Source organism: Aliivibrio friggae (assembly GCF_057368515.1).
Window position 1 is genome coordinate 1 of the sequence record NZ_CM170649.1, and the last position, 57,671, is coordinate 57,671.

A 57,671-nucleotide genomic window follows, 5' to 3' on the forward strand; every position below is an offset into this window, starting at 1 on the left:
ATGGCGACCATTAAAGATGTTGCAAAAGAAGCAGGGGTATCTGTTGCCACTGTGTCTAGAGTGGTAAATAAATCGCCCAAAGCGAGTAAGGCGGCTATCGAATCGGTCAATACTGCCATGAAAAAACTGGGGTATCGCCCAAATGCAAATGCTCGTGCATTAGTTAGCAAAAGTACCAATACGATTGGGGTTATGGTGGGCGATGTTTCTGACCCATTTTTTGGTTCACTGCTTAAAGCGGTTGATAATGTTGCTCAAGCTCATCAAAAACACCTACTTATCGGCAATGGTTATCATGATGCTACCACAGAGAAAGAGGCCATTGAGTTACTCATTAATAACCGCTGTGAGTCTCTGATTATTCATTCAAAAGGATTAAGCGACCAAGAATTGCTGCAATTTGCTGAGGAAGTACCAGGGTTGGTTATTATCAATCGCCATATTCCTGAGATTGCAGATCGCTGTATTTCATTAGATAACCAACACGGGGCAAATCTAGCAACAGAGTATCTTATTACTCAAGGGCATAAATACATTGCGTATATTAACTCTGAACACGATATTGATGATAGCCACCACCGTAAAGCGGGTTACCTACAAGCCTTAGAAACTCATAACATAGTCGTTGATGAAAACTACAGCGCAGAAGCACAGCCTACTGATGAGGGTGGCGAAGCGGCAATGACAAAATTGTTATCACGAAACTTACCAATTACAGCTGTCGTTTGTTATAACGATTATATGGCGGCAGGTGCCTTGTCGGCATTAGAGAAACATCAAATATCTGTTCCAAAAGATATTTCTTTAATGGGGTTTGATAACGGACTCATCGCTAAGTATTTATACCCAAAACTCAGTACGATTGATTACCCTATTCAGACAATGGCTGAGCAAGCTGCTGAACTCTCATTAGCTTTAGCAAAGGGAAATACAGGCACTACTCAAAGGGCTATTTTTCAAGCTACCTTGGTAGAGCGCTCATCAGTAATCAAACAAGAGAATTGAAGACTAGCTTACTGTTTAATAAAAACGGATAGGCAGTAAGTTGCCTATGTATAGGCTTCTAGTTTTTCTAGCACCAACTCTTTTTTAAATGGTTTTGCTACGTAATCATCCATTCCTGATTCGTAGCACTTATCAATATCTTCCACAAATACACTGGCTGTTAATGCAATGATTGGGAGTCGTTTTACCATTTGCTCTTGCTCCCACGCTCGAATAGCCTCTGTCGCCGCAAAACCATCCATAATTGGCATCATGCAATCCATTAATATCAATGAATACACCGAAGATTGAGCTTTCACCATATCAACGGCTTCTTTCCCATCATTGGCTAAGGCAACAATATAGCCTTCTTTTACTAATAATAATGACGCTACTTTTTGATTAATAAGATTGTCTTCCACCACCAATATTGTTTTCTCTTTCACTGTCATATCAGCGACGGTATTAATGCTATCAACTGTATCTGCATTTGGCTTCGTCTCTTGATTATCCTGCTCTTTCTGGCTGGCTTTCTGTACAGCATTAGCCATTAACTTAGTAAAACGCTGACCAAGAAGAGGGTAAATAATCAATCCGTCTATTTCATTACTGAAATCTGCTTTTTCATCTTGTTGTTTCTTACATAACAATATGGCAGCACGTTCATTGGATTCATTCAGTATTTTCACCTCCTCTACTGTCGCTGTTAAGGTGTTTTGGCAATACACAATCACATCATACTGTTTTGAAAGATCTTCTTTTTTATTAAGCTTAGGAAGGATACTGGTTTGTAAACCTAACTTATTACATTCTGATTCTAATTTAGAAGAATAGTGATTTTTATTACTTATAATTAAGCACTTAGTATCACTGTAATCGTCTTCCGTCGCTGTATTTTTCTCTACAACATCCACTTCAAGTCTGAAATAAAATTTACTACCAAATCCTTTTTCTGATTCTAATTTAATATTCCCGCCAAGCAGTTCAACCAATTGACGACAAATCGCAAGTCCTAAACCTGTTCCACCAAATTCTCGCGTAATAGAGCCGTCTTCTTGTGTGAATGGTTCAAATACCTGCTCTAATTTATCTTTTCTAATCCCTATCCCTGTATCTTTTACTGAAAACAGTAAAGATCCACAATTATTGGGTTTGTCTTCGTAATTTATAGATAAAATCACGGCACCTGTTTCGGTAAATTTTACGGCATTAGATAATAAATTCATTAATACCTGACGAAGGCGATGTTCATCAAGCATAACGTATTTAGGCAATTCAGGATCTAGCTCAATTTGCAACGCTAATCCCTTATCTGAAGCCTTACTAAGCATCACAGTTACTGTGTCATAGGCGACCTCTGCAACATTTGATTTTTGTGGTACAAGCACTAAATTACCAGATTCTATTTTCGATAAATCCAAAATATCATTAATCAATAACAGTAAAGCTTGAGAGGAGATATCAATGGTTTGTAAATATTCAGATTGTACTGGGTTTAGTTCTGTTCCACCTAAAATATCAGACATACCGATAATGCCATTTAATGGCGTTCGAATTTCATGAGACATATTGGCAAGAAACGAGCTTTTGGCTTTAGTTGACGCTTCTGCTTTTACTTTCTCTATCTCTAGATTTTCTGTTTTCTTATTAAAAGACCCAATCAGGTTGCCAATTTCATCATTATAGGTGTAATTGATATCAATAACATCGCTCAAATTAGTGTTATTAATTTGCTCTGATATCAATACAATAGGCTTAATTAAACTACGATTAATAAAGTAGTAAGCCATAATTACACACAATAGCAAAATAGGAACAATACCTAATTCAACATTAATTATTTGTTCATAAATATCATCAGCAACTGTTCGGTATGAGTTTACAACTTGTATCTTCCAGTTAAAGTCATTCATAATATGTTTAACAATGTACATATCATCTTGCACGTTAAATTTATAGTCTGCGATGGTTGTATCACCATTATTAATAATAATACCTAATTTGTGCTTTTCTGCTTGAGCTTCAATAACACCGAGCAGCCCTTTTAGTGAAATATCAATCGTCGCAACACCAACAAATTGGCCTTTATCAAAATAGGGTTGAGAGGCGGTTATCATATTTTGTTTAGTGAAAGGATCAATATAAACGTCTGACCATGATATTTGATTAACACTCTTTTCATGTGCAACCGAAACATACCAAGATTCTTTTTGATAGGGAGATACGCTAGGGATATTGTAATCATTAATCAGCTCAACTTTCCCCTCTTCATTTCGAGAGAAAAATAAACTCGCAAGCTGTTTTGAGGGAAGTAACGTATTCGGCTCAGGCCATATACCGCCACTGATAATGATGTCATCACTTTCTTTTAATACCGAAGAAAGCATATTTGTAATGATATCGGGAGAATATCCACTCACCGCAACCCCAACTAAAGCGTGTAGTGTGGAAAGGGAATGACTTAATGGATCATCTATTTCTCGGGCAAGCAGTTGAGTTCTTAGATTCAGGTTGTTTTCTAGATTTTCACGAATAGGCGGCTCAACAACATAATAGGTAATGCTGCCGATAATTGTAATTAAAAAACATACGTAGCACGCTAATGCCAGCATGCTCTTTTTCTTTAGTGACATATTATTCGCCATAAAAACCTAGCACTTATCTTATTGATTTAATAATTAACTATAATCAGCATAGTCACTTTTTTCCTAGAAATCCTACAAATTTCAGATCCGAGCCACATTAATGCCTAAAACAAAAAAATCCCTAATCGATTAACTCGTAGGGATTTTAATTACATTATTGATAATATCCTCTTTAATACCAATCTAAATACGTATTAGACAATAAATTGATATCGAGTCTCGTGTTGGTAAGTATCACTCGACGAAAGAAGGCTACTAGGTTGAGGCCATTCAGGATGATTTGGCGCATCTGGTAAGAATTGGGTTTCTAATGCCACACCTGAATAATCTTGATAGTCACCATCAATACGATTTGGTGTACCTGCTAACCAATTTCCGGTATACAGCTGTATTGCTGGTTTTGTGGTCACCACATGCATTGTGACTAAGCTATCAGGAGACGTTAAGCTTGCTGCACACTCCCCTTTTGCACAAGTTTTATCTAGCACAAATGAGTGGTCATAACCTTTGGCGTTATCTTGATCTTTGTCTAGCATAAAATCTTGTGAGATCACTTTTGGATCGGTGAAATCAAAATTTGTGTCTTTTACTTTTTTCCATGCACCTTTTGGAATACCAACTTCACTTGTTGGTACGTACTCACTGGCGTTGATACTTAGAATATGGTCTAAACCCAGAGAATCACTGTCTGCACCAAGTAGGTTGAAGTAGGCATGATTGGTTAAATTAACTGGGGTTGATTTGGTGCTACGTCCGTTATAACTGATCACGATTTGATTATCATCAGTCAGTTGATAGGAAACAAAAACCGTTAACTCGCCCGGAAAACCTTGGTCACCATCAGGTGAAATTAAGCTAAATTCAATGCTGTTTGTTGTCTCTTTTACGACTGACCAACGACGCTTATCAAACCCTTCTGAACCACCGTGTAAAGTATTGCCTGCTTGGTTGGTATCTACTTGGTATTTAGTGCCATCAATTTTAAACTGACCATTCGCAATTCGATTGGCATAGCGACCTACAGTAACACCCATATAACTTGCTTGTTTTTTAAAACCCGCCATTGTCGATTGACCCAGCAAGACTTCACGTAGTTTACCTTTTACTGGCACTTTGCAACTTAACCACGTCGCACCAATATCCATAAACACAGCGCACATTCCGTTTTCATTTTTGAGTTCGAATAACTGAGCAAGGCGACCATCGCTGGCCGCCTCCTGTGTCATGGTTTCGAACAATGTTGATTGTTCTGTCATGTGTATTCCTTACAGCACTTCCACTAAACCTGCACCATTTTTTGCTTGGCACACATAAATTGATTCTTTTAGGCCTGTTGCGGTTTCGTATAGCTCTTCAACCGCTGCTTTAACTTCATCCACTAATACTGGCGGAACTAAAGCTACGATACAACCACCAAAACCACCACCTGTCATACGAACGCCGCCTTCTGTGCCAATCACGTTTTTAACGATATCAACTAAGGTATCGACTTCGTTTACTGTGATTTCAAAATCATCGCGCATCGAGGCATGAGATTCAGCCATAAGAACAGCCATGCGTTTCATATCCCCTGACGCTAACACTTTTGCCGCTTCTTCGGTACGATCATTTTCTGTAATCACGTGACGCGCACGTTTTGCGACCATTTCATCCAATTCATGTGCTTTTGCGTTGAACTCTTCAATGCTTACATCGCGCAGTGCTTTTACACCAAAGATGCGTGCGGCTTGTTCACATTGCTCACGGCGAGTGTTGTATTCTGAATCAACCAAACCACGTTTTTTATTTGAGTTAATAATAACCACTGACATGTCTTCTGGCATTGATACCGCTGTGGTTTCTAGTGAGCGACAATCGAGTAACATTGCGTGGTTTCCGTTACCTTCCGCTGAAACCATTTGATCCATAATGCCGCAGTTACAACCAACAAATTCGTTCTCTGCTTGCTGACCATTTAGCGCAATTTCTGCTTGGCTAATGTTTAGGTTATAAAGCTCTTTAAAAGTCTGACCAATAACCACTTCTAATGCGGCTGATGAGCTAAGACCTGCACCTTGAGGAACGTTTCCTGATACTGAAATATCTGCCCCTTTGAATTCAAAACCACGACCAATTAAACATTTCACCACACCACGAATGTAGTTCGACCACATTTTGTTTTCTTGGAATGTGATCTCTTGAGTAATATCAAACTCGTCGGTTTCATTACCATAATCTACCGATACGACACGAACAATATTGTCATCACGCTTTGCAGCTGCAACGACCGTTTGGTAGTTAATCGCACAAGGCAATACAAAACCATCGTTGTAATCGGTGTGTTCACCAATTAAGTTCACACGGCCCGGCGCTTGAACAATGTGTGTTGGAGCGTAAGAAAGTACTGAGTTGAATGCGTCTTTTACGTTTTTAATTAAATTTGTCATCGTCTTGTTCTCAAATTTTGTAGGGAATTCTATCTTTAGGTTTCAGGTCGGTCGCAAGCTCCCTGCAGGTTTCAGGGTTACATTCGTTAGACACCATAGTCACAACAAATACCCCTGAATCCTTTAGCGAAGCGTCCTAGTCCCTAATCCTTATAATGCACATCACTCACATCACGCAGTTTTTGCGCGGCTTGCTCTGCAGTTAAATCTCGTTGGCTTTCGGCTAACATTTCGTAACCCACCATGAATTTACGAACCGATGCAGAGCGAAGCAGTGGCGGATAAAACAGTGCATGCAGCTGCCAATGATCAACGTCTGTGCCCTCTTCAAAGAAAGGCGCGTAATGCCAACCCATTGAGTATGGGAATGAACACTGGAACAAGTTGTCGTAACGGCTGGTTAGTTTTTTGATTGCTAACGCCAAATCATCACGTTGCTCGTCCGTTAATTCACTCATGCGGCGAATGTGTGTTTTTGGTAGTAACATGGTTTCAAACGGCCATGCAGCCCAATAAGGGACTACTGCAATCCAATGTTCCGTTTCTACTACCGTACGTTCTCCATCTTTTAGTTCTGATTCAACATAATCAACTAACAAGTTTGAACCGTATTCTTGGTAATACTCTTTAAGATGTTTTTCTTTGCGCTCAATCTCATTGGGTAGGAAGCTGTTTGCCCAGATTTGACCGTGTGGATGCGGTTGAGAACACCCCATTGTCTCGCCTTTATTCTCAAATGCTTGTACCCAAACGTACTCTTTACCTAACTCTTCAATTTGATCGTTCCATGTATCAATCACATTACGAATTTGACCTACTGGCAGTTCTGGCAAGGTTTTGCTGTGATCAGGCGAGAAGCAAATAACACGACTTAACCCACGAACCCCTTGTGTTTTAAATAATGGATTTGTTGACTGTGGCGCTTCTGGTGAATCCGTCATTAGTGCGGCAAAGTCATTACTGAATACGTAAGTGCCTTTATAGTCTGGGTTGGTATCACCAGAGATACGGTCATTGGTTGGGCATAAGAAACAGCCTTTGTCATATTGTGGTAATTCAGCCGTTGATGGTTTTTCATCTTGACCACTCCACGGACGTTTCGCACGATGTGGCGAGACTAAAATCCACTGACCCGTTAATGGGTTATAACGGCGATGTGGATGATCTACTGGGTTAAACTCAACATTTGACATAATTTTTATACTCAATTCTTTAAATAAATATGAACTCAAACTTGGAGATCGCTCTATGCTCTTCTCTGAACTCTCTCAGGGAGCTTGCGACTGATCTGAATTCTGAACTCTACTCTTTTAGATCTTAATAACCTTCAGGATTATTCGACTGCCAGCGCCATGTATCCGCACTCATTTCCATCACATTGCGAGTCGCTTTCCAGCCTAATTCTTTCTCTGCTTTTTCAGTGCTTGCCCAACATTCAGCAATATCACCCGCACGTCGAGGACATAAAGTATAAGGAACTGGCTTACCTGAAGCTTCGGCAAACGCCTCAAGCATTTCTAAAACACTTGAACCTTTACCTGTGCCTAAGTTGTAAATATGAAGGCCTGATTTTTCACCCACGGCTTTTAATGCGGCGATGTGTCCATCCGCTAAATCCATCACATGAATATAATCACGGACGCCTGTGCCATCTGGGGTTGGGTAATCATTACCAAATACAGACAATGATTCACGACGGCCAACCGCAACTTGAGCAATAAATGGCATTAGGTTATTTGGAATTCCTTGAGGGTCTTCCCCCATGGTGCCAGATGGATGTGCGCCTACTGGGTTGAAATAGCGAAGTAAGGTAATGCTCCAATCGTTCTCTGCATCAAACAGATCAGAGAAACACTCTTCAACCATGTATTTACTGCGACCATAAGGATTTGTGGTTGCGCCAGTTGGTGAGTTTTCAGTAATAGGAACAATAGCAGGATCGCCATAAACAGTTGCTGATGAGCTAAATACGATGCTTTTTACATTCGCTTTTCGCATTGATCGAGCCAGCACCAATGAACCATTAACGTTGTTGTCGTAATACTCTAGAGGTTTTGCAACAGACTCACCCACTGCTTTTAAACCAGCAAAGTGGATCACAGATGAAATAGTGTGTTCAGCAAAAATACTATCTAGAAAAGCTTCATCACGAATGTCTCCCTGATAAAAGACAGGACGAACTTGAGTTAACGCTTCGATGCGATCAAGCACTGCGACTTTGCTGTTTTCCAAGTTATCCAAAATGATAGGTTCAATGCCTGCTTCAATCATTTGAATACATGTGTGGCTACCGATATAGCCCATTCCGCCAGTTACTAATACTTTCATGATTAACTCTTCCTGCTAGATTTTAGTAAAGTTTACCAGTGCCTTTAAAATAATATCGTGATCACTTTCAAATAAATGTAAACGTTTACATTACCAGGAAAATAACATAATCATACTAAAAATTCGGTACAACCCCTTTTCAATTCAATATAAAACAACACTTTAGAATGTTTATTTAAAATTAATTCTATTTGTAACATTCTGTGACACCTATCACCACCCTTAAAATTGTAAACGTTTACAATCCAACTTCAAATCAAAACAACAAGTGGTAGGTTTAATGCTATGTCTGATATAGAAAATGGATTAGGAGTTGTCGACATCATTGTTTTTGCTCTCTATGTAGCAATTATTATCGGCGTTGGTCTCTGGGTATCGAGAGATAAAAAAGGCTCTCAAAAAAGTACAGAAGAATACTTTCTCGCAGGAAAATCGCTTCCTTGGTGGGCAGTAGGTTCATCATTAATTGCTGCTAACATTTCAGCTGAACAGTTTATTGGAATGTCAGGTTCTGGCTTTTCGATTGGTTTAGCTATTGCTTCATATGAATGGATGGCTGCAATTACATTGATTATTGTTGGTAAGTACTTCCTGCCAATATTTATTGATAAAGGCATTTACACTATTCCAGAGTTTGTAGAAAAACGCTTTAACAAAAACTTAAAAACTATCTTAGCCATATTCTGGATTGCATTGTATGTATTCGTAAACTTAACCTCTGTATTGTATTTAGGTGGGCTTGCATTACAAACTATCCTTGGTATTCCACTCATGTACTCTATTCTTGGTTTAGCTCTATTTGCATTAGCTTACTCTATTTATGGTGGCCTATCTGCGGTTGTGTGGACAGACGTTATACAAGTTTTCTTCCTAATTCTTGGTGGTCTATTAACCACTTATATGGCAGTGGACTTTATTGGCGGATCTGATGGTTGGTTCAGCGGTTTATCTAAAATGGCTGAAGCAGCACCAGAACATTTTGAGATGATCTTAGATCAAAGTAATCCTCAATATATGAATTTACCTGGTATTGCGGTTCTTATTGGTGGTTTATGGGTTGCAAATCTATATTACTGGGGCTTTAACCAATACATCATTCAACGAACCTTAGCGGCAAAATCGATTGCTGAAGCACAAAAAGGAATTATTTTTGCAGCATTCTTAAAATTAATAGTACCATTCCTTGTCGTTGTTCCGGGTATTGCTGCTTATGTAATCACAACGTCACCAGAATTGATGTCACAGCTTGGTAGCGTAGCAACAACAAACATGCCCTCTCTTGCTCATGCCGATAAAGCCTACCCTTGGCTAACTCAATTCTTACCTGTTGGCTTTAAAGGCATCGTTTTTGCTGCTCTAGCTGCAGCAATTGTTTCATCATTGGCTTCAATGCTGAACTCAACCGCCACGATTTTCACTATGGATATTTACAAAGAGTATATAGGGAAAAATACGGGTGACCATAAGCTTGTAAATGTAGGTCGAATGTCAGCTATTGTAGCATTAATCATTGCTTGTCTAATCGCACCAATGCTAAGTAATCTTGGTCAAGCATTCCAATATATTCAAGAATATACAGGTTTAGTTAGCCCGGGTATCTTAGCTGTTTTCTTACTAGGCTTATTTTGGAAAAAAACCAACAGTAAAGGCGCAGTTACTGGCGTGATAGTGTCGATTCCATTCGCACTATTCTTAAAATTTATGCCGCTAAATATGCCTTTCATGGATCAAATGCTATACACACTTCTATTTACAATGGCAGTAATTGCATTTACTAGCCTAAGTCATTCAGAGCATGATGATGACCCTAAAGCTATCGCATTAGATTCTTCCATGTTTACTACTGAGCGTAGTTTCAATATTGCCGCTTACGTAGTTGTGATTATTCTTGCAGTGCTGTACTCAGTATTCTGGTAATCTTCTCTAGCCTCATCTTGTGATGAGGCTATTCATATTAATTATCGCTTTATTATGATTACTATGAATAGCCTTCAATACTAGATTAAAGTAAAAGGCATTAATAATAACAAACACATAAGAAGGCGCTATCGATATGAATAATGAACTCCTCCCTAACATTGTTTCCTTCTTACAAACAATTTATCCTTTTAACTTATTGCCTTCCACTGCGCTCAATGACATCGCTCAAACTGTCGATATCTTATTACTTGGTCCTGAAGAAACCATCGAAAATGACGATGATTCGACCTATCTTTATATTATTCGAACTGGTGTTGTGCAGCAGAATAACCTCGATGGAACACTACGTGCCAAATTAGGGGAAGAAGACATTTTTGGTTTTAACCTACAACAAAATAACTCAGAGTTTGGTTACTCTATTTTAGCTATAGAAAATACGCTTCTTTATCGTTTTGATTACGCATCGTTAATGGCATCAGTTGGCGCTTACCCTCAGGTTGCCTCATCTCTTGCTTTAAGTTTAAAGACTCGTTTACGAGCACAAGATGCTAAGCAAGACAGTGAACAACGTACCCATCAGAACTATCTTCGTCCTAATAGTGATATTGCCGATCCTAAAATAGCCATCGTATCTCCAACGGATACGATTCAAGAAGTCGCCCATCAAATGCGCAATGTTATTGGGGTTTCTTGCGCGTTTATCGTTGATAAAAATAGCATTTTAATAGGAATGATTACTGATAAAGACATGACTAAGCGCGTTGTTGCTCAAGCCAAAAACGTGCATGAACCCATCAGTTCTATCATGACTCAAGATATCCATACTGTGTATGAAGATGAGCTAGTAATGAGCGCGGTTCAGTTAATGATGAAGCACAATATTCAAAACATTCCTGTACTCAATAGTCAAAAACAAGTCACAGGATTTATCACTCCGCAGCATTTAATTCAGAACGACAGTGTTCAATCTATTTTCTTACTTGATAAAATTCGTCACGCTGACTCGATTGCGGCTTTAATCGATTTATCTAAACAGCGCAGTGCCGTATTTCAAAGCATGATGGAGAGTAACGCATCACCAACCACCATCGGACAAGTTCTGAGTATGATTTACGATGCCTTCACTTATCGATTAATCGAACTCGCTATCGATCAATTTGGACAACCACCTTGTAAATTTACTTGGATAGTCGCAGGCTCTCATGCTCGAAATGAAGTGCACTTAGCTTCTGATCAAGACAATGCCATTATCCTTGCTGACGATGCTACGGGCTCTGATAGGATTTATTTCAACCATTTTGCAATGTACGTATGTAAAGCACTTTCTGAGTTAGATTACAGCTTATGTACAGGCCGCTTCATGGCAGCCACACCTAAATGGTGCCAAAAAGCGCACATCTGGCAGGAATATTATCGTAAATGGAGTACTAATCCTGAATACGATTTATTGCTTAATCTAAATGTATTTTTAGAAATTCGTCCGGTTTATGGTGATGAAGGCCTATTTGAGAATGTTGATGCTTGCCGTCATGAATTGGTAAGTAAAAATATGTCACTCACTATCGCAATGCTTCGTAATACCTTAAGAACGCGTCCACCACTGGGGATATTCAAGCATCTGGTATTAGAAAAGGACGGTAATGATAATAAAGTATTAAATATCAAAAAAGCCGCTATCTCTTGCATGGTTGACTTTATTCGTATTCATTCATTAATGGAGGGAGGAACAGCCCTAAACACCAGCGAACGAATGGAGTTTTTACATGAGAATAACGTGTTAAATGATGTCACTTATCAAGATCTCAGTGAAACCTATCATTATGCTAATCGCCTGAGATTTCAGCACCAATTACAAGCAATACAAAATGAAAAACCCATTGATAATCAACTTCAACCAGATTTATTTGGTAGTTTTGAACGTCAGCATATAAAAGATGCGTTCCGTATTGTGTCAAGCTTTCAAGAGTTAATGAAAATGAAGTTTGGTGTCTAACAAATGCCAAATAAATCATTAACGAACAAAAATATAATCAACCACATGATGGACTTATTTTCTAATCGCCATCCATTGATTCATTTAGAAGAACAAAGACAAACGTTAATAGCACAAGATGTAGCGCTACCGAATTACTTAACAAGTTTGCTTGAATCTCCTTATCCAAGCCCAAAAGAAGACAGTAATAACATCACCTTTACTGTCGTAGATTTTGAAACTTCAGGACTTAACCCAGAAAGCGATCATATTGTCAGCATCGGTTGGGTTCATATTATTAAAAATACAATTAAACTTAGCAGAGCTCAACATTACATTATCAATGAACCAACAGTAGAAAGATCGCCGTCTGAACATACCGAGGTAGACCATACCGCTCGTTCGTTGCATCACATTTTGCCTGAACAGCAAAAGACGGGTATATCAATTGAAAAGGCAATGGAACGGTTCTTTACCAGCCTTCCAAACAGTATTTTAATTGTTCATGGTGCCACAATAGAACAGCGTTTTTTAGAACAATTTTTTCTGTCACACCAACTTCCAAACCTACCCATAATTTGGTTAGACACATTGAGAATTGAACAAAATACAATTGAATATAATCGCCATCAAAGAGATTTCCGTTTATTCTCTCTCAGACGCCAATATAACCTACCAGATTACCCTGCTCATCACGCTTTAGTCGATGCAATTTCAACCGCCGAACTGTTTTTAGCACAAAGAAAACGTCTATTTAATCAATCTGTTGCCCCTATTGGATTCTTATATCAAAAGTCACGATAGCGAAACCAAGTAAAACTTTAGTAAAAATGATATTTAAGTATCAAAGTCATCATTTATTCAGTAATATACTGGAATATTAATAAATAAAGGCTGGAGGATGAATGGCAACGTTAAAGGAAATAGCCAACGAAGCTGGCGTTTCATTGGCAACGGTATCTCGTGTATTAAATGAAGATCCTACGCTAAGTGTAAAAGAAGAAACTAAGCGACGTATTTTCGAGATCGCAGAAAAGCTTGAGTACAAAACCAGCTCGACTCGTAAACTGGCCAGTGCCTTACCTCAAGTAGCAAAAGAACAATTACACTTTCTGGCTTTATATAATTATAAACAAGAAACTGAAGTCAATGATCCTTACTACCTTGCTATTCGACACGGTATCGAGACTCAGTGTGATAAATTTGATATCACGTTGACCAATAGCTATGAAAGCAGTCTTGAGATTAAAAACCCGAATGTCGATGGTATTTTACTCGTCGGTCGTCAAAGTAAAGCTCAATTAAAAGCGATTCAAAAGATCAGTAAAAACATTGTTTATATTGATTATACCGATCACGAACAAAACTTTGATTCTGTTGATATTGATCTTGCGCGTATCAGTAAGGAAGTCATCAACTACTTTATCAATCAAGGTTACGATCGTATTGGTTTTATTGGTGGTCAAGATGATATTGATTGTTCTGATATCCGTGAAGAAGTGTTTGCGGAATACGGTCAGTTAAAAGGCGTAGTCTCTGAATCTGACCTTTACCGTGGTGATTTCTCAAGTTCATCAGGTTATAAACTGGCTAAAGCAATGCTAGAAACCGATCATGCAAATGCTCTGTTTATTGCTTCTGACTCTATTGCTATTGGTGTATTGCGTGCTATCCATGAAAAAGGCTTACGCATTCCAGAAGACATTGCTTTAATCAGTGTTAATGACATACCAACCGCCAAGTTTACCTTCCCTTCTCTGTCTACCGTTCGTATTCATTCAGAACTGATGGGAAGCCAAGGCGTTAACTTGTTACTTGAGCGCCGTCGTGATGAACGAGTAATCCCTGTTCGTGTGTATATTCCAAGTAAATTACGCTTGCGTGATACCACTAAAAAATAACTAAAAACTCTTTTTTATTTTAATAAAAGCAGCGTTTATCTCGCTGCTTTTTTTACACCTAAATTTTAACGATTTACTCTAATCTTTTCTATTTCTGCACAATACACCATCACTTCACGATTATTTTATCTATTTATTAATCAATTAAGGTTAATGAATTGTTTCTACAACTCTTATTAACGTTACCAAGCTCACAAAGCTCAGTTCAATATGTGACCAAGTTAAAAGTAAGACAATTTACCAATTTATTTTACTAAAACTTTAGTTAATATCTTTTACCAGAGAGTTATTAATTACCTATTTATAAGAACTATCGGCATCGTCCGGGAGGCTACACGTGAACAATTGGGAAAACTTCTTCCGCCTTAATGAAAACAGAATGGCACCGCGTGCTTACTTTTTCTCATACGATTCAGTTCAGTCTGCAAAGACATTCCAACGTGAATTAAGCAGCCACTACCAGCTATTAAGTGGCCAATGGAATTTCAACTTCTTTACTAATCCATTACTTGTACCTGACGAGTTCTACTCTGAGCACATGAGCGATTGGGGCAGCATTACCGTTCCTAACATGTGGCAAATGGAAGGTCATGGTGATCTTCAATACACAGATGAAGGCTTTCCTTTCCCTATCGATGTTCCTTTTGTACCAAGTGACAACCCTACGGGCGCTTATCAACGAACCTTCACGTTAGGCGAAACTTGGAACAACAAACAAACCATTATTAAATTTGATGGCGTAGAAACTTACTTTGAAGTGTACGTAAACGGTAACTACGTTGGTTTTAGTAAAGGCAGCCGTTTAACCGCTGAATTTGATATCTCTGAATTTGCACAACAAGGTGAAAACCTGCTTTCTGTTCGTGTAATGCAATGGGCTGACTCAACTTACATTGAAGACCAAGACATGTGGTGGACTGGCGGTATCTTCCGTGATGTTTACCTCGTTGGTAAAGAGCAAGTTCATGTTCAAGACATTACCATTCGCACTGATTTTGATGCAAATTACCAAAGCGCGACACTGTCTTGTAAGGCAGATTTAGAAAACCTAACAAACAACTCAGTATCTAACTATTCACTTGATTATACACTGTTTGATGGTAAGGCTGTTGTTTCTGAAGGCTCTGTAAATTCACTTTCTTTTGATGCGAAATACACTGTCGATATCAAGATTGATATGGAAAACCCTACGCATTGGACAGCTGAAAACCCTTACCTATACCAATTGGTACTTACACTTAAAGATGAAAGCGGAAAAACACTAGAAATCATTCCAAACCGTGTTGGTTTCCGTGACATTAAAGTGCGCGATGGTCTGTTCTACATCAATAACAAATACGTCATGCTTCATGGTGTAAACCGTCACGATAACGATCACCTAAAAGGTCGAGCTGTGGGTATGGATCGTGTTGAGAAAGACATCGTATTAATGAAACAACACAACATCAACTCAGTACGTACTGCTCACTACCCTAATGATCCACGCTTTTATGAACTGTGTGATGTATACGGTCTGTTTGTTATGGGTGAAACCGATGTAGAAACGCACGGCTTTGCTAACGTTGGAGATTTAAGCCGAATTACCAATGATCCTGCCTGGGAACACGTCTTTGTCGAGCGTATTGAACGCCATATTCACGCTCAGAAAAACCACGCATCAATCATCATGTGGTCACTAGGTAACGAATCTGGCTACGGCTGTAATATCAAATCTATGTATGATGCAGCAAAAGCAATTGATGACACTCGTCTGGTTCATTATGAAGAAGACCGTGATGCTGAAGTGGTTGATATCATCAGTACCATGTACTCACGTGCTCAACTAATGAATGCCTTTGGTGAGCATCCTCATAATAAACCACGCATCATTTGTGAATACGCACACGCAATGGGTAATGGCCCAGGAGGGTTAACTGAATACCAAAACGTGTTCTATAAGCATGATTCTATTCAAGGACATTATGTTTGGGAATGGTGTGATCACGGCATTCTTGCTAAAGATGAAAACGGCACTGAGTTCTTAAAATATGGTGGCGATTACGGCGATTATCCAAACAACTACAACTTCTGCATGGATGGTTTGGTTTACTCAGATCAAACTCCAGGGCCTGGCTTAAAAGAATACAAGCAAGTTATCGCACCGGTTAAGATCCACGCTAAAGACGCAGCAAACGGCATTTTCACTGTTGATAACAAACTGTGGTTCTCTAATCTTGATGACTACACCATTACCGCTGAGATCCGTGCTGAAGGCGAAACTTTGCAAAGCACAACGCTAAAAGTAGAAGGTTTAACTGAAAACTCAAGCCGTGACATTGAAATCACATTACCAGAGCTAGATGGTCGTGAAGCCTTCATTAACTTCACGGTTCGTAAAGATTCTCGCACTCTGTATAGCGAAGCGAATCACGACATTGCTATTTACCAAGTTCAATTAAAAGAAAACACAGAGCAGCTTCCAGTGTTCTCTAACAGTAATGCAATCGCACTTGATATCACGGCATCTCGTTTAGATTATGTAGTTAAAGGTCTGAACTTTGCGCTTACTTTCTCGAAGGTGAACGGTAAATTAACCTCATGGTTAGTAAATGGTGAAGAGCTAATTGCAAGCTCACCTAAGCTGAATTTCTTCAAACCGATGGTGGATAACCATAAGCAAGAGCATGAAGGCCTGTGGGAACCTGCACACCTTCAAATCATGCAAGAGCACTTCCGCTCTATCGACCTTGATGCATCAAATGGTAAAGCCACTTTCACGGTAACCAGCATTATTGCACCACCTGTGTTTGATTTTGGTATGCGTTGTACTTACGTTTATGAAATCAATAAAGAAGGTCAGCTGAACATTCAGCTATCTGGAGAGCGTTACGGTGATTACCCTCATGTTATCCCTGTGATTGGTTTAGATCTTGGCATCAATAATGAGTTTGACCAAGTTCAATACTACGGCCGAGGTCCTGAAGAGAACTACCAAGACAGCCAACAAGCAAACATGATTGATGTATACCAAACAACGGTAGCGAATATGTTTGAGAACTACCCGTTCCCACAAAACAATGGTAACCGTCAGCACGTTCGTTGGGCATCGTTAGCTAATCGTCACGGTTCTGGTCTATTTGTTAAGCCTGAGCAAGAGATTAACTTTAGCGCTTGGTTCTACACGAGCCAAAACATTCATGAAGCACAGCACACGATTGAACTTGAGAAGAGTGGTTACATCACACTTAACCTTGACCATAAACTAATGGGCTTAGGTTCAAACTCTTGGGGATCTGAGGTGTTGGATTCATACCGTGTTTACATGGATAAATTCCAATACGCACTAACTTTGGTTCCATTTCAACAAGGTGGCTGTTCACCAAAAACATTGGCGAATCACACATTTACCTCAAACACAGCATTCACTTCAAAAACAACAATTGAAGGCGGAGAAAAGTAATGATCATTTTAGACAACCTAGAACAATTTAAAGTGGTATATCGCGACGGCCGTAAATGGAACCGTTGTGTTGAAGCGATTGAAAACATTGGCAATCTACGTGATGGGATCATGTATTCAATTGGTGATTCTCTGGTGTACATGATTGAAGATGGCGTGGCTAAAAACACAGAAAGCTTTGTTGGTAACCGCCGATACTTTGATATTCATTACTACCTAGAAGGTCGTGAAACCGTTGAGGTTGCGAATAAGTCTGAACTAGAAAGCGTGCAAGCGTATTCCGATGAAACGGATCGTGAACACCTAAATGGTAACGGTCAAACACATCAACTTTGTGAAGGCCAAGTCGCAGTGTTTGATAACAGTAAAGCCTACAAATTCCATGGCGATAGTCGTGTTCGAAAAGTGGTTCTAAAAGTCACTATCGAAGATGGCTATTTCCTGAATAAATAAGTAATACCTGAAATAAAAAACTATGAGAGGGGTTGGATCTTAACCGACCAAACCCCTCCTACCCTACAATATGTGATTCATCGGAGTACCTTATGTCTACATCAACTCGTGGCACGATAGGCAAGTTCGCCTTACTGTCTATGACTTTTGCTGCAGTTTATAGCTTCAATAATATCATCAATAATAATATTGAGATCGGGCTATCCTCTGCACCTATGTTCTTCCTTGCAACCTTGTTCTATTTTGTTCCATTTTGTTTAATCGTTGCCGAATTTGTATCTCTTAATAAAAACTCCGAAGCCGGTGTTTATGCATGGGTAAAAAGTTCGCTCGGTGGTCGCTGGGCATTTATTACCGCGTATACTTATTGGTTTGTTAACCTATTCTTCTTCACCTCTTTACTACCAAGAATCATTGCTTATGCGTCTTATGCTTTCTTAGGGTTCGAGTACATATTTACACCATTAACTACGGCGGTATTAAGTACCCTACTGTTTGCGGTAGCGACTCATGTATCAAACAATGGTGCGAAATTACTAGGTCCAATTACCTCTTTAACCTCATCATTAATGCTTCTGCTTACTCTGTCTTACATTTTATTATCAGGCGGCGCGTTAATTGGTGGTATTGAGCCAGCAGACCCAATCACTATTGAAGCAATGACTCCATCATTTAACTGGGCGTTCCTTGGTGTAATTACGTGGATCTTCATGGCGGCAGGTGGTGCAGAATCAGTTGCTGTTTATGTAAACGACATCAAAGGCGGTCATAAATCTTTCGTAAAAGTGATCATCATTGCAGGTATATTTATTGGTGCACTTTACTCAGTTGGCTCAGTGCTTGCGAACGTATTTGTCTCTCGTGAAGAGTTGAAATTTACGGGTGGCTCAGTACAAGTGTTTGAAGGTTTAGCAAGACATTTCGGTCTATCTGAAATCTTAATGAACCGTTTTGTTGGTATCGTATCATTCACCGCGATGCTTGGTTCGCTACTAATGTGGACTGCAACTCCGGTTAAGATCTTCTTCTCTGAAATTCCAAAAGGTATTTTTGGTGAAAAAACAGTAGCACTAAACAAACAAGGTGTGCCTGAGCGTGCAGCATGGATTCAGTTCTTAATCGTTATTCCACTAATGTTTATCCCAACACTAGCGTCTGATACGGTACAAGATTTAATGAGCACCATCATTAACATGACAGCGGCTGCCTCTATGCTTCCACCACTGTTCATCATGATAGCGTACTTAAACTTACGCATAAAATTGGATCACCTAGAGCGTGACTTTAGAATGGGCTCTCGCCTTACTGGTATCACTGTGGTTTCAATTCTGATTGGTATCTTCACGGTTGGTTTCTTTGCGTCAACCTTCCCAACAGGTGCAGATATCATGACGATTATCTTCTACAACGTCGGTGGTATTGTTATCTTCCTTGGTTATGCATGGTGGAAATACAGCAAATACGAAAAATCATTATCTAAAGAAGAACGAATTGAAGAAGCAAAACCTGCTGTTCAATAATTCATGGTTTTTTAATTAAATAAAACTAAACCGAAAAAAACCGAGAGTAGCCATACTCTCGGTTTTTTTATTTTAATTAATACTTTATCCGTTATTCGCCATCGATTTTTTCCTATTTGTAAACTACGTTTATTCTAGATAATAAAAACAATTGGTGCGTTATGATATCTCGAATAAAAAAAATAAAAGATAAACTACTATTGCCACTGCACATTCATATATCGACGTTGTTTATGGTAATGATCGTCGCCATCTGTTCGGTACAAATATACATAACCAACAAAGGCATCAATCAACTTTTACTTGAAGCTACCTCAACCATTTTTGACCGAATATCGACAGATACAAGATCTTCAATAAGAAGTGAATATAGACCCGCATTTAACGCAATAGCTAAGCTCTCCAAGAGAGATATAGTCCATACCGAAACATTAGAGCAACGCAACGCTTACTTTACCGAATTAGCGATGCTCTTAGATTTACATAAACACGTCTCGACGTATCGTATTTCCTTTCCAAATGGCGATTGGTTTGGCGTTGGTATATTAGGTAATTCCTTATTTAGAAAAAAACTAAACACTCCAGAGAATACTTACTATTTCTTCATCAATCATAACTCTACTATCGAAAATAAAACCACCGTTTTTTTCTACGATGATCAAGCACGTTTTATCCGTTCAGATGAACTTAATGAACATCAATATGACCCAAGAAATGAAAATTGGTTTAAGAATTCGATCAAAGAAAAAATTGTTTTATCTAAACCTCGTTACTTTCCAGGATTACAACAATTTGGTTTAACCCTTCATAAGAAAGCAGAGAATAACGTTGTTGTAAGTGCTGATATTTTAATGGAAAAACTCAGTCACGTATTAAAAAGCACGGCTATCCACCCCTCCTCTCTTAGAGTGCTTTATGATGAGAAGAACATCGTTTACGCAAGTAATTCCACCAACCTCGCTTTAATGAACAAAGAAGAAAGTAAAGTCATCAATTTGAGTGATTTACTTAACTCTGAGGTATTAAGCACAATTCAACACGTCAATTCAGACCAAAAAATTCAACAATATCAGAATAATGATGAAAATTGGTATGGGAAAATATTTTCGGTTCCAATTAACACAGAACGATCATTAAACTTATTGGTTGCGGTAAAAGAATCAGAATTATTATCTAGTGCCTATATTATTCGCCAACAGACCATTTGGTGGTCTTTCGTTATTCTTATTCTGTCGATTCCTTGTATTTATTTCATATCACAAAGAATATCAAAGCCAATCCAACAAGCCACAGAGCAAGCACGGTTAATATCCACATTTGATTTTTCATCTATCGATCACACACCAACCAAGATACTTGAAATAGCAAATCTTACCCAATCTATTTCTGGTATGAAATCAGCGATAGAAAATTACTTTAACCTAACCAATTCAATATCAAAAGAGAATAACTTTGATGAATTAATAAAGCTCATTGGCCGCAGTACTGCCAAAGCAACAAAAGCAAACGCTGCTTATCTTTATCTTATCAATGATGCAGAAACTCACATAGAACCTCAATTTGCATGGAGAGCAACCACACAAAATGAAGACATTAGTCAATTAGAAAGCTTTGCTCTAAATGATGAAAAAATAGCAAAAACCATTGAACAGATAATGATCAAAAAGAAACCCTTTGAAAACCTGAATATTAATACATTCGACACACAAGAACAGAATAAATTGGGTTTAGACAGTGAGCAAATATGGTCTATCACCTTCCCTTTGTTTTCTAAAGAAAAACAAACCATAGGGGCAATGATATTAGTGTTTGATGTGAAAGAGAGTGAGTACATTCGTAATACTAAGTTTCACTACTTTGAATCATTAATTAACTATACTGCCATTGCTTTAGATGGACGAAAAATGCAACAAAATCAAAAGGATTTACTCGATTCTTTTATTCAAATAATGGCAAGTGCGATTGATACAAAGTCACCTTATACTGGAAACCATTGTCAGAAAGTGCCTTTATTAACCCAATGGCTTTCTCAGGTGGCGAGTGATTCTTCTACTCCACCATTTAACGATTTCAAACTGAACGCCACTCAACAAGAGGAGTTAAGAATTGCTTCGTGGTTACATGATTGCGGTAAAATAACCACACCAGAATACGTCGTTGATAAAGCAACAAAATTAGAAACTATTTACAATCGAATTCATGAAATAAGAACAAGATTTGAAGTATTAAAACGTGATGTTGAAATAAAACAATGGAAGGAAGCGTTTAATAACACGCTACCTGATGAGTATAGAGAAGAATTGGAACAAGAATGGCAACGATTAGATGAAGAATTTGCTCTTATTGCGAGAGTAAATGTGGGTGATGAGTTCTTATCAGAACAAGATGTAGAAAAAGTACAGAAAATTGGTCAACAAACCTGGATACAAACCTTAGATAGTAGCCTTGGTCTTGCATGGGAAGAAAAAGCACGCCTGAATAACTCGATTAACGCCCTATTGCCTATAACGGTTACCCTGCTACAAGACAATCAATCCCATCTAATTCCGAGAGTAACTAATACCGTTCAAGATCCACGCTTTACATTACAGCCACCAGAATACAAAAATAACATTGGCGAAACCTATAATCTATCGATTCAGCGCGGTACGTTAAATAATGAAGAGCGATTTACAATAAATGATCATATTATTCAAACAATTAAAATGCTGGAAGCTCTCCCGTTTCCAAAAACGATGAAAGATATTCCCAAAATAGCAGGTGGCCATCATGAAAAAGTCGATGGCACAGGTTACCCTATGGGACTAAAAGCAGAAGAAATGCCACTTACCGCACGAGCCATGGCTATTGCTGATATTTTTGAAGCCCTAACCAGTCACGACCGACCATATAAGAAAGCAAAAACATTAACGGAATCTTTAAAAATTATGAGTTTCATGGTTAAAGATAAACACATCGACAAAGATTTGTTTAATTTATTTTTAACCTCAGGTCTCTATCACAAATACGCAGAAGCACACTTAAAGCCAGAACAGTGCGATGACGTTGATATTCATAACTACCTAAGCTAGTCGTATTCCACTACGTTCCCTTCTTTGCACCTATAAATATGGGTGCAAAATTATTCCTTTTATTTTCCGACTGTTCACGACTCTCCCTGCTAGCATAGATCACCATCACAGTTTGCTGTTTTCTTAATCTCTATTTAATGACATATCTCACAGTAACTTTTAGTAAAACTTATTACTATAATTTTACTAAAAGTTACCTGAAATTGTTAACTAAAATAATAAACTTATAATCCAAACGCAAACACATAGGGATACATTATTATGTCTGATTCTTTACGAGGGACAATTGGCAAATTTGCCTTACTGTCGATGACAATGGCGGCGGTATTTAACGTTCGTAACATTGTTAATAACAACATCGAGCTGGGGCTAAGTTCTGCACCCATCTTTTTATTCGCTACTTTAGTCTACTTCATCCCATTCGTATTCATTATTGCTGAATTTGTATCAGCAAACAAAAACTCAGAATCAGGTATGTACGATTGGTTAAAACAACCTCTTGGCACTAAGATGGCTTATTTAGGTTCTTTCCTTTACTGGTTTGTAAATCTATTCTGGTTCGTATCTCTACTTCCTAACGTTATTGCTTATGCTTCTTATGCAATGTTAGGTTATGAATACGCCTTCTCTCCTATTGTCACCTCTGTTATCTCTATTGTTTTATTTGCAGCTGCGACGCATATTTCAACCAAAGGTGCATCATGGCTAGGCAAAATTGCAGAGATGGTTGCTTATGGTGTTTTTGCTCTGTTTGCGGTGTATGTTATCGGCGCGCTAATGGCACTTAGTGGCGACCACACACCTGTTGAACCAATCACACTAAAAGCAATGACTCCAACCATTAACTGGGCAACGCTAGGTATTATGTGTTGGATCTTCCAAGCAGCCGGTGGTGCAGAAACTGCCGCAGCTTATTTGAAAGATGTAAAAGGCGGTCAAAAGACGTTTATTAAAGTTATCATTGCCGCAGGTATCCTAATTGGTGCTATGTATGCTGTTGGTTCTTTACTTGTAAACGTGTTTGTTGCTCGTGATTCTCTAACCTACGCTGGTGGTATGGTTGAAATCTTTACGGGTATGGCTCAATACTTCAACGTTTCTGAATCATTAGTTGGTCGCTTTGTTGGTATCGTTCTTTTCATCGCAATGTTCGGTTCTATGATGATGTGGACTGCAGCGCCAGTTAAAATTCACTTCTCTGAAATCCCTCAAGGTGTTTACGGTGAGAAAACAACAGAACTAAACGAGCACGGTGTTCCTGTTCGCGCAGCATGGTGGCAGTTTGCTTTCGTAGTTGTGATGCTAGTTGTAAATGGCTTTGGCTCTGAATCTGTACAAGACATGATGAATACAGCAATTAACTTAACAGCTGGTACTGCAATGCTACCACCGATCTTCATTATGGTTGCTTACTTTGTTTTCCGCTTGAAGCATGATGATACTCCTCGCGATTTCCGTATGGGCTCGCGTAAAGTAGGCATGGGTGTGGTATCGGTACTTATCACTATCTTTGTGGTAAGTATGACAGCATCGGCTTTCCCAACGGGTGTTGATTTAGTCCAAGCCTTCTTCATCAATGTATTTATGACAATGGTATTCTCTGCTCTTGCATACTGGTGGATCTCTCGCTTTGAAAAGAAGCAAGAAAAAGCAGCTGAACTAAAAACAGCATCGGCAAAATAAGTAGAAATCAAATTAGCATTTAGTTTCTCTAAATAAGACAAAGGCACTGATACCCCCAGTGCCTTTTTTGTCTCTAAAATTACGTTGAGAATAAGATTACTTATCTCAATTCCTTTCTAAAAAACACGTGTAAATTAGAACTTTTTATAAGTAAAACTTTAGGTAAATATAGGTAAAAATCGTTTTCTCTCGCTCACACTTATCTCTTACACCCCTACTCTAGCCTCTAATTTCTAGCTATCCTTTTCTTATTGATAAGTTACTCCGTAGATACCTAGTTTCGGTTCTTTCCTATCAAACAATAACAATAATTTTTCTATTACAGTGAGAAACTCTAATTATGAAACCTACTTTTGCAAAGCTGTCATTACTTTCAACTCTACTTTTAGCAGCTAATGTTCACGCTATTGAAACCGACTTTTACGGAGAAATGGGAATTGGTGGTCGCACCTTCTTTGATGGTGATGATAAAGGCCGTTATAGCGATGGTACTTATATTGAAGGAGGCCTTGCTATTGAAGAAGGCAACTGGTTTGGTCTAATTTACGGCGAAGGCTGGACAGTACAAGCCGATGACGAAGGCAATGCTTGGGCTACTGGCCACGGTTGGGGAGGCTTTGAAGGAGGCATTAACCGATTTTATGCTGGTTATAGAACCGATGCAGGAACGGAATTTATTGCTGGTCGTATTGACTCTTCTTTAGATGATATTCAATGGTGGGGAGATGCAACACCAGAAAATGGTTACACCTTACCTAACACACGAGATGTAAATGTAGGCATTAAGATCCGTAATGAAGTTGGGGGACTTCGTTACAGTGTTTCTGCTGCTCCTGAGTCTGATTTCTCTGAAGATGATGCGTTAGTTAACTTTGGTAAATATGATGAATACGCAAATAAATACAGCTATGCCGCCTTTGTAAATGGTTATGTTCAGTATGATATTGCCGAAAATTTAACGTTGCTTGGTGGTGCTGAATTTACCGATGGCGATGGTGAGATGTACTTAATTGGAGCAGAATACAAAACCTTAGCCGCTCGAGTTTGGCATCATACCGATAAAGGTAATGACATTAGTGAAGGTACAGAAACCGGCATCATGACGAGTGCTTATTATGAAGTGACTAAGGGCGTTTACCTTTCTGCTGCATATAACTATGCCAACACTAAGCTTGATACAGCCGAAGATGAAACGACCTCTTACATCAATGGTGGTGTTTGGTATGAATACGCCGATGGTAAATTTGCTACCGCGATTGATACTAAGTTTTTCATGAACAATGACACGACAGATTCAGCCAACGAAATATTTATCATGCAGTACTATTACTGGTAACTACATCACACTCTTCCTGAACTCAGCTTCATTAAATGAGACTGAGTTCACGGACAACTGTTCTCTTTATCAATAATATCCATTAAGTTAAATTTACTAAACCTTTACTAAATCAATTATAAGAATTTAATTATGAATTTAAAAATTTCTGCACTTGCTGTTGCTACTGCCCTTTTTGCTGTGGGCTGCGCACAAACATCACCTACAGACCTTAGCTCTACTGAGCTTAAAGCTGCACAATTTAAAGACGTGATTGATCGCACTGGTTCTCCTGAATATATGCGTGATTACGATTTTGATGATCACCAACGTTTTAACCCATTCTTTGACATGGGATCTTGGCACGGTCATCTACTACCAGACAATGATGATGGTATGGGTGGTTTTCCTGGAACGGCTCTACTTACCGAAGAATACATTAATTTCATGGCAAACAATTTCGATCGCCTAAGTGTATTTAAAGATGGCAAGAAAGTTGAATTTACTATGGAAGCGTACAGCCTTCCTGGTGCATTAGTACAAGTATTAAGCTCTGATGGCGTAAAAGTAGAAATGACACTGCGCTTTGCAACAAACCGCACTTCTTTAGTTGAAACTAAAATCACAACCAACTCACCTGTTGAGCTTGTTTGGGATGGTGAGCTGATCGAAGGAAATCACGCAAAAGAAGAAAAATCTCAATCAGATAAAACCATTGCTGAAGCATACCCTGATTATGATCGTCAAATTGAAGCAACAGATGATGGCCTAAAAGTCACTTTTGGTGAGGTTCGTGCTACTTGGTCTCTATTAACATCAGGCGACTCTGAGTACCAAGTTCATAAATCTATTCCTACGACAACTACCGTTGATGGCTTAAGCTTTACCTCTAAAGCAAGCATTGAGCACTCCACCACAATTTATACTACGTATTCTCATGTATTAACTGCTGAAGAAAACCAAGTAGAACAAGCTAAAATCACCGACATTCTAGCAAATCCGAATCAATATTTAGTTGCGACTGAAAAACGTTGGGAAGAATACCTTGATAAAGGCTTAACCAACCCAAATGCAACTCCTGAACAAGAGCGCGTTGCAGTAAAAGCAATGGAAACGCTTAATGGTAACTGGCGCGGTGCTGCGGGTGCAATGGAGTTTGACTCTGTAACACCATCTGTAACCGCTCGTTGGTTCTCAGGTAACCAAACATGGCCTTGGGATACGTGGAAACAAGCGTATGCAATGGCACACTTCAACCCAGAAGTAGCTAAAGATAATATTCGCGCTATGTTTGCGTATCAAATTCAAGCAGATGATACCGTTCGTCCTTGGGATGCTGGTTTTATTCCTGATTTATTAGCCTACAACACAAGCCCTGAACGTGGCGGTGACGGTGGTAACTGGAATGAGCGAAACACAAAACCAAGTCTTGCTGCATGGGCAGTAATGGAAGTGTACAAAACCACTGAAGATAAATCGTGGTTAGAAGAAATGTACCCTAAATTAGTTGCTTATCATGATTGGTGGTTACGTAATCGTGATAACAATGGTAACGGTGTTCCTGAGTATGGCGCTTCACGCGATAAAGCACACAATACAAACAATGGCGATATGCTGTTTACGGTTGAGCGTGGTGATAAGAAAGAAGAACTTGCTGGCCTAGATAAATACCAAGAGATCATAAAATCTGGTAACTATGACCACATTGAGATCCCTGCACAAACGGCAGCGTCTTGGGAGTCTGGCCGTGATGATGCCGCAGCCTTTGGTTTTATCGATAAAGATCAATTAGACGCTTATGTTGCAAATGGTGGTAAACGCTCGGATTGGGAAGTTAAATTCGCACAAAACCGAGATAAAGATGGCACGCTTTTAGGCTATTCTTTGCTACAAGAGTCTGTTGACCAAGCAAGCTACATGTTCAGCGACAACCAATATCTAGCTCAAATGGCTGATATTCTAGGTAAAGATGCTGATGCAAAAGAGTTCCGCGAAAAAGCCGATAAGCTATCAAGTTACATCAACACTTGTATGTTTGATGAAGGTACTGGCTTCTTCTACGATATCCGTATTGAAGACAAACCATTAGCAAACGGCTGTGCGGGTAAGCCAATTGTTGAACGTGGCAAAGGCCCTGAAGGTTGGTCACCACTCTTCAATAAAGCGGCAACCCAAGCAAATGCTGACGCTGTTGTTAAAGTAATGAAGGATACCTCTGAATTCAATACTTACATTCCATTAGGTACGGCCGCACTATCTAGCCCTGCATTTGGTCCTGATATCTATTGGCGCGGACGTGTTTGGGTTGACCAATTCTACTTTGGCCTAAAAGGCATGGAAAGCTACGGCTACCGTGACGATGCGGTTGAAATGGCAGGTGCATTCTTTGATCACGCTGATGGTCTAGTTGGTGACGGTCCTATCCGTGAAAACTACAACCCACTAACTGGCGATCAGCAAGGTGCACCAAACTTCTCTTGGAGTTCAGCTCACCTTTACATGCTTTATAATGATTTCTTCACTGCTGAAAAGTAAGAACATAAAGGCTAACAAATAAAATAAAGGGATATGATTAACGTCATATCCCTTTTTTACTCTTTCGATTTAAAAATGTTTTGTATCGTTATTACGATTTGGCTTTTTCTTTGCAACACTCAGGCATTGCGTGGCCTGAAAGTACCAATAAACCAGCAAAAATACCCAAGTTCTTAATGAAATTCTGCATCTCATGTGCGCCTTCCAATCCTGAATAATTCCAGAAATCATGCAACGACACATTAATAACCAACACTAACCCTGCCAATAACAGAGCAACTATCCATGTAAATCGATTTGCTATTAGTAAAACGGCAGCACCAATTTGGAAGATACCCGCAAGCCCCAATAGGACAGGGACGAATGGCATGTCATGCTTTTCCATTAATTGAATATGTATATCCCACGACACAAATTTCATAATACCTGGAATTAAGAAATACAATGCAAGAAGTACACGACCTACGGTTAGTAATAGAGTATTCATTTAATCAATCCCTATGAATTAAAGTACAGCACCATTCACTGATAATTTCACATCAATATTGCCTTTCACTGCATTTGAGTATGGGCAAACTTGGTGTGCTGTTTTCACTAATTGTTGAGCTTGTTCTTCATCTAATTCTAACGTCACTGCTAAAGCAACGGTTAATGCAAAACCGCCAGTTGCATTTGGACCAATACCCACTTCAGCCGATACTGGTGCTTGAGTCAGTTTGATTTTCATCTCACGAGCCACGTGTAGAATTGCATTTGAGAAACACGCCGAATAACCTGCTGCAAACAGTTGCTCAGGGTTCGTTGCTTCGCCTGTGCCACCCATCTCTTTTGGATAGCTTAAAGCAAGATCAAGCATGTTATCGTCAGTTGTTACTTGGCCATTACGTCCTGCTGAAGCCGTTGCTGTTGTTGTATATAACGTTGTCATAATGATGTCCTTTTTTTCAGAATACGAATTAGTTGAATTGATGGCAATTAAATTGCGCACAATTGATTTTCGTTAAGTATAAGTCGATTTAAAGGTAAAAAACAAGTATATTGTGCGCAATCTAGTTTTATTTTTGGTGTGAATATGAATAAGAACCTTGAACCACCTACTCAAGAAGAGAGTGATTCCCCTCAACTATTGCTTAAAAATCAAGTTTGTTTTTCTCTTTATAGTGCCTCAAACGCAATGATCAGAGCTTACCGCCCGCTACTAAACGAACTGGACCTTACTTATTCTCAGTACTTAGCAATGATGGTTATTTGGGAAAGCAATGGCATCAATGTAAAAGAGTTAGGTCAAGAACTGCACCTAGACTCAGGAACCTTAACGCCTTTATTAAAACGCCTAGAAGTAAAAGAGATCATTACTCGTCAACGTAGTACTAAAGATGAGCGTATTCGACAAGTTTTTCTCACAACTAAAGGCTTTCAATTAAAGGAGCAAGCACTCTCTGTCCCTAATGCTATATTTTGTAAAAGCCAGCTAGAAATAGAAGAATTACGACAATTGAAACAAACCTGTGAAAAATTATTAGCGAATCTACAGCAATAAATCAGTCTTTGCCTTTATTAGGCATTTCTATCAATAAAGATCTTTTTAAAGCATTGATTTTTGATTTTCGATGAGTACACTGCCGGCACAGATGTATATTATTAGAGAATAAAATGAAAAAAATCACAATTGCGCTTGCTCTTCTTATTGGTTTAACTGGTTGTCAGGCGACTCAACGCCAAAATGCAACCACTGGTGAAACAGAGACTAACTCTGCAACAAAAGGCGCTCTTGCTGGTGCGCTTGCTGGTGTAGCTATCGGTCTAGCAACTGGTGATAACGCAAAAGAGCGTCGTAAGAATGCACTTATCGGTGCAGCAGCAGGTGGTGCTGTTGGTGGTGGTGCTGGTTACTACTTCGATCAACAAGAAGCCGCTTTACGTAACGAACTAAAAAGCTCTGGTGTTCAAGTTGAACGTGTTGGTGATAATGAACTTAAATTAGTTATGGATAACGGTATTGGTTTTCAGTCTAGTTCTTACCAATTAGATTCAAGTATTTACAACACGCTTAATGGGGTTGCTCGTATTTTAGTTGAGTATCCTGATACTGCACTTCAAATTGATGGACACACTGACAGCTCTGGTAACGCGACTAAAAACCAAACCTTGTCTGAGCAACGTGCTGATTCTGTTCGTACTTACCTAATCAAACAAAAAGTAGCGGCTGGACGTGTTCATGCCCGTGGCTACGGTGAGCGCTACCCTGTTTGTGATAACTCAACATCACAAGGTCGTGCGTGTAACCGTCGTGTAGAAATCACTATTTTACCGCTTAAATAATCATCGATAATAAAATTCACCGATAATTAACTGTATATAAACACAGTTAATTATTGGCTTTCAGTATTGACTGTTATAGAATAAAAAATCCCCCTTGATGCTAGCATCAAGGGGGATTTTTTATTTTAGACAAACAGCTTAATTATTGAACTGCGTCTTCTATTTTATCTACCACAAGATCTTTACCATCAACGATGGTTTCTTGTACTTTCTCAAAGGCATCCGAATCCATAACATTTTGAACTTCATCGCCATAGTTCATACCAATGTAGATCCCTAACGCGATGAACAGTAATGCAAATATTTTAAACATAATCACTTATCTCAATAATTCAGCCTTCATTTTACAAAAGAATTCTTAGAAAACCTATGGCAAATTTCAGTACTCATTTAAATGTTGCCGCATTGGCATCCGGTGTGACTTCCGCCGCCCTATTGTCAGCGAATCACATCGAACTTAATACCGCATTATGGTTATGGTTTTTAGGCACTATTGGTGGCCTATTGCCGGATATCGACTCTGATAACTCGACCTCTTTAGACATTATATTTAATCTATTTACTATTTGTATCGTACTATTAAGTATCCGTTATTTTACTAGTGATGCCATTGATGAAAGACAGTTTTTACTTCTCATTGGTTTACCTGTTGTGATTCACCTGTTTATGAAATTCGGCATACGTAATGTATTTGAATGGCAGACTATCCATCGTGGTATCTGCCACTCTTTATTATTTCTTTTATTTTGTGGACTACTTACGACTAATATTACGTGTTTTATTCTTAGTGATGACGTTAAAAACTGGGATCATATTGCTTGGCTTTCTGGTGCATTTGTTTTCGCAGGTGGGATAGTTCATTTACTTTTAGATGAGATCTACAGTGTGGATTTAGCGAACGTTCGTATCAAGCGCTCATTCGGCTCAGCCTTAAAACTAACCGATTTTTCTAATCTACCTTTATCTGCTGTATTTATTATTGCTAGCGGCATACTATTTTGGTTTGCTCCACCAATTGAATCAACAATCAGTGCATTGAGTGATTGGCGCTTCTTTAAGCTGTGGTAGCGACGAATTGATACGTTACGAGAAACAAAAAAGCACAAGAACCTTTCAATTCTTGTGCTTTAATTAGCTAATTAATCTCTATATTACACAGTAAAACGCTCAACTAATTCAGACAGTTCATTAGCTTTCTGATTTAGCAAGACGCCACCAGCGCGGTTTTGGCTTGCTAATTCAGCCGACTCAGAACTTTGATCAGATACAGAAACAATACGCTCTGAGATCTCTTGGCCTACAATACTTTGCTCTTGAGTAGCCGTTGCAATTAGCGAGTTCATTTCCATAATCGTATTTACAGACGCTAAGATTTGACCAAGTGATTCAGAAGCAGCTACCGCTTTATTTACTGTTAATGTACTAAAGTTCTTACTGGCTGCCATAACTTGAACCGCTGAATCAGAGCCTGATTTTAATGCTTCAATACGTTGGTGGATCTGTGCTGTACTCTCTTGAGTCCGACTTGCCAGTTTACGTACTTCGTCGGCAACAACGGCAAAACCACGCCCTTGTTCACCCGCCCTTGCCGCTTCAATCGCCGCATTTAAAGCAAGTAAGTTAGTTTGCTCTGCAATATCTTGAATTACCGACAACGTACTTGCGATATTTTGCACATCACCTTCAAGCTTAGAAATTACATTGCTTGCTTCATCAAGCTCTGCTGCCAATGTTTTTACTGATTCTGAGGCTTCGTTAACGGTACGCATAGCGACTTGAGCATTGTTATCTGCATCTTGAGCTGAACTTGCCGCTTGCTCTGCATTTGAAGAGATCTCATGAGATGAAGTGGTTAACTCCGTCATCGCTGTCGCAATTTGTTCTGTCTCTGAACGTTGATTAGTAACAACCGCATTCACTTGAGCAGAGCGCTCTGACATATTTGAAGTTTCAGCTAATACATCACGACTAACATGCGATACATTCGTGATGATCTCATGCAGCGATTTAACAAATAAATTAAAATTCGTACTCAATTGATCGAATTCAGGAACGGTAAAATGTGGCATACGTGCCGTTAAATCTGCATCACCAGAAGCAAAAGATTTAATCGATTCATCAAACTTTTGAATCGGCGCCATAATGCTTCTATTAATCAAAGAACCAATAAATGCAACAATAACAACAATCACTAATGTAAATATAACAATAACTTGCATACTTTTAGCTAACTGTTGATCACTCAAGGCTTTCATATCATTAATGACAGCATCAACATCATCAGTATAGAAACCAGTACCCACAATTAGATCCCACTTTGAAAAGTAAACACTATAAGCCAATTTTGGTAATGCCACTGTTTCATTTAACTTAGGGTAATAATACGTAGAGTAACCAGAAGAATTTTTGGCTGCCGTAATAATATCTTGAATCAAATAGTTACCTCTTTTGTCTTTCATATTCCACATATTATTACCAACATCATTGGTATTTCCTTGCAAAATACGAACACCGTTAGAAGTAAAGCCAAATAAATAACCTGTATCTGCAAATTGTACTGGCTTTAGTGACTCTAACACTTCTTCTTTAGTCTTATCTTGTTCCGCAAAATGCTTTAATTCTGAAGATACAATATCCAAGTAAGATTTCAGCTCGACTCGCTTCATTTTCATCATCTGCGAACGTGTCATATCCATTTGAGCTTGGTTTAGTGCACTGGCTTCTTTATAGGTCATCGCCATTATCAACAATGATGTTAATACAATCGGCAGAATCGCAAGTAAGTACAATCTCGCTTTTATTGATAGGTTCATTTTATTCTCTCTGAGGCTCAAGTTACGTCTTGAATTAATATGTTTACTAAAAATGTAATTATTATTTCCTACGACACATCAATTTCTATGCCAATTATTCATAAAAACATCACTACTATTTATTTTTCCTTACATTTAAAGAGCCGATTCACAGATAAATCTGCATTGACCTTTTTACTTTTATCAATAGAATATGGGAAATACCTATCACTTGAAAATAAGCTGACTTCTTTGAGATTTTCATTATTACAATACAAGCGCCAAAGTACCGCTTCGTGGTCACTATTGTTAGTGTGTATTGTGCTATTTGTCTGTTTTTCTCAAAATCTTGGTTTATCGACAGCTTGTCCTTTATCTCCTCAAACTGACAATGTAGGACAAATCCATAATTTCAATGTAGAACAAGAACAGAATGGTGATGCTTCACAATGCAGTAGCAGTGAACAATTAGTCAATGCTCACACCATTCATCTAGATTTTGCTATCCCCATGTTTATCTTAGCCCTTCTTATTGTTGCGGCGATCCTTAAACAAGCTGGATCAACTTACTTTTTTACAGAACCGACCACCTCTTATGGTGTTCGGCGACATCTGGCGTTTTGCACCTTCCAAGAATAATCACACCGTAAGTACTTATATCTTTATTTAATATAATTATTTTCGGAGTAAAACCGTGTTTACAATTAAACAAATTAAAGTCATCGCTCGATTTCGTTCTGCGGTGCTATTGGCATCAGCGTTGCTGTTGTCCGCTTTTTCTTTATCTGCTACAGAGCAATCAATATCTACAGGTTGGTTAACTCATCCTGATCATCCACCAGCACAAGTTCGTTTTATGCTGACTGGTGAAGTAGATAAATCAAATAATAAAGCACAAGGTTTATTAGAGGTAAAACTCGATGATGAGTGGAAAACCTATTGGCGATCACCAGGTGAAGGAGGCGTATCTCCTGTTCTTGATTTGAGCCAATCTCAAAACCTATCTAATCTAGAATGGTTTTGGCCAACCCCTGCTTTTTATGAGCAATCAGGGTTAATGACCCTTGGCTATAAACATAATGTTGTTTTTCCAATGGAATTAACGTTTGAAGATATCAATCAACCGTTGCACTTTTCAGGAAAATTAACCCTGCCAACATGTACTAATATCTGTGTTCTTACTGATTACGATTTAGAGCTATCTCCAATCGAGCTTAATAAGCTAGAAATCGAAGCAAGCGCTCAGCACTTATTCCAGCAAGGGTTAGCTTCTGTTCCAAAACAAAGTGATTCAACAACGCTAATTAGTGCTTCATTTGATGCTTTATCACAAAAACTGCAAGTTCAACTGAATCATGATGCAGGCTGGGCAACCCCTCAAATTCTGATTGATGGTCCAGAAATAACTGATGATTACTTCTCTCAACCGGTAGTGGAGGTTGATGGCAGTTTAGTCACCGCAACCTATAACGTTACGAATTGGTTAGGTGATACTGATTTAGTTGGTAAAACAATTTCAATTACTGCCTCTGATGAGTTATTTGCTCACGAATTAACAGCAATTGTCGATGCAAAACCACTAACCCAAAGCGCAGATACAAGCATTATTACCATGATAGCTTTTGCTTTTTTAGGCGGCTTAATTCTTAATATCATGCCATGTGTATTACCCGTTTTAGGCATGAAACTCAACAGCATGGTTGCTTCATCAACGTCAAGTAAACGATCTATTCGCTTGCAGTTTTTTGCTTCTGCCGCGGGGATCTTAACCTCTTTCTGGTTACTTGCGACTGGTTTGCTTATTTTAAAATTTACAGGCAGTGCCATTGGTTGGGGGATCCAGTTCCAAAGCCCTATATTCATTGGCTTTATGGTTATCATTACCGCCTTGTTTACCGCTAATTTATTTGGCATATTCGAGATCCAATTACCAAGCCGCTTCTCAACCTCTATTGCGAGTAAAGGCAATAACACAACACTTGGACACTTCGTTCAAGGTATGTTTGCAACACTACTTGCAACTCCATGTAGTGCACCTTTCTTAGGTACCGCGGTTGCTTTTGCATTGGGTGCTAATGTTTTTGAAATGTGGGTGATATTTACTTCGTTAGGGCTTGGAATGGCTCTTCCTTGGTTACTGTTCGCTTTATTTCCGGGACTCGTTTCATTTATGCCAAAGCCTGGAATGTGGATGAACAAGGCCAAAATTATTTTTGGTTTGATGATGCTAGTAACAACGTTATGGTTACTTAGCTTACTTTCTCCCTTTCTCGGTAGCGCTACTATTTGGATTGTTACTGCATTACTAATTATTTTCTTATTATATAAAGTAGGTAAAAAACACGGCAAGAATACCGTTATTGCTATCTTAGCTATTATCGTTTTCTCTAGTAGCGCATTACTGATTATTGGCAGTATGACAACAAAGCATTGGGTAACCCCTATTGTCGACGATATCCCTTGGCAATCTTTAGAACAAAACTCTATAAATGAATATGTAGCTCAAGGGAAAACAGTCTTTGTCGATGTTACCGCCGATTGGTGCATTACCTGTAAAGCCAACAAGATAGGTGTAATTTTACAAGATCCTGTCTATTCAATACTGCATCAAGAAAACGTTATTGCTATGAAAGGAGACTGGACTCACCCAAGTGAAAAAGTAACCAATTACCTAAAAAGTCATCAACGTTTTGGGGTTCCACTTAATGTTGTTTATGGGCCGAATGCACCGCGAGGGTTACCTTTACCTGTTATTTTAACAAGTAACGATGTTATTCAAGCAATTGAATATGCAGGGAGAACAAACTAATGACGGCAAAGAAGATAGCTACAGGGAAAAAACAAAAGGCCATTCACTGGCTAAAGGAGATCATAAAATTCACGGTCTTTATAACACTGTTTTCTGTTGCCGTAGATTATTGGCGAAGCCAAGATATGCCATCAGAAATCCCACCAAAACTGTCCATTAACACTATAGACGGAGAATGGGTTGATATTACAAAAATGAGCTATAAAGAACCTGTTCTAGTTTATTTTTGGGCGACTTGGTGTCCAGTTTGCACCATGGTGAGCCCTAGTGTGAGCTGGTTAGCTAACGACCATCAAGTCGTTTCTGTTGCGATTACCTCTGGCGATAATAACCGCTTAGCTCAGTATATGAATTACAAAGATTACGATTTCCCTGTTATTAATGATTCTACGGGAAATATTGGCCGAGAATGGGGAGTTACGGCAACCCCATCTATCGTCATCGTTAAAAACGGTGAAATATCTTCTATCACAACTGGCGTAACGACCCCTATTGGTCTGTGGTTACGTTTATTTTTTGCTTAAGGTTATTATTCTCATGAAATCATTATTATTATCGGTATCAATCGCAGCAAGTTTATTTCTATCACCGCTTGTATCTGCAGAAACTATTTCTTCTACTCAAGAAAAACAGTTAGCAGAAATCTCTGGTTTACTTCGTGAAAACCCAGAAATCATTGAAGGGTTACATACTAATTTATTGCAATATATTGATAGCCAACAGTCACTAAGCAGTATCTTGACGCTGAATCATGACTATCTATACAACAACCCTAAACATCCTTATTTTGGTGCTGAGAATCCGAAATTAACCATCATCAATTTCACTGATTTCAACTGCCCTTACTGTAAGCGTTTAGAATCAGGTTTAATTGATGTACTTAAATCGTACCCAGAAATTCGAATCGTTAATGTCTTTTTACCTTTCCAACAACGTATGGTGCCTGGACTAAAAACTAACACTGCTTGGTATGCTTTAGATGTGTGGGAGAAAAAACCAGAGCAATACGCAGAAGTGCATCGCTTGATGATGGCAAAACCATCACGTCATGACAGTAAATCCATAATGAAAATAGCGGAGTTAACAGGAACACAGCAACAACTGACTCCAAATCAAGAAAAGATAAACATGGTAGAAAAGAGCGAAAAGATCTTCACGCTGCTTGGGCTAAGAGGAACACCAAGTTTGATTATTGGTAACGAAATCATTCCAGGATTTATACCAACTGAAGACTTAAAAGCCATCATTGATAAACAACTCTAAACGCTAATTAAGATTTACCTATAAAATACCCCCAATAATGATGACTCACTATTGGGGGTTACTTTAAGTTGCTGATTACAATTTCCCATTACATAAATTTAGGTTCAAATTCCATTTCTACTTTAGACTCTGCGTGGGTCTGGATAAATTTTTCAAACTCTTTAACAGGTAATGGCTTACTGAACAAATACCCTTGACTATATTCACAACCTTTATCCATTAAAAAGGCAAGATGATCATCCGTTTCTATTCCTTCAGCTACGACAGATAAATCCATCCCATGCGCAATAGAAATAATCGCATTAATCAAGACCTCGTCACGGGCAATACCAATACGATTTACAAACGAACGATCTATTTTTAAACGATTTAGGGGCAATTTTGATAGATAGCTTAAACTTGAATATCCCGTACCAAAATCATCTAAGGCAATGGAAACTCCTAATGCTTTAATAGCACTTATCCTTTCAAGTATTTCATTACCGCTATCCAATAATGCACTTTCCGTCACTTCAACAATGAGGTGCTTTGGATCAACATTGTATGTCATTAATGCATTGCAGACTTTGTAAATAATATCTGCATCGTTTAACTGTAAAGCGGACATGTTAACCGACACTTTTGAGATAGCTAGCTCACTCTCTTGCCAAAATGCAATTTGACGGACGGACTCTGTTAATACCCAATGACCTAACTGATGAATAAAACCAGTTTCTTCTGCTAATGGAATAAACTTATCTGGTGAGATAAGGCCTTTTTCAGGATGGTTCCAACGAATAAGCGCTTCTGCAGCATCAAATTCTGATGTTCTATGATTCAAAATAGGCTGATAAAAAAGCTCAAACTCATTATTGATCAAAGCTTCCTTTAGCTCATGTTCTAAATCAAACCTAAAGCGCTCTTGCTCTTCCATCTTGGCACTATAAATAAACGTATCCGAATATTGATGTCTCTTGGCATAATGTAAGGCAATTCCAGCTTGACGCAATACTTCCTCAGAACTTAATAGTTCATTGGAGGATGTCGCTACGCCACAGTGAATATAACTGACATGATTCACCTCTCCAAGAAGGACTGGCTCACAGAAAATAGCTCGCAATGTGTCCATACGAGAATGAAGTTGCAATTCATTCGAAAATGGCAATAGGTAAACAAATTCATTACCACTTAAACGAGCAAAAAATTCCCCCTCTCTGACTTGTTTTTCGAGATGCTTCACAAGTGTTTTTAATAAATAGTCACCTAATTTATGGCCATAATGATCATTAACAAACTTAAACCCTTTAATGTCGATATGAAGTAAAGAGAAAGGAGATTTATGCTGAATTTTTTTATCTAGATTACGAATAAATGCAAATCGGTTAGGTGCTCCGGTTAGTGTATCAAAATGAGCTTGATCTTCTATTTCTTGCTGATATTCAACTTGCTTAGTGATATTTTCAACTAACCCTAGAATGCCTATCAAATTATCACAATCATAAATTGCTGACAGCTTCCATTTTAAAATAACGACTTCGCCTACTTGATTTCTGAACGAGCTTTCACAGTGCGCTTGCTCCGTATGGCCAGTTCTCATTATCTCTAATTCTTTTTTCATATTAGAAAAATAGTCACCAACAATCCCTTTTTTTTCAGTAATATCAGTCCCAATAAGAGACTCTGCATCTATTGAAAAAATCGTATGACACATTTTAGACCAACGGCTAATTTTAAGGTTTGGCTCCCACTCGACTACTCCATAAGTCGAGTTATCTAGTAAATTATTAATCCTGGTATACGCTCGGTTTAATCGCTGCTCTTTACTTACCAACTCTTTCTCTGTCATTTCTTGCTCTTTAAGAACAAATTCAAAGTGCTGAGAAAGTAGCGTTAACTCATTAGTCTTTGTCGTATATCGTCCTTGTTTTCTTTCAACATATTTCCGAGTACTACCTAATAGCTGCTGAATAGGAGTTAAAACACTCTTATTCAAACCGAACAAAAGCGCCATGATAAAAAGAATACTGCTAATCAAAAAAAGAACAATATTACGTAAAAATGTATACATTAAGCCTTCATAAACGTGCTCGACTGGCAATGCTACAATCATGGCTATGTCATGATTAAATTTTTGAGGCAACAGATTAATACTTAATACAATACGTCGAATACCATCAATTGCAGTAAGTTCTATTATTTGATCTTCAACGATAACGCCATCAATAAATACATCATTTAAATCAGTGTACGTGTCCTGTGAAATATTATTCGATTGAGAAAAAGTAACAAACGTATTTTTGTCATGAACAAATACCATTGAACCATCAGGAAGACCAAGTTCAGAAATTTCCTCTCTCCAACGATCAATACCTATCACAGCAACTACCGCTGCAATAGTTTGATTATTTTGATTTAAAACGGGATAGGCAAAATTCATTGAAATTTTTTTCATTACCTTGTCTGTCTGGAAAGCACTAATCGCTAAACGCCGCTCAGTGATCGCTTCTTGAAAATAGGTGCGATCAGCTACATTTACTTTTTGACTGAGCGGTAATGCATTACATAATAAATTTCCATTTGCAGATGGTGCGCCAATATTAATAAGGTTTGCATTTAGTTTTAATGTGTTGAAGAGAAGCTGATTACATTCTTTACTTGAAGGGTCTTGAAGTTCACTAAAATAACTTAGTTCTTTTAACATCAATTCAATTTCACCGATAGTTTCAATATGCTCGCTAGCAAGGGCATTCACCGTGCTTCTTACTTCATCTTGAACTAACTGCTTTTCGGTTCGATACTCATACCAAATATTAAGAGCGATAATGATCGTAGCAGGAAGTAAAGCGAGTGTTAGATTAAATAACACTCGACTTGTTAATGAGGAAATGACATGCATACTTAAACCTTAAAAATATCTGACAACAAATTATACCATATATGGTTCTTATTATTCTATTTATCAATACAGTTATTCTCTTTATATATAGAGAAAATATGAACCAACTAACACTTTATTAAATGCCCTTGGTTCTATGAAATCTACTTTCAGATTTGATTTTAAATAAGACTGCACATCACTATAGGAGAATCATTCTCTTTTTGTATTTATTTTTCAATAAAAATTAAGTATGTTATATCTAACAACACTACATAAGCTATGGTTACTCATTATGCTAGATAAAAAAATGCCTTTCATCGTTGTTGCAATTCTATCTGTATGCCTCATTATCTGCGTACTTTTTTACAATGAGATTGGATTTGAATCTTCTGCAGACCTTGGTTTTGAAGTCTTAACATTCATCCTATTAACTTATATTTATTTAACCACTTACCACTCATTTAAATCATATTCATTTCTTGTTATTGGTTCTTGGCTTCTGTTATTTAATAAAAGTTATGACTTATTAACCGAATTCCCCCAGATTGAATTTCATACAGACCAATATGAAGTCATTGATACACTTTTTGATGATGGGTCCTTATTCGCCGGATTCTTATTCATTGCTGTTGGTATTACTCATATGATGCAAGTACTGTCAAAACAGAATATGAGAGATGAACTCACTAATTTATATAACAGAAGAAAATTCTCTGAAATAAAATTAGATACATTTGATCTTATTTATTTTGACCTAAATGATCTAAAAAAGATCAATGATTTAAAAGGCCACCAAGTAGGTGACCTGATGATTATTCGCTTTGCCCAAGTTCTTAGAACTGCGTGTATTAATCAAGAAATGGCTTTTCGAATAGGGGGAGATGAGTTTGTAGCATTAACTCATGAAAGTCGCTCTAGTTCTTTTATTGAACATATGTATCAACAGCTCGGAAATGAACAAATTACTTTTGCCTATGGCATTGAAACCGCCACTAAAGAGACCCTAGACCAAGCACTTATACGTTCAGATAAAAGTATGTATGATATGAAACAGACACAAAAAAAGAGCACCAAAAGTGCTCCAAATTTACATGGTTAACATCGTTGTTAGATTACTGAATTTCAGTACCCATTAATATTAGCAATTCTTGACTTGCCTGCTTAGGGGATACAGCATGACAAATTGCTGAAACCAACGCGATACCATCAACACCTGTATCTACAACCTCTCGAATATTCGACTCATTAATTCCACCAATCGCAACAAGTGGGAGCCTACTTTTTTTAACGGCATTAGTTAAACCGTCAATGCCCCACTCTTTAATAATATTAGTCTTCGTTGGCGTAGAAAATATCGCACTGATACCAAGGTAATCAACAGGCAGATCTTGCGCCTCACGCAACTGCGTTTCATTTTCGACAGATAAACCTAAAATCATATCAGGGCCAATCAATCGACGAGCAAGTTGTGCTGGCATATCGGATTGACCTAAATGAACCCCATCCGCTTGCACCGCCAATGCCACATCAACACGATCATTAATGATCAATGGCACTCCACTGTTTTTTAATACTTCTTTTAACGCCAATGAGCGTTCAATAAAAGCACGTACATCACCATGTTTTTCACGGATCTGCACCATGGTTACACCGCCTTTTATTGCCTCTGCAACAACATGGCACAATATATCAATGTCTTGTTGATCATCTGTCACTAAATACAGTTTATAAGGATTATTCATACTTATTGCCTATGTATTAACCGTTAATTTCAAGCGATTTATCAGTGTCTCTTCATCCAACTGATAAAGCGTATCTAATAGGTTCATTTGCAAACTACCAGGACCTGCTGAGTTCTCAGCTGCGATCTCACCTGCAACGCCTAAAACAGCCGTCGCAGCAACCCCTGAATACTCACCTATTGCGGCAAAAGCCCCAGTTAATGCTGTATGTGTGCAACCCATTCCCGTAACAAAAGGCATCATCGCATGGCCATTATCCAATTGATATTGCGCATCTTTCGTAACTACGTAATCAGTTTCACCCGAAATAACGACGTTGCATTGATATTGCTGCGCGACATAACAAGCTGCACCTAATGCAGAATCACTGCTGTCTAATGCATCTACGCCTTTGCTCTGTGCATTTTCACCTGCTAATGCGATGATCTCAGAGGCGTTTCCACGAATAATCAATGTATTCGCCGCTTCTGCGATTTGACGCGCGGTTTGGGTACGAAGTTGACTTGCACCACATCCCACCGGATCAAGCACCACCACTTTATTATTAAGGTTTGCTTGCTCTACCGCGAAATGCATTCTTGGTGTCCATACGCTATCCAACGTACCAATATTAATGACTAACGCACCAGAGAAACTCATCATCTCTGCCATTTCTTGCTGGCTGTGCGCCATGATTGGTGACGCACCTAACGCCAATAAAGCATTCGCGGTGTTGTTCATCACAACATAGTTGGTAATGTTCACAACTAATGGTTTTTTCTCGCGTAATACCACCAATGCTTCAATAATTTTTTGCGTATTCATGATTGTCATTGTTCTTCCTTAATTCGTTCGCTTATTCATTAATTGAGTACTAATCATCAACAATTAGGCTTCATCTAATCCTTGTTGCCAAAACGCCACTTCCATTCGAGTCGCCGTTTTAAAAATATGACACAAACGCTGCCCACGCTGACTATCAAGGTCGATATCAGCAAGCAATTCATCTAGCTGTGTAATACTTTTTTGCACGCCAGATTGAAACTCTTCGCCACCATACATCTTGATCCAATTCGCATACGGATTGCCTTCTAGCCTAGTTGACTCTCTTGCTAGTAATTGCGTACCAATCACCCCATAACCAATAGAACACGGCGCTAATGCTGCGTATAAATCAATGACATCACCAGACATACCGGTATCTAATACAAATCGAGTGTAGGCTACCGTGCCAAAGGCTTCTGGCTCTGCTTCCATCTCTACTTCTGACACGCCCCACTCACCACAATAAGTCACATGGTGTGCAATTTCTGAACTCAATAATGCTTGTACACTCGGTAACGCCATTCGCATTTCCGCTAACGTTCTCGCTTTATAAATCGCTAAGGCATACGCTCTGGTGTACTGTTTTAAAAACAGAAAATCTTGCTTTAAATAATGTAGAAATGACGAATGCGCTAGCTCTCCAAGTGCTAATTGTTGAACGAAGCTGTGCTCGGTGTATTCGGTCCACTCATTTTGACACGCTTGAATTAAGTCTTGATGATTCATACTGATTCTCTAAAAATAAACAGGAAAAATGGATTACAACACCGGCACAAAATCTTGGGCTTTAGGTTGTGTTTTTATGATCTTATGCTCGAACATAAACTCAGAGAAGCGATTGTAGCGTTCTAAATCAACCGCTGATGGGCGTAAGGCAAAACGCGTTAACGTGTCATTCCATGCGCGTTTATTTAATTCATTGTTTAAGGTATCTGGCGCGTAAGAAACAAAGGTTTTCCACGATTCATCAGGGTGATTCACAATAAATTGTGTCGCTTTTTCGATAGCGTGATTAAATTTCTTTAGCGCATCGGCATCGTATGTTTTGGCATTCGCAACAAAAACAAGCTCATCATACGAGGGCACACCGTGCTCCTCTGGAAAAAATGATTTCGCTTTGTAACCTTCTAATGCTAATTGATTGGTTTCAAAATTACGTAATCCTCCCCAAATAGCATCCACTTTTCCTGAAGCTAATGAAGACGATAATGCCCAGCCTACATTGATGATTTTAACCTCAGAGAAATCAACCCCTTCTGTATTCAACATAGTGCCAATCGTGGCGTCTTCATTACCCGCAATTGCAATACCAATCTTCTTGCCTTTCAAATCAGCTAAAGAATTTATCTTGCCGTTATCCAGTACCATTAAGGTGTTTAATGGCGTGGCAATAAGAGTAGCTGAACGAATTAACGGTAAGCCTGCCGCTACATCAATCGTTAAACTGGTTTGGTAAGAAATGGCTAAATCAATGTTATTTGCCGCCACTAATTTTGCCGGCATACTTGGATCTGCAGGTTCTTGAACCGTCACATTTAGGCCTTCTTCTTTGAAATAGCCTTTTTGCTGTGCGATAACCACTGGCCCATGGTTCGGATTTACAAACCAATCCAACATTAATGTCATCGCTTTGTCTTCCGCGCTTGCCATCATGGAGTAGCTTGAAATAAGCAGAGCCACCGCCCCTTTAATTACTCTATTTTTCATTATTCAATGAGTCCTTTTATTATGAATTTATTTATCGTGTTGCCACGGTATGAGTTTTTGAATCAATACATCCGCAAGAAAATACAAACTGACGGATAGCGCCGCGAGAATAAATAACGCAGCAAACATTTCATCTATCATCATTCGAGCATTCGCTTGCAGCATCAAATAGCCGAGGCCTTCGCTTGAGCCTACCCATTCACCAACGACAGCACCAATAGGCGCGACAACAACAGCAACACGAATACCAGATGCTAAGGCAGGTAAAGCCGCAGGTAAGCGAACGTATTTTAATAATTGCCATTTTGATGCACCCATCGTGTGGGCTAAATCAAGGTAACCACTTGGGGTATTTCGCAGCCCGTCATAACAACAGGTAGTCACAGGGAAAAAGATAATTAATGCCGCCATCACTACTTTTGATGCGATGCCATAACCCAACCACAACATCAAAATAGGTGCGATAGCAAAAACAGGGATCGCTTGGCTCGCAATTAAAATTGGTAATAACCAACGTCGAAGTGGATCAAACAACAGCATTTGAAGCGCAAATAACAACCCCATAGAAAGACCCAAGCCAAGACCAAGTAAGATCTCTTGAGCCGTTATCCATGAATGAGCAAGTAGCACATCGTATCGCTGTATTAATTTAGTAAAGACAGCCAATGGACTCGGTAAAATGAAGCTTGGTAAAGCAAAAACGATTACGATGAATTGCCATAATCCCAGAATAACCACCGCACTGATTAAGATTCTTATTAAGGATTTCACGTTTTGTAGCATTGGTTTTTGCGTTACCTTTCCTATCGTTGCTGATGTCGAATTTATAAGGAATGATTTAGACATAATCGACCTCTAACGTATCAATTATCTGTTGTTGAAGTACCGCCAACTCTGCATCAATCTTGCGAGGTATCGACGTACTTGGAACGGGTAAGGAGACCGCTGAAGCAGGCTGTCCTTGCATGATATAAACCGCATCACTGAGTCTTAACGCTTCTTGTGGATCATGCGTGATCAATAAAACGGTTTTATCTGCTAGCACTTGAGCAGCAAGATCTTGCAGGCGATAACGAGTTACTGCATCTAACGCAGAAAAAGGTTCATCCATTAATACCATTGGTTTGTCTTGCATTAATGTCCGAGCTAACGCAACACGCTGGCGCATCCCACCCGATAATTGCGACGGCATCGCAAACTCATGCCCTTTTAGTCCAACTAACTCTAAAAGTTCATGCGCTCTGTGTTTATCCGAGTTCGGTTTCGTTGAATTAAAGCGAGAGTTCGTTGCAAACTTGTCGGCAAAGCAGACGTTATCTATTACGTTTAACCACGGCATCAATAAATCTTGTTGCGCCATGTACGCGATATTGCCCTCTAATGCGTCTACGCCATCAATCGAAACATCCCCTGACCACATGACTTTATCGGTCAATAATCCTGCGAGATAACGCAAAATAGAGGTTTTACCACAACCACTCTTTCCTAATATGGCGGTCCATTTTCCTTTAGGGATCGTCATATTTAGATTGAAAATAATAGGCTTTTCGCTGTCTGTATATTGTAAGGCCCCATTAGAAATGGCGGCACCAATGCGATGATTCATCCCCATTACTCTGGAGTATGTAAAGCAAAGAAGTGATTCACAGGCCCATGTCCCTGACCTATATTCAGTTCATCCGCATGAATAATCGCTTGAGTAATATAATGCTTACCTAGTGTTACTGCCGCCTGTAACTCATGACCTTGCGCTAAATACGAAGCAATCGCTGACGATAACGTACAGCCCGTGCCGTGTGTATTGCGAGTTTCAATTCGGGGTGTCGATAAACGCTCTATGGAATCAGATAAAATCAGTAAATCAGTACTGTTCTCATCTTTTTCTAAATGCCCACCTTTTAGCAATACTGACTTAGCACCTAATTGACGAAGTTCATCAATCATTGCCGTCATTTCAGCTTCACTTTCGGGTACTTTAGCGTTAATAAGTGCCGCCGCTTCAGGGAGGTTTGGCGTGATCACATCGGCAAGAGGAAGCAGTTCGGATTTAAGGCTTTCAATAGCAGAAGATTGCAGAAGAAGATCACCGCTGGTCGCGACCATAACAGGGTCAACCACAAGATAGCGAGGAGAGTATTGTTTTATTTTTTTCGCAACAGAACAGATGATATCAGAATCACTTAGCATGCCGACTTTAACGGCGATAACATTCAAATCAGAGAAAACAGCATCAAGTTGCTGCTCAACAAATTCACTGCTGATTGGATAAATGCCCGTCACGCCTTGCGTATTTTGAGCCGTTAATGCGGTAATAACAGAACACGCATAACTGCCGGTTGCAGAAATCGCTTTAATGTCGGCTTGGATCCCTGCGCCGCCGCCACTGTCAGAGCCAGCAATAGTTAATACAATCGGTGTTGTTGCAGATAATGTCGATAAAAGTGCGGTAGTGTGTAACGAAGGCATACTTATTTTCCCTAACTAACGGTCAGGAAAAACAGTCACATGAGATAAAGATACCGAGTAGGTGCTATCTCATTAAAGAAATCGATCAGAGAGATCGTTTCAAGAAGACCATTAGTTCCCTACGTCAGTACTAACTGAATCAGGTTCAACGGGTTCGCTATTGCGATCTCAGCCTATTGGCTCCCCGACTAATGGCGTCATACTATCACTAATCGATTTGTAAATAGTATGCTTTTTTATGAGAATGATAACTGTATTAGTTAATTCTTATCTTGAGAACTCAATTTGGATGCTAATTGAGCAACTATCGTTTTACGCATATCAGAAAGCTTTGGTGCTTCACCCACTTGCCATGGTAATGGACGCATTAAATTCATGGTTCTTAATCCAAAACGTGCCGTTAATAAACCAATACCTAAACCCTGTGCTGCTCTGGTTGATAATTTACCAGCAAGGCCAGTAGATAGCATATCAACACCAACATCCGTCACCATTTCAGTTGCTCCTGCAAACGCCATATTTTGCAAAACCATTTTGAACAAACGTAAGCGGCCCCAATAGCCAAGCTCTACCCCATAAACTTGAGAGACTTGTTCGATTAATCGAATATTACGCCACGCTACTAATAACATATCCACCACAGCTAATGGACTTAATGCCACCATCAATGCTGATTCACCTGCGTGTTTACTAATTAATGCTTTTGCTCGTTTATCTTGCTCTGAAACCACCATGCTGTCATACATTTCAAATACTTCAGCGTTATTATGATGCGATTCGATACTATTCTTCCAGCGCGTATATTCTGCCGTATTCGCCGTTGCTCCTTTCTTAGCTAATGCTTCACAGAACGGTTTTGCCTGACCAATACCATTGCCTTCAACCAATTCAGTTACTTGATGTTGAATTTCAGCTCGGTTTTTAAGTTTACGCAATGTCCATAATTCACGACCAATAGCAGTAACCCCCATGATTGCTGCAAGGCTAATTAACCCAGCCCAGCCTAATGACAGAAAATCAGCCGATTGGATTGCAGTAATGACATGATCAACACTTTGCCACACCGTTAAACCAAGGAAACCACCAATCAGAGTTTTAATACTCCAATGGGTTTTCTTTTTGATTAATGGCGTTTCAATATCCACACCATCAAGTTCCTCTTCTTCGATAGCTTGAGGAACAAATTTAACACTCTCTTCAAATAGCTTTTGAGTTTGCAGGTTATCAAGGGTTTCTGTATCTTGCTCCAGTTCTTGAGACGAGGCTTGAAAGATACGCTGTTTTTTTAACTCACTCATACTAATTTATCTCCTAGCAAGAACTGCATCGCCTTATCCATTCGGATGTGTTGCAGTGGCTTGTCATTCTCATTGTGCAACGGTTGAAAACTCATAAAGTTAAACGGTTCTGTTTCCCAATAGGCTTTACTTGGTATACGTTTTGGCACTTCGCCCGGAAACATCATTAATGGCTGCTGCTCAGAGCTTACTCCTGAAATAGCAGAAAATAGCTCACCATTTTCATCAATCATTCCCGCCGTAGTCGCTTGAATAGACGCAATACTCATGCACTCCATCTTGATGCCTTCATACGCCGTTTCTTGCCATGTTTGGTGGATCATTTGTTGTAACAAGGACACCATATTTGGATGCTGTTCTGGTGTCACATGATCAGCCTTGGTTGCCGCAAACAACACCTTATCAATTTTTGGTGAAAACAGACGTTTAAGCATTGAGCTTTTGCCATATTGAAAACTGTGCATCAACTGATCAACCGCTTGGCGCATATCGTTAAACGATTGCTCACCAGCATTTAATGGCTGTAAACAATCGACCAGTACGATTTGACGATCAAAGTGTCTAAAGTGTTCGTTATAAAACTTCTTCACCACATGTTGTTGATAATGTTTATAGCGTTTTTTTAATGCCGAAATATTTGAGTCTTTACTCGCTTTTGCTAACTCTTCTTCTGTGTATTTATGCAGAAACATAAATGGGAAAAATTGCAATACCGGCGCACCTGCTAGCTCTTCAGGTAATACAAAACGACCCGGCTGAACCCAATGTAATCCCTGAGAATCCTTACAATCATGAAGATATTGTGTAAATAGCTCAGAAATATGAGCTATTTGCTTTTCATCAACAGGCGCCAAGGGATCGAGTTTCTTCGCTTCTTTTAACCAAGCTTCAGACAGCATTTTACGATGACCAGTAAGGTTCGATTGCTGCTGTTTAGACCACGCTAAATAATCCATATCCAAAAGCGGTAAATCCAATAGCCACTCGCCAGGATAATCAACAATATCAACGTATAAAGTCGCGTTGTCTTGTAGGTGTTTTAACAAACCTGATTTTGGTTTGAATTTTATGGCTAAACGTAACTCACTCACATCGCGAGTAGGCTCTGGCCATGTCGGGGGCTCAGAAAGTAGCGAATCCATTCCTTCGTCATAAGTAAAACTAGGAATAGAAAGATTTGATTGCGGTACGCGTTTCGCACCAATCATTCGCCCTTCACGGGTCACAGATAATAAATGTAACTTATCACTTGAAGCGGCATGTAAGCATTGATTAATCAAAGAGGTAATAAATGCCGTCTTACCTGCACGCGATAGCCCTGTAACCGCCAACTTGACGTGGCGATCCATACTACGGCTCACTAATTTATTCATTTCTTTGGTTAATCTACTCATTTTACTTCTCGCTTTGTGTTTTATACCAATCTAAATAAGTATTATTACTGACTACAAACAACAAATGGAGTGTACAGAACTGAATCTGAACACCCCATGAACAAAGTATTAATTAATGGTTACCTAGTTAAAGATTACGAAACTCACGACGAACTTTATATTCAGAAGAGGTTACGTATCCTTCCATTCTACGAATTTTTTCTTCCATTCTCGCCATGTCTTTATCAACACGCTTAATCACTTCTGATGGCGATTGCCCTGCTTGCCACGGCTTGCTTTTTACCGTGTGCTCACGCTTCTCTTCTGTTCGATAGTACATTTCAACCGGTGCTTTATCTAAAAACAGCATGGCTGCAAAGTACGCCAACATAACTAAAAAACCTGCGCTAAACAATGCCGCGGATACCACCAAAATACGCACTATCCAAGGTTCAATACCAAAGTACTGAGCGATACCTGCGCAGACACCACCAATCTTTCCATTTCGAGTATCTCTATACAGTTCTTTTGACATTAGCGCTCCCTCCAACTCGGGGATTCTGCATCCAGAATTTTCTCTAATGTTTCAACACGACGTTGCATTTTATCCGCACGTTCTGTCATTGTTTTCAATAACTGTGTATCTTCATGTGACAGACCTTGTGCTGTTTTACTTTTGCTTCGGTAATGTAAAAATAGCCATAACGGGGCAACAAAAATAAAAAATATAACCAATGGGAAAGCAAAAAAGCCGCTCATTGTTTTCTCCTTAGTAATTTATGTTCAGTCAGATTATGCGTCTTTCTTCATTTGTTCTTTTAGACGCTCTAATTCTTTTTCAATTTCATCTTGCGCTTGCAGCTCTGCAAATTCTTGTTCTAATGAGTTTGCTTTACCCATTGAGTAAGTGTCTGCCTTTGCATCCAACTCATCAATACGACGCTCATATTGTTCAAACTTTGCCATTGTACGTTCTGTTTTTCCTGAATGTGTATGGGCTTTAATATCATTACGATGCTGCGCCGTTTGTTGACGAATAACAAGCGCTTGTTGACGTGCACGTGTTTCTGTCAGTTTAGTCTCTAACTCAGTTAATTCTGTGGTTAACTTCTCAATGCACTCTTCAACAAGAATAAATTCTGTTTTTAAACTTGATAGTACATCTTGAACTTTCTGCTTTTCTATCAGAGCTGAGCGCGCTAAATCTTCGCGTTGTTTAATCAAAGCTAAACTTGCTTTTTCTTGCCAATCGGTGACTTGTGCTTCAATGGAACCAATTTTACGTGTCAGTTCTTTTTTATCTGCGATTGCTTTTGCTGATGCAGTACGAACTTCAACTAGTGTGTCTTCCATCTCTTGAATGATCAAACGGATCATCTTTTCTGGATTTTCCGCTTTATCCAATAAAGAAGTTACATTGGCATTAACGATGTCTGCAAAGCGTGAAAAAATACCCATAATTTATTCCTCTCAATTAATATCAATCTAGATAACTATTTATTTTAAAATCTACAATGACTATTACACAATGCATGCCAAGTTTTCACTTATTAAGAATCAATGACTTACACAAAATCGACGACTTGATAATTTTAAGTTATGATTAAAATGACCACTATTTAGTTATATTGACCAAAAAATTAGAGGGTAATGTATGAGAAAAGACAGTTTAATTGGCGAATCAGATGCGTTTTTATCTACGTTAGATCATGCTTCACAATTGGCGATGATTGATCGACCTATTCTTATCCTAGGTGAGCGCGGAACTGGTAAAGAACTTATAGCTCAACGCCTACACTTTCTGTCAAAACGATGGGATGAGCCACTCGTGAGTTTAAACTGCGCTGCATTAAGTTCAGGTACGTTAGATTCTGAGCTTTTTGGTCACGATGCCGGTTCATTTACAGGAGCAAAACAGCGTCATCACGGTCGATTTGAGCGCGCTGATGGTGGTTCTCTATTTTTAGATGAACTTGGTACTGCGCCTTTAACCGTTCAAGAAAAACTGCTTCGTGTGATTGAGTATGGTGAATATGAACGCGTTGGTGGTTCTCAAACCTTAAAGGCAGATGTTCGCTTAATTTGTGCGACCAACCAAAATCCGCAAGATTTAGTAGCAGAAAAAAGATTCAGATCGGATTTACTCGATAGATTATCTTTTGATGTCATTCACCTGCCTCCATTACGATATCGCGAGCAAGACGTGCTATTACTTGCTGAGCATTTTGCGATAAAAATGTGCCAAGAAATGAATTTGCGATATTTTGCTGGATTTTCATATTATGCAAAACAACAAATATTAGATCATGATTGGCCAGGTAACGTGCGTGAATTAAGAAACTGCATCGAGCGTGCTGTATTTAAACATAACCATGAAGAAGCACAAATCGACTCTATACAACTGAATCCTTTTATCTCTCCTTGGAATGACTCTCAGTTAACCTCATCTTCTTCAGCTATACTCAATAATCAAGAGAAACAAGAACAAACTACCTCATTACCATTGAATTTAAAACAGTTTCAAATTGAACAAGAAAAAGATCTACTCGAACAGGCGCTATTAAAAACACATCACCATCAACGTAAGGCCGCTGAAGAATTAGGCATTACTTACCATCAATTTCGTGGATTATTGAAAAAGCATCAACTCTTGACCACAATCAAGGGATAATCTTAGATATTTAAGTGCAGAACCAGTCACTTGGGTATAAAATGACAGGTTCATTAATTAACATTGATAAAAAGCTGCGGTCATTATGAAAATTATTGCGCGCATACTCATGGCGGCTACAGGGCTATTTAGCCTGGTTGGTTGCTATGATGCGGGGATTAAACAAACAATTCATGAAACAGGATTCGTTTACTGTGAGTCAGGAAATTTGGATACTTTTAATCCACAAATTTCTGATGAAAACAGTATTCTTGAAGCCATTAGCGCTCAGATTTATGATCGCTTGCTTATTATTGATCCAATAACACAGAAACCATCTTCTAATTTGGCAAGTGATTGGCAGATTGATGAAACGGGTACGGTTTATACCTTCACTTTACAGCCCAATGTGGCGTTTCATACTACTGACTTATTTACGCCAACACGCTTTCTTAACGCGAATGATGTTGTCTTTAGTTTTAACCGTATTTTAAATCCTGACAACTCATTCCATAATGTCAATTCAGGGCACTACTCATGGTTTGATAGTATCAATTTTTCTCACATGGTTACTGAAGTTAAAGCCATCAATACACATCAAGTTCAGTTTATCCTTTCTTCAGCGGATAATACCTTTTTATCTTCTTTAGCAACCTCTTATGCCGTCATTCACTCAGAAGAATATGCTCAACAACTCGCAGCCTCTGATGAGAAAAACCTGATTGATTTCCTCCCTGTCGGTACTGGTCCTTTTAAGTTATCTCAATTTCAAAAAAATGAGATGGTTCGCTTAAAACGACATGATGATTATTGGCAAGGTAAAGCTAAGATGTCACAAGTTGTCTTTGATATATCTAGCCGAGGTACCGGTTCATTAGCAAAACTGCTACGTCAAGAGTGTGATGTGGTGGTAAACCCGATATCGAGTCAGCTGCCTATTATTATCAAAAATGATGAACTGACGTTGTATTCACAAACAGCGACCAATGTGGCCTTTATTGCTATCAACACGCAAAACCCATTATTACAAGATCAGCGTGTTCGTAAGGCGCTCAATTTTGCTATTGACCGTTCAAGCTTAATTAACTCGGTCTACTATAATTCAGGTATTGAGGCGAAATCGATCTTACCTCCTGCTTCTTGGGCTTATGGTAATGACAGCTCTTTTATTCGCTATAACTTAAATTATGCAAAAGGCTTATTACGCGAAGCTGGGATCAAAGAGAATATTGAACTCACTATGTGGGTACCTCTTGATAATAATTCTTATAATCCAAGCCCTAAAAAATCAGCAGAAATCATTCAAAGCGATTTTGCGAAAATCGGAATTGAACTCAAGATCATTACAAGTGATCTTTTAAGTCGCAATGAACTAGCAGAAAACAATATCGATTTAGTATTAACCGGCTGGAACGCGAATAGTTCAGACCCAGACACCATGTTAAGACCATTACTTTCTTGTAATGCAAAACAAGCGGGATTTGGCCTTGCAAACTGGTGTAATGAGGAATTTGATTTCTTACTTAATTTAGCTAAAGAGACCAATCAACCACGCTATCGTATTAATTTATATCGTCAAATTCAAAATCTATTGAGTGAAGAGATGCCTATCATACCACTCGCACATGGTGTGAAATATCAAGCGAATCAATCATCACTAAGCGGGTTTACGTTAAGCCCATTTAATACGTACCCATTTCATCGTGTTGTTAGAGTTAAGGAGGAGAAATAATGTGGATTTATACTATTCGACGATTTAATTTATTCATTATTACGCTATTAATTCTGACATTAATTGGGTTTAATATTTTACGTCTTGACGAAACATCGGCTTGGGCGCAAACCTCTTTCTTTTCTGGATGGATGACCTATTTAGGCCAATTAGCCAACGGTAATTTAGGGGTTAACCAGTATGGAGTGAACATGTTGGATGAAATTCTTCGTGTTTTCCCAGCCACCATCGAGCTGTGCTTCTTTGCTTTTTTTATCGCATTAATCATTGGGACACCTGTGGGTACCATTGCAGGTATGCGTCAGGGGAAACCTACAGATACGTTTATTTCATCCATTGCTCTACTTGGCTACTCTATGCCTCTATTTTGGATTGCCTTAATCGTACTGATGTTTTTTAGTCTAAAACTAGGGATTACCCCTGTTTCTGGTCGTCATAGCTTGCTATATGAATTTGATGCAAAAACTGGTTTTGCATTCATTGATGTATTGGCTTCTAAATCACCTTATCGTGCTGAAATGCTTGAAAATATTATCCAACATCTGATTCTACCAACCTTGGTACTATCAATTGCACCGATGACCGAAGTGATCCGTTTAATGCGTTCTTCCGTTTCAACAGTGATTACTCAAAACTACATTAAAGTCGCCCATACTAAGGGCTTGTCTAAATTTGAAATCATGGTTAAACACATTATTCGTAACGCATTACCACCAATTATTCCTAAATTAGGTATTCAGCTATCTGGTTTATTTACTGCTGCAATTTTAACTGAGTCCATTTTTAACTGGCCAGGAGTTGGTCGTTGGTTATTAGATGCCATCATCAATCAAGATTTTGTTGCTGTTCAAGCTGGGGTAATTACTGTTGCTTCATTTATTTTACTCGCTAATATTTTATCGGATTTATTGGGCGCTTCAGTAAACCCATTAGTAAGGAAAGAGTTCTATGCTCTCAAATAGTGTTTATCAAGAAGAACATATTCCTACTCAAATGGAACGATTTTGGTTGAGTTTTCGCTCCAACTCTTTAGCTATGTTCGGATTCTGGTGTTTATTACTGATCATTATTATCACTGTCACCTCTCCTTGGCTGAGCCCATATGATCCACAATGGCAATCTGATAATTTACTGATGCCACCATCATGGAGCTCTGAGGGTGATGTCGCTTTTTTCTTAGGTACAGATGATCTAGGCCGCGATATTCTTTCTCGCTTGCTAATGGGGTCACAATTAACTTTTGGCTATGCCATGCTTGTCGCCCTATTGTCCGGCTTTGTCGGGTGTATTATCGGTATTTTTGCAGGTATGACTAAAGGCTTGATATCCAGTATATTAAATCACTTATTAGATACCATCTTATCTATCCCATCTCTTCTTCTTGCTATTATTTTCGTGGCTTTTTTAGGCTTTGGCGAATTTAATATTCTATTAGCTATCTGGTTAGCGCTTATTCCACGCTTCATCCGTGCTGTATACACCGCAGTACATAATGAGATGGAGAAAGATTATATCCTTGCCGCTCGTTTAGATGGCGCAAATGACTTCTATTTATTATGGAACTCAGTTCTACCGAATATTTTAAGTATTATTGTTGCGGAGATGACATTAGCCATTTCTGTCGCGATTTTAGACATTACTGCATTAGGCTTTCTTGGATTAGGAGCACAAGCCCCTAGCCCTGAGTGGGGTGCAATTTTAGGTGACTCTATTGAGTTAATTTATATCGCCCCATGGACAGTAACGTTACCGGGTATCGTTATTACTTTTACCGTTATCATCATTAACCTTGTGGGTGATGGGATCCAGCGCGCGTTAAATGCGGGGACAGAATAATGCCATTATTAGACATTCGTCATTTAACTATCGAGCTTGAAACTCCGCAAGGAATGGTAAAGGCCGTAGACCGTATGAGTTTAACCCTGAATGAAGGAGAGATCCGTGGCCTTGTGGGTGAATCTGGTTCAGGTAAATCTCTTGTAGCTAAAGCTATCTTAGGGATAACAAAAGACAATTGGAAGATCAGCGCTGATAGAATGCGACTGGGTAATATCGACCTATTAGCCCTTTCTCCAAAAGAGCGAAGACGAGTTATTGGCCGTGAAATGGCGATGATATTTCAAGAGCCATCTACCTGTCTTGATCCCTCTGAGCAAGTAGGTAATCAATTAAAAGAAGCCATCCCATCAAAATATTTTACCGGTAACTGGTGGCAACGTTGGAATTGGCGAACTAAAGGCGCAATTGCACTGCTTCATAAAGTGGGTATTAAAGATCATAAACGGATTATGAAATGCTATCCGTATGAGCTTACTGATGGTGAATGCCAAAAGGTAATGATTGCGATGGCGATTGCCAATAAACCCCGTATTTTGATTGCTGATGAACCAACCGATGAATTGGACGCCGTGACACAGTCACAAATATTCCGTTTATTAAGCCGTATGAATCAGGTTAATAACACCACGATTCTTTTGATCAGTCATGACTTAATTACCTTAACCCAATGGGTTGATAGAATAACCGTAATGTATTGTGGCCAATCGGTTGAATCTGCTTGCCGTAAAGATATTTTGGAAGCGCCTAAGCATCCTTATACCAATGCACTTCTACGAGCGATGCCTGATTTTGGCAAAGACGGGATCCCTCATAAAGCGAAATTAGAATCTCTACCAGGGACGATTCCGCCATTACAACATTTACCGATCGGCTGTCGTTTAGGGCCTCGTTGTCCTTATGCTCAACGTAAATGTGTTCAAGTACCTGAAGGTAGAAAAGTGAAAGATCATAAATTTAGTTGTCACTTCCCATTAAATTTTGAGGAGAAGAAAAATGACTGCGCTTCTTGAAGTAACGGATCTTAAAAAAGATTATGTCTTTCGTACAGGGCTGTTTCGTAAACAGGTTAAAGAGGCTGTAAAGCCCGTTAGTTTTTCTTTAGAAGCAGGCCAAACGATAGGTTTTATCGGCGCTAATGGCTCGGGAAAATCAACCTTAGCAAGAATGCTAGCAGGCGTAGTTGAACCCACCTCTGGTATCATTAAAGTGAATGGCGAGGTTCTTGATTACAAAGATTTTAAAACGCGCTGTAAGCTTATTCGTATGATCTTTCAAGATCCAAACTCCTCCTTGAATCCACGAATTCAGATTGGCCGTATCTTAGAAGGTCCATTAAAACGTAATACAAGCATGCCGCCAGAAGCGAGAGAGCGTCGAGTTAAAGATACTCTGCAACGTGTCGGCTTATTACCTGAACACGCTTACTTCTATCCACAAATGCTGGCAACAGGTCAGAAGCAGCGTGTCTGTTTGGCTCGTGCTTTGATATTACAACCATCGATTATCGTCGCAGATGAAGCATTGAATGGTTTGGATATGGCGATGCGTTCTCAGATCATTAACTTGTTCTTAGAACTTCAGCAAGAGATGGCCATTTCGTTTATTTATGTGTCACAGCATATCGGAGTAGTAAAACATATTACCGATAAAGTTATGGTTATGCATGAAGGTGAAGTGGTAGAAAAAGGCCCAACTCAGGAAGTCTTTGCTAATCCACAGCACTCTATCACCCAACGTTTGCTAGCCAGTCACTTTGATGCTCCAACACATGATAGAAAACAACGTATTAGTGCTGCAACGCCTAAAATTGAGTGTTAATTAACACC

General features: G+C 38.9%; 48 protein-coding genes and 1 riboswitch. Of the genes, 26 read left to right on the forward strand and 22 right to left on the reverse strand.

All coding sequences use genetic code 11. The annotated features are described in order from the left end of the window. Positions 1–1,005, forward strand: coding sequence for a substrate-binding domain-containing protein (locus AC2INI_RS13730; protein ID WP_486306105.1), 1,005 nt, complete (start codon positions 1–3; stop codon positions 1,003–1,005). 44 nt (positions 1,006–1,049) lie between these two features. Here the strand turns inward: AC2INI_RS13730 and AC2INI_RS13735 are convergent, their stop codons facing one another. The 5 genes from AC2INI_RS13735 to galE all read right to left on the reverse strand — a co-directional run bounded on the left by AC2INI_RS13735 (position 1,050) and on the right by galE (position 8,383). Continuing rightward, positions 1,050–3,617, reverse strand: coding sequence for an ATP-binding protein (locus tag AC2INI_RS13735; protein WP_486306106.1), 2,568 nt, complete (start codon positions 3,615–3,617; stop codon positions 1,050–1,052). 206 nt (positions 3,618–3,823) lie between these two features. Continuing rightward, on the reverse strand, positions 3,824–4,885 hold the full coding sequence (galM, locus tag AC2INI_RS13740) for a galactose-1-epimerase (protein ID WP_122032002.1): 1,062 nt from the start codon (positions 4,883–4,885) through the stop codon (positions 3,824–3,826). 9 nt (positions 4,886–4,894) lie between these two features. After that, positions 4,895–6,055 (reverse strand): galactokinase, encoded by a 1,161-nt coding sequence (galK, locus tag AC2INI_RS13745; RefSeq protein WP_486306107.1) that lies wholly within the window; start codon positions 6,053–6,055, stop codon positions 4,895–4,897. A 143-nt stretch (positions 6,056–6,198) separates the two neighbouring features. Beyond that, complete coding sequence (locus tag AC2INI_RS13750) at positions 6,199–7,248, reverse strand: UDP-glucose--hexose-1-phosphate uridylyltransferase (protein WP_486306108.1); 1,050 nt, start codon at positions 7,246–7,248, stop codon at positions 6,199–6,201. A 124-nt stretch (positions 7,249–7,372) separates the two neighbouring features. Then, positions 7,373–8,383 (reverse strand): UDP-glucose 4-epimerase GalE, encoded by a 1,011-nt coding sequence (galE, locus tag AC2INI_RS13755; protein ID WP_486306109.1) that lies wholly within the window; start codon positions 8,381–8,383, stop codon positions 7,373–7,375. A gap of 285 nt (positions 8,384–8,668) precedes the next feature. Here galE and AC2INI_RS13760 point away from each other — a divergent pair, with 285 nt between their 5' ends. The 11 genes from AC2INI_RS13760 to ygjK all read left to right on the forward strand — a co-directional run bounded on the left by AC2INI_RS13760 (position 8,669) and on the right by ygjK (position 28,191). Next, positions 8,669–10,300, forward strand: coding sequence for a sodium/sugar symporter (locus AC2INI_RS13760; protein WP_486306110.1), 1,632 nt, complete (start codon positions 8,669–8,671; stop codon positions 10,298–10,300). Between the two features lie 136 nt (positions 10,301–10,436). Further along, positions 10,437–12,296 (forward strand): DUF294 nucleotidyltransferase-like domain-containing protein, encoded by a 1,860-nt coding sequence (locus tag AC2INI_RS13765; RefSeq protein ID WP_486306111.1) that lies wholly within the window; start codon positions 10,437–10,439, stop codon positions 12,294–12,296. A gap of 3 nt (positions 12,297–12,299) precedes the next feature. Next, positions 12,300–13,079, forward strand: coding sequence for a 3'-5' exonuclease (locus AC2INI_RS13770; protein ID WP_486306112.1), 780 nt, complete (start codon positions 12,300–12,302; stop codon positions 13,077–13,079). Positions 13,080–13,180: 101 nt separating this feature from the next. Next, positions 13,181–14,176, forward strand: coding sequence for a transcriptional regulator EbgR (gene ebgR, locus AC2INI_RS13775; RefSeq protein ID WP_486306113.1), 996 nt, complete (start codon positions 13,181–13,183; stop codon positions 14,174–14,176). Positions 14,177–14,513: 337 nt separating this feature from the next. Continuing rightward, positions 14,514–17,615, forward strand: a complete 3,102-nt coding sequence (ebgA, locus tag AC2INI_RS13780; RefSeq protein WP_486306114.1) for a beta-galactosidase subunit alpha — start codon at positions 14,514–14,516, stop codon at positions 17,613–17,615. Continuing rightward, positions 17,615–18,067, forward strand: coding sequence for a beta-galactosidase subunit beta (locus AC2INI_RS13785; protein ID WP_045103681.1), 453 nt, complete (start codon positions 17,615–17,617; stop codon positions 18,065–18,067). Before ebgA ends, AC2INI_RS13785 begins: the two co-directional genes overlap by 1 nt. 92 nt (positions 18,068–18,159) lie before the next feature. Beyond that, positions 18,160–19,587 carry an amino acid permease gene (locus AC2INI_RS13790; RefSeq protein WP_486306115.1) on the forward strand — a complete coding sequence of 476 codons (1,428 nt, stop codon included), beginning with the start codon at positions 18,160–18,162 and terminating at the stop codon, positions 19,585–19,587. A 161-nt stretch (positions 19,588–19,748) separates the two neighbouring features. Next, complete coding sequence (locus AC2INI_RS13795; RefSeq protein ID WP_486306116.1) at positions 19,749–22,658, forward strand: HD domain-containing phosphohydrolase; 2,910 nt, start codon at positions 19,749–19,751, stop codon at positions 22,656–22,658. Positions 22,659–22,919: 261 nt separating this feature from the next. After that, positions 22,920–24,341, forward strand: coding sequence for an amino acid permease (locus AC2INI_RS13800; RefSeq protein WP_122032012.1), 1,422 nt, complete (start codon positions 22,920–22,922; stop codon positions 24,339–24,341). 340 nt (positions 24,342–24,681) lie between these two features. Continuing rightward, complete coding sequence (ygjJ, locus tag AC2INI_RS13805) at positions 24,682–25,677, forward strand: protein YgjJ (RefSeq protein WP_122032013.1); 996 nt, start codon at positions 24,682–24,684, stop codon at positions 25,675–25,677. Between the two features lie 132 nt (positions 25,678–25,809). Then, positions 25,810–28,191, forward strand: coding sequence for an alpha-glucosidase (gene ygjK, locus AC2INI_RS13810; RefSeq protein ID WP_122032014.1), 2,382 nt, complete (start codon positions 25,810–25,812; stop codon positions 28,189–28,191). Positions 28,192–28,282: 91 nt separating this feature from the next. On the opposite strand, the gene AC2INI_RS13815 is transcribed toward ygjK, so the two are convergent. Then, positions 28,283–28,678 (reverse strand): DoxX family protein, encoded by a 396-nt coding sequence (locus tag AC2INI_RS13815; RefSeq protein WP_122032015.1) that lies wholly within the window; start codon positions 28,676–28,678, stop codon positions 28,283–28,285. 18 nt (positions 28,679–28,696) lie between these two features. Continuing rightward, positions 28,697–29,119: an organic hydroperoxide reductase Ohr gene (ohr, locus tag AC2INI_RS13820; protein ID WP_045103675.1), complete on the reverse strand. Its 423-nt coding sequence runs from the start codon at positions 29,117–29,119 to the stop codon at positions 28,697–28,699. Between the two features lie 144 nt (positions 29,120–29,263). Between ohr and ohrR the strand changes: the two genes are divergently transcribed. Continuing rightward, on the forward strand, positions 29,264–29,731 hold the full coding sequence (gene ohrR / locus AC2INI_RS13825) for a transcriptional regulator OhrR (RefSeq protein WP_122032016.1): 468 nt from the start codon (positions 29,264–29,266) through the stop codon (positions 29,729–29,731). Between the two features lie 113 nt (positions 29,732–29,844). Next, positions 29,845–30,513, forward strand: a complete 669-nt coding sequence (locus AC2INI_RS13830) for a YiaD family glycine zipper/OmpA-like lipoprotein (RefSeq protein WP_122032017.1) — start codon at positions 29,845–29,847, stop codon at positions 30,511–30,513. Between the two features lie 142 nt (positions 30,514–30,655). On the opposite strand, the gene AC2INI_RS13835 is transcribed toward AC2INI_RS13830, so the two are convergent. Then, complete coding sequence (locus tag AC2INI_RS13835; RefSeq protein ID WP_122032018.1) at positions 30,656–30,826, reverse strand: hypothetical protein; 171 nt, start codon at positions 30,824–30,826, stop codon at positions 30,656–30,658. Between the two features lie 56 nt (positions 30,827–30,882). Here AC2INI_RS13835 and AC2INI_RS13840 point away from each other — a divergent pair, with 56 nt between their 5' ends. Beyond that, complete coding sequence (locus AC2INI_RS13840; protein ID WP_486306117.1) at positions 30,883–31,581, forward strand: metal-dependent hydrolase; 699 nt, start codon at positions 30,883–30,885, stop codon at positions 31,579–31,581. An 83-nt stretch (positions 31,582–31,664) separates the two neighbouring features. Here AC2INI_RS13840 and AC2INI_RS13845 read toward each other — a convergent pair whose 3' ends face one another. After that, a complete protein-coding gene (locus AC2INI_RS13845; RefSeq protein ID WP_486306118.1) occupies positions 31,665–33,326 on the reverse strand; it encodes a methyl-accepting chemotaxis protein in 1,662 nt (553 codons plus the stop codon). Positions 33,327–33,365: 39 nt separating this feature from the next. On the opposite strand from AC2INI_RS13845, the gene AC2INI_RS13850 reads away from it, so the two are divergent. From AC2INI_RS13850 to AC2INI_RS13865, 4 genes are all read left to right on the forward strand, one after another. After that, positions 33,366–33,944 (forward strand): hypothetical protein, encoded by a 579-nt coding sequence (locus AC2INI_RS13850; RefSeq protein WP_486306119.1) that lies wholly within the window; start codon positions 33,366–33,368, stop codon positions 33,942–33,944. A 64-nt stretch (positions 33,945–34,008) separates the two neighbouring features. Beyond that, positions 34,009–36,114, forward strand: coding sequence for a protein-disulfide reductase DsbD family protein (locus AC2INI_RS13855; RefSeq protein WP_486306472.1), 2,106 nt, complete (start codon positions 34,009–34,011; stop codon positions 36,112–36,114). Next, positions 36,114–36,638, forward strand: a complete 525-nt coding sequence (locus AC2INI_RS13860) for a protein disulfide oxidoreductase (RefSeq protein WP_122032022.1) — start codon at positions 36,114–36,116, stop codon at positions 36,636–36,638. The genes AC2INI_RS13855 and AC2INI_RS13860 overlap by 1 nt, the downstream gene beginning before the upstream one ends. A 13-nt stretch (positions 36,639–36,651) precedes the next feature. Continuing rightward, the gene (locus tag AC2INI_RS13865) at positions 36,652–37,377 is read left to right on the forward strand and encodes a DsbA family protein (protein ID WP_486306120.1); all 726 of its coding nucleotides are present in this window, start codon (positions 36,652–36,654) and stop codon (positions 37,375–37,377) included. Between the two features lie 88 nt (positions 37,378–37,465). Here AC2INI_RS13865 and AC2INI_RS13870 read toward each other — a convergent pair whose 3' ends face one another. Next, complete coding sequence (locus AC2INI_RS13870; protein WP_486306121.1) at positions 37,466–40,252, reverse strand: EAL domain-containing protein; 2,787 nt, start codon at positions 40,250–40,252, stop codon at positions 37,466–37,468. 274 nt (positions 40,253–40,526) lie between these two features. Between AC2INI_RS13870 and AC2INI_RS13875 the strand changes: the two genes are divergently transcribed. Then, entirely contained in the window at positions 40,527–41,333 is an 807-nt protein-coding gene (locus AC2INI_RS13875) for a GGDEF domain-containing protein (protein ID WP_486306122.1), read from the forward strand. Positions 41,334–41,346: 13 nt separating this feature from the next. Here the strand turns inward: AC2INI_RS13875 and thiE are convergent, their stop codons facing one another. The 12 genes from thiE to pspA all read right to left on the reverse strand — a co-directional run bounded on the left by thiE (position 41,347) and on the right by pspA (position 51,082). Beyond that, positions 41,347–41,976, reverse strand: coding sequence for a thiamine phosphate synthase (thiE, locus tag AC2INI_RS13880; RefSeq protein WP_486306123.1), 630 nt, complete (start codon positions 41,974–41,976; stop codon positions 41,347–41,349). 9 nt (positions 41,977–41,985) lie between these two features. Continuing rightward, positions 41,986–42,789 (reverse strand): hydroxyethylthiazole kinase, encoded by an 804-nt coding sequence (thiM, locus tag AC2INI_RS13885; protein WP_486306124.1) that lies wholly within the window; start codon positions 42,787–42,789, stop codon positions 41,986–41,988. 54 nt (positions 42,790–42,843) lie between these two features. After that, positions 42,844–43,506, reverse strand: coding sequence for a thiaminase II (gene tenA / locus AC2INI_RS13890; protein WP_122032028.1), 663 nt, complete (start codon positions 43,504–43,506; stop codon positions 42,844–42,846). A gap of 33 nt (positions 43,507–43,539) precedes the next feature. Continuing rightward, complete coding sequence (locus tag AC2INI_RS13895; RefSeq protein ID WP_122032029.1) at positions 43,540–44,487, reverse strand: ABC transporter substrate-binding protein; 948 nt, start codon at positions 44,485–44,487, stop codon at positions 43,540–43,542. Between the two features lie 27 nt (positions 44,488–44,514). Then, entirely contained in the window at positions 44,515–45,270 is a 756-nt protein-coding gene (locus tag AC2INI_RS13900) for an ABC transporter permease (protein ID WP_255312093.1), read from the reverse strand. A gap of 55 nt (positions 45,271–45,325) precedes the next feature. Continuing rightward, a complete protein-coding gene (locus AC2INI_RS13905) occupies positions 45,326–46,093 on the reverse strand; it encodes an ABC transporter ATP-binding protein (protein ID WP_486306125.1) in 768 nt (255 codons plus the stop codon). 5 nt (positions 46,094–46,098) lie between these two features. Next, entirely contained in the window at positions 46,099–46,953 is an 855-nt protein-coding gene (gene thiD, locus AC2INI_RS13910) for a bifunctional hydroxymethylpyrimidine kinase/phosphomethylpyrimidine kinase (protein ID WP_486306126.1), read from the reverse strand. A gap of 99 nt (positions 46,954–47,052) precedes the next feature. Beyond that, a riboswitch (TPP riboswitch) is annotated at positions 47,053–47,150 on the reverse strand. Between the two features lie 63 nt (positions 47,151–47,213). Then, positions 47,214–48,251 carry a YcjF family protein gene (locus tag AC2INI_RS13915; RefSeq protein WP_486306127.1) on the reverse strand — a complete coding sequence of 346 codons (1,038 nt, stop codon included), beginning with the start codon at positions 48,249–48,251 and terminating at the stop codon, positions 47,214–47,216. Continuing rightward, positions 48,248–49,645, reverse strand: a complete 1,398-nt coding sequence (locus tag AC2INI_RS13920) for a YcjX family GTP-binding protein (protein WP_486306128.1) — start codon at positions 49,643–49,645, stop codon at positions 48,248–48,250. Before AC2INI_RS13920 ends, AC2INI_RS13915 begins: the two co-directional genes overlap by 4 nt. Positions 49,646–49,772: 127 nt before the next feature. Next, complete coding sequence (pspC, locus tag AC2INI_RS13925; RefSeq protein WP_017021854.1) at positions 49,773–50,159, reverse strand: envelope stress response membrane protein PspC; 387 nt, start codon at positions 50,157–50,159, stop codon at positions 49,773–49,775. Then, positions 50,159–50,383: an envelope stress response membrane protein PspB gene (gene pspB, locus AC2INI_RS13930; protein WP_122032034.1), complete on the reverse strand. Its 225-nt coding sequence runs from the start codon at positions 50,381–50,383 to the stop codon at positions 50,159–50,161. The genes pspC and pspB overlap by 1 nt, the downstream gene beginning before the upstream one ends. Positions 50,384–50,416: 33 nt before the next feature. Then, a complete protein-coding gene (gene pspA, locus AC2INI_RS13935) occupies positions 50,417–51,082 on the reverse strand; it encodes a phage shock protein PspA (protein WP_486306129.1) in 666 nt (221 codons plus the stop codon). Positions 51,083–51,278: 196 nt separating this feature from the next. On the opposite strand from pspA, the gene pspF reads away from it, so the two are divergent. From pspF to AC2INI_RS13965, 6 genes are all read left to right on the forward strand, one after another. Then, a complete protein-coding gene (gene pspF / locus AC2INI_RS13940) occupies positions 51,279–52,295 on the forward strand; it encodes a phage shock protein operon transcriptional activator (protein WP_122032035.1) in 1,017 nt (338 codons plus the stop codon). A gap of 85 nt (positions 52,296–52,380) precedes the next feature. After that, on the forward strand, positions 52,381–54,006 hold the full coding sequence (gene sapA, locus AC2INI_RS13945; RefSeq protein ID WP_486306130.1) for an ABC transporter substrate-binding protein SapA: 1,626 nt from the start codon (positions 52,381–52,383) through the stop codon (positions 54,004–54,006). Next, positions 54,006–54,968, forward strand: coding sequence for an ABC transporter permease (locus tag AC2INI_RS13950; RefSeq protein ID WP_486306131.1), 963 nt, complete (start codon positions 54,006–54,008; stop codon positions 54,966–54,968). The genes sapA and AC2INI_RS13950 overlap by 1 nt, the downstream gene beginning before the upstream one ends. Beyond that, positions 54,955–55,842 carry a putrescine export ABC transporter permease SapC gene (gene sapC, locus AC2INI_RS13955; RefSeq protein WP_122032038.1) on the forward strand — a complete coding sequence of 296 codons (888 nt, stop codon included), beginning with the start codon at positions 54,955–54,957 and terminating at the stop codon, positions 55,840–55,842. Before AC2INI_RS13950 ends, sapC begins: the two co-directional genes overlap by 14 nt. Further along, a complete protein-coding gene (locus AC2INI_RS13960; RefSeq protein WP_122032039.1) occupies positions 55,842–56,855 on the forward strand; it encodes a peptide ABC transporter ATP-binding protein in 1,014 nt (337 codons plus the stop codon). The genes sapC and AC2INI_RS13960 overlap by 1 nt, the downstream gene beginning before the upstream one ends. Continuing rightward, entirely contained in the window at positions 56,839–57,663 is an 825-nt protein-coding gene (locus AC2INI_RS13965; protein WP_122032040.1) for a peptide ABC transporter ATP-binding protein, read from the forward strand. Before AC2INI_RS13960 ends, AC2INI_RS13965 begins: the two co-directional genes overlap by 17 nt. Positions 57,664–57,671: the final 8 nt, after the last annotated feature.

Coding starts and splice junctions, on each gene's coding strand:
- AC2INI_RS13815 (WP_122032015.1), bottom strand. CDS start 28,678: ATGAATACTCTATTACTAACCGTAGGTCGTGTACTTCTTGCATTGTAT.
- ygjJ (WP_122032013.1), top strand. CDS start 24,682: ATGAAACCTACTTTTGCAAAGCTGTCATTACTTTCAACTCTACTTTTA.
- galE (WP_486306109.1), bottom strand. CDS start 8,383: ATGAAAGTATTAGTAACTGGCGGAATGGGCTATATCGGTAGCCACACA.
- tenA (WP_122032028.1), bottom strand. CDS start 43,506: ATGAATCATCAAGACTTAATTCAAGCGTGTCAAAATGAGTGGACCGAA.
- AC2INI_RS13915 (WP_486306127.1), bottom strand. CDS start 48,251: ATGAGTGAGTTAAAAAAACAGCGTATCTTTCAAGCCTCGTCTCAAGAA.
- AC2INI_RS13795 (WP_486306116.1), top strand. CDS start 19,749: ATGATATCTCGAATAAAAAAAATAAAAGATAAACTACTATTGCCACTG.
- AC2INI_RS13750 (WP_486306108.1), bottom strand. CDS start 7,248: ATGTCAAATGTTGAGTTTAACCCAGTAGATCATCCACATCGCCGTTAT.
- AC2INI_RS13895 (WP_122032029.1), bottom strand. CDS start 44,487: ATGAAAAATAGAGTAATTAAAGGGGCGGTGGCTCTGCTTATTTCAAGC.
- ohrR (WP_122032016.1), top strand. CDS start 29,264: ATGAATAAGAACCTTGAACCACCTACTCAAGAAGAGAGTGATTCCCCT.
- AC2INI_RS13950 (WP_486306131.1), top strand. CDS start 54,006: ATGTGGATTTATACTATTCGACGATTTAATTTATTCATTATTACGCTA.
- AC2INI_RS13900 (WP_255312093.1), bottom strand. CDS start 45,270: ATGCTACAAAACGTGAAATCCTTAATAAGAATCTTAATCAGTGCGGTG.
- ohr (WP_045103675.1), bottom strand. CDS start 29,119: ATGACAACGTTATATACAACAACAGCAACGGCTTCAGCAGGACGTAAT.
- AC2INI_RS13850 (WP_486306119.1), top strand. CDS start 33,366: ATGTTTACTAAAAATGTAATTATTATTTCCTACGACACATCAATTTCT.
- galM (WP_122032002.1), bottom strand. CDS start 4,885: ATGACAGAACAATCAACATTGTTCGAAACCATGACACAGGAGGCGGCC.
- thiD (WP_486306126.1), bottom strand. CDS start 46,953: ATGCCTTCGTTACACACTACCGCACTTTTATCGACATTATCTGCAACA.
- AC2INI_RS13875 (WP_486306122.1), top strand. CDS start 40,527: ATGCTAGATAAAAAAATGCCTTTCATCGTTGTTGCAATTCTATCTGTA.
- AC2INI_RS13845 (WP_486306118.1), bottom strand. CDS start 33,326: ATGAACCTATCAATAAAAGCGAGATTGTACTTACTTGCGATTCTGCCG.
- ygjK (WP_122032014.1), top strand. CDS start 25,810: ATGAATTTAAAAATTTCTGCACTTGCTGTTGCTACTGCCCTTTTTGCT.
- AC2INI_RS13905 (WP_486306125.1), bottom strand. CDS start 46,093: ATGAATCATCGCATTGGTGCCGCCATTTCTAATGGGGCCTTACAATAT.
- AC2INI_RS13840 (WP_486306117.1), top strand. CDS start 30,883: ATGGCAAATTTCAGTACTCATTTAAATGTTGCCGCATTGGCATCCGGT.
- AC2INI_RS13860 (WP_122032022.1), top strand. CDS start 36,114: ATGACGGCAAAGAAGATAGCTACAGGGAAAAAACAAAAGGCCATTCAC.
- AC2INI_RS13730 (WP_486306105.1), top strand. CDS start 1: ATGGCGACCATTAAAGATGTTGCAAAAGAAGCAGGGGTATCTGTTGCC.
- AC2INI_RS13770 (WP_486306112.1), top strand. CDS start 12,300: ATGCCAAATAAATCATTAACGAACAAAAATATAATCAACCACATGATG.
- AC2INI_RS13735 (WP_486306106.1), bottom strand. CDS start 3,617: ATGTCACTAAAGAAAAAGAGCATGCTGGCATTAGCGTGCTACGTATGT.
- pspF (WP_122032035.1), top strand. CDS start 51,279: ATGAGAAAAGACAGTTTAATTGGCGAATCAGATGCGTTTTTATCTACG.
- AC2INI_RS13870 (WP_486306121.1), bottom strand. CDS start 40,252: ATGCATGTCATTTCCTCATTAACAAGTCGAGTGTTATTTAATCTAACA.
- AC2INI_RS13865 (WP_486306120.1), top strand. CDS start 36,652: ATGAAATCATTATTATTATCGGTATCAATCGCAGCAAGTTTATTTCTA.
- galK (WP_486306107.1), bottom strand. CDS start 6,055: ATGACAAATTTAATTAAAAACGTAAAAGACGCATTCAACTCAGTACTT.
- AC2INI_RS13765 (WP_486306111.1), top strand. CDS start 10,437: ATGAATAATGAACTCCTCCCTAACATTGTTTCCTTCTTACAAACAATT.
- pspB (WP_122032034.1), bottom strand. CDS start 50,383: ATGAGCGGCTTTTTTGCTTTCCCATTGGTTATATTTTTTATTTTTGTT.
- AC2INI_RS13830 (WP_122032017.1), top strand. CDS start 29,845: ATGAAAAAAATCACAATTGCGCTTGCTCTTCTTATTGGTTTAACTGGT.
- AC2INI_RS13835 (WP_122032018.1), bottom strand. CDS start 30,826: ATGTTTAAAATATTTGCATTACTGTTCATCGCGTTAGGGATCTACATT.
- sapA (WP_486306130.1), top strand. CDS start 52,381: ATGAAAATTATTGCGCGCATACTCATGGCGGCTACAGGGCTATTTAGC.
- thiM (WP_486306124.1), bottom strand. CDS start 42,789: ATGACAATCATGAATACGCAAAAAATTATTGAAGCATTGGTGGTATTA.
- thiE (WP_486306123.1), bottom strand. CDS start 41,976: ATGAATAATCCTTATAAACTGTATTTAGTGACAGATGATCAACAAGAC.
- AC2INI_RS13920 (WP_486306128.1), bottom strand. CDS start 49,645: ATGAGTAGATTAACCAAAGAAATGAATAAATTAGTGAGCCGTAGTATG.
- ebgR (WP_486306113.1), top strand. CDS start 13,181: ATGGCAACGTTAAAGGAAATAGCCAACGAAGCTGGCGTTTCATTGGCA.
- sapC (WP_122032038.1), top strand. CDS start 54,955: ATGCTCTCAAATAGTGTTTATCAAGAAGAACATATTCCTACTCAAATG.
- AC2INI_RS13965 (WP_122032040.1), top strand. CDS start 56,839: ATGACTGCGCTTCTTGAAGTAACGGATCTTAAAAAAGATTATGTCTTT.
- pspC (WP_017021854.1), bottom strand. CDS start 50,159: ATGTCAAAAGAACTGTATAGAGATACTCGAAATGGAAAGATTGGTGGT.
- AC2INI_RS13790 (WP_486306115.1), top strand. CDS start 18,160: ATGTCTACATCAACTCGTGGCACGATAGGCAAGTTCGCCTTACTGTCT.
- pspA (WP_486306129.1), bottom strand. CDS start 51,082: ATGGGTATTTTTTCACGCTTTGCAGACATCGTTAATGCCAATGTAACT.
- AC2INI_RS13785 (WP_045103681.1), top strand. CDS start 17,615: ATGATCATTTTAGACAACCTAGAACAATTTAAAGTGGTATATCGCGAC.
- AC2INI_RS13800 (WP_122032012.1), top strand. CDS start 22,920: ATGTCTGATTCTTTACGAGGGACAATTGGCAAATTTGCCTTACTGTCG.
- AC2INI_RS13760 (WP_486306110.1), top strand. CDS start 8,669: ATGTCTGATATAGAAAATGGATTAGGAGTTGTCGACATCATTGTTTTT.
- AC2INI_RS13960 (WP_122032039.1), top strand. CDS start 55,842: ATGCCATTATTAGACATTCGTCATTTAACTATCGAGCTTGAAACTCCG.